Origin of the sequence: Proteus sp. G2673, assembly GCF_009915125.1 — a bacterium.
Lineage (GTDB): Bacteria > Pseudomonadota > Gammaproteobacteria > Enterobacterales > Enterobacteriaceae > Proteus > Proteus penneri.
Genome location: NZ_JAABLT010000022.1, coordinates 230,687 through 288,357, shown reverse-complemented (window position 1 = coordinate 288,357; position 57,671 = coordinate 230,687). Strand labels below are relative to the sequence as shown.

The 57,671-nt window shown below is 37.5% G+C and carries 52 protein-coding genes and 1 tRNA gene (1 of these 53 cut by a window edge); 16 read left to right on the top strand and 37 right to left on the bottom strand.

The genetic code is table 11. The features are described 5' to 3' along the window. On the top strand, positions 1-107 hold the 3' end of the coding sequence (gene yfbR / locus GWI59_RS13730; RefSeq protein ID WP_109847243.1) for a 5'-deoxynucleotidase. The gene continues 475 nt to the left of window position 1, outside the view; 107 of the gene's 582 nt are visible here — the last part of the coding sequence; its start codon lies beyond the left edge, outside the window; its stop codon occupies positions 105-107. 49 nt (positions 108-156) lie between these two features. Here the strand turns inward: yfbR and GWI59_RS13725 are convergent, their stop codons facing one another. From GWI59_RS13725 to yfbV, 5 genes are all read right to left on the bottom strand, one after another. Further along, the gene (locus GWI59_RS13725; RefSeq protein WP_161671478.1) at positions 157-1,023 is read right to left on the bottom strand and encodes a hypothetical protein; all 867 of its coding nucleotides are present in this window, start codon (positions 1,021-1,023) and stop codon (positions 157-159) included. Positions 1,024-1,206: 183 nt separating this feature from the next. Next, on the bottom strand, positions 1,207-3,036 hold the full coding sequence (locus GWI59_RS13720; RefSeq protein WP_161671477.1) for an SLC13 family permease: 1,830 nt from the start codon (positions 3,034-3,036) through the stop codon (positions 1,207-1,209). A gap of 109 nt (positions 3,037-3,145) precedes the next feature. After that, complete coding sequence (locus GWI59_RS13715) at positions 3,146-3,808, bottom strand: sugar phosphatase (protein ID WP_006533318.1); 663 nt, start codon at positions 3,806-3,808, stop codon at positions 3,146-3,148. Positions 3,809-3,842: 34 nt separating this feature from the next. Beyond that, entirely contained in the window at positions 3,843-4,337 is a 495-nt protein-coding gene (locus GWI59_RS13710; protein ID WP_109399923.1) for a YfbU family protein, read from the bottom strand. Positions 4,338-4,476: 139 nt separating this feature from the next. After that, entirely contained in the window at positions 4,477-4,932 is a 456-nt protein-coding gene (gene yfbV / locus GWI59_RS13705; protein ID WP_069367978.1) for a terminus macrodomain insulation protein YfbV, read from the bottom strand. A gap of 392 nt (positions 4,933-5,324) precedes the next feature. On the opposite strand from yfbV, the gene ackA reads away from it, so the two are divergent. The 3 genes from ackA (at position 5,325) to GWI59_RS13690 (ending at position 9,302) form a co-directional block, all read left to right on the top strand. Further along, a complete protein-coding gene (gene ackA / locus GWI59_RS13700) occupies positions 5,325-6,527 on the top strand; it encodes an acetate kinase (RefSeq protein ID WP_006533321.1) in 1,203 nt (400 codons plus the stop codon). Between the two features lie 77 nt (positions 6,528-6,604). After that, positions 6,605-8,749, top strand: coding sequence for a phosphate acetyltransferase (gene pta / locus GWI59_RS13695; RefSeq protein ID WP_072063186.1), 2,145 nt, complete (start codon positions 6,605-6,607; stop codon positions 8,747-8,749). Positions 8,750-9,158: 409 nt separating this feature from the next. Further along, positions 9,159-9,302 (top strand): Hok/Gef family protein, encoded by a 144-nt coding sequence (locus GWI59_RS13690; RefSeq protein ID WP_072063187.1) that lies wholly within the window; start codon positions 9,159-9,161, stop codon positions 9,300-9,302. Positions 9,303-9,372: 70 nt separating this feature from the next. On the opposite strand, the gene alr is transcribed toward GWI59_RS13690, so the two are convergent. From alr to GWI59_RS13670, 4 genes are all read right to left on the bottom strand, one after another. Continuing rightward, positions 9,373-10,596 (bottom strand): alanine racemase, encoded by a 1,224-nt coding sequence (gene alr / locus GWI59_RS13685; protein WP_161671476.1) that lies wholly within the window; start codon positions 10,594-10,596, stop codon positions 9,373-9,375. A 188-nt stretch (positions 10,597-10,784) separates the two neighbouring features. Further along, complete coding sequence (locus GWI59_RS13680) at positions 10,785-12,041, bottom strand: PTS ascorbate transporter subunit IIC (protein ID WP_006533327.1); 1,257 nt, start codon at positions 12,039-12,041, stop codon at positions 10,785-10,787. A 10-nt stretch (positions 12,042-12,051) separates the two neighbouring features. Then, complete coding sequence (locus GWI59_RS13675) at positions 12,052-12,339, bottom strand: PTS sugar transporter subunit IIB (RefSeq protein ID WP_069367973.1); 288 nt, start codon at positions 12,337-12,339, stop codon at positions 12,052-12,054. Positions 12,340-12,368: 29 nt separating this feature from the next. Next, positions 12,369-12,812: a PTS sugar transporter subunit IIA gene (locus GWI59_RS13670; RefSeq protein WP_161724922.1), complete on the bottom strand. Its 444-nt coding sequence runs from the start codon at positions 12,810-12,812 to the stop codon at positions 12,369-12,371. A gap of 227 nt (positions 12,813-13,039) precedes the next feature. Here GWI59_RS13670 and GWI59_RS13665 point away from each other — a divergent pair, with 227 nt between their 5' ends. Next, positions 13,040-14,086, top strand: a complete 1,047-nt coding sequence (locus tag GWI59_RS13665) for a LacI family DNA-binding transcriptional regulator (protein ID WP_161724920.1) — start codon at positions 13,040-13,042, stop codon at positions 14,084-14,086. Here GWI59_RS13665 and yfcD read toward each other — a convergent pair. After that, positions 14,083-14,625, bottom strand: a complete 543-nt coding sequence (yfcD, locus tag GWI59_RS13660; protein WP_072063189.1) for an NUDIX hydrolase YfcD — start codon at positions 14,623-14,625, stop codon at positions 14,083-14,085. The two genes, GWI59_RS13665 and yfcD, sit on opposite strands and share 4 nt — an antisense overlap. A gap of 197 nt (positions 14,626-14,822) precedes the next feature. Here yfcD and GWI59_RS13655 point away from each other — a divergent pair, with 197 nt between their 5' ends. Continuing rightward, positions 14,823-15,437 carry a glutathione binding-like protein gene (locus GWI59_RS13655; protein WP_161671475.1) on the top strand — a complete coding sequence of 205 codons (615 nt, stop codon included), beginning with the start codon at positions 14,823-14,825 and terminating at the stop codon, positions 15,435-15,437. 66 nt (positions 15,438-15,503) lie between these two features. Beyond that, entirely contained in the window at positions 15,504-16,409 is a 906-nt protein-coding gene (locus GWI59_RS13650) for a TIGR01777 family oxidoreductase (RefSeq protein ID WP_006533334.1), read from the top strand. Positions 16,410-16,507: 98 nt separating this feature from the next. On the opposite strand, the gene GWI59_RS13645 is transcribed toward GWI59_RS13650, so the two are convergent. From GWI59_RS13645 to GWI59_RS13595, 11 genes are all read right to left on the bottom strand, one after another. Continuing rightward, complete coding sequence (locus GWI59_RS13645) at positions 16,508-17,089, bottom strand: UbiX family flavin prenyltransferase (RefSeq protein ID WP_161724917.1); 582 nt, start codon at positions 17,087-17,089, stop codon at positions 16,508-16,510. 119 nt (positions 17,090-17,208) lie between these two features. Beyond that, a complete protein-coding gene (gene purF / locus GWI59_RS13640) occupies positions 17,209-18,726 on the bottom strand; it encodes an amidophosphoribosyltransferase (RefSeq protein WP_109847238.1) in 1,518 nt (505 codons plus the stop codon). Positions 18,727-18,756: 30 nt separating this feature from the next. Beyond that, positions 18,757-19,248: a colicin V production protein gene (gene cvpA, locus GWI59_RS13635; RefSeq protein ID WP_023581692.1), complete on the bottom strand. Its 492-nt coding sequence runs from the start codon at positions 19,246-19,248 to the stop codon at positions 18,757-18,759. A 185-nt stretch (positions 19,249-19,433) separates the two neighbouring features. Beyond that, positions 19,434-20,084 carry a cell division protein DedD gene (gene dedD / locus GWI59_RS13630; protein ID WP_006533341.1) on the bottom strand — a complete coding sequence of 217 codons (651 nt, stop codon included), beginning with the start codon at positions 20,082-20,084 and terminating at the stop codon, positions 19,434-19,436. Next, complete coding sequence (gene folC / locus GWI59_RS13625; RefSeq protein WP_161671474.1) at positions 20,074-21,372, bottom strand: bifunctional tetrahydrofolate synthase/dihydrofolate synthase; 1,299 nt, start codon at positions 21,370-21,372, stop codon at positions 20,074-20,076. The genes dedD and folC overlap by 11 nt, the downstream gene beginning before the upstream one ends. Further along, on the bottom strand, positions 21,365-22,327 hold the full coding sequence (accD, locus tag GWI59_RS13620; protein ID WP_161724914.1) for an acetyl-CoA carboxylase, carboxyltransferase subunit beta: 963 nt from the start codon (positions 22,325-22,327) through the stop codon (positions 21,365-21,367). Before accD ends, folC begins: the two co-directional genes overlap by 8 nt. A gap of 169 nt (positions 22,328-22,496) precedes the next feature. Then, positions 22,497-23,198 (bottom strand): DedA family protein, encoded by a 702-nt coding sequence (locus GWI59_RS13615; protein WP_109399883.1) that lies wholly within the window; start codon positions 23,196-23,198, stop codon positions 22,497-22,499. A gap of 24 nt (positions 23,199-23,222) precedes the next feature. Then, positions 23,223-24,107: a tRNA pseudouridine(38-40) synthase TruA gene (gene truA / locus GWI59_RS13610; RefSeq protein ID WP_006533347.1), complete on the bottom strand. Its 885-nt coding sequence runs from the start codon at positions 24,105-24,107 to the stop codon at positions 23,223-23,225. Next, positions 24,107-25,117, bottom strand: coding sequence for an aspartate-semialdehyde dehydrogenase (locus GWI59_RS13605; protein ID WP_006533348.1), 1,011 nt, complete (start codon positions 25,115-25,117; stop codon positions 24,107-24,109). Before GWI59_RS13605 ends, truA begins: the two co-directional genes overlap by 1 nt. 44 nt (positions 25,118-25,161) lie before the next feature. Beyond that, a complete protein-coding gene (gene pdxB / locus GWI59_RS13600) occupies positions 25,162-26,304 on the bottom strand; it encodes a 4-phosphoerythronate dehydrogenase PdxB (RefSeq protein WP_006533349.1) in 1,143 nt (380 codons plus the stop codon). Positions 26,305-26,453: 149 nt separating this feature from the next. Continuing rightward, positions 26,454-27,236 carry an AraC family transcriptional regulator gene (locus tag GWI59_RS13595; protein WP_072063200.1) on the bottom strand — a complete coding sequence of 261 codons (783 nt, stop codon included), beginning with the start codon at positions 27,234-27,236 and terminating at the stop codon, positions 26,454-26,456. Between the two features lie 121 nt (positions 27,237-27,357). On the opposite strand from GWI59_RS13595, the gene GWI59_RS13590 reads away from it, so the two are divergent. After that, positions 27,358-28,278, top strand: coding sequence for a DMT family transporter (locus GWI59_RS13590; RefSeq protein WP_161724912.1), 921 nt, complete (start codon positions 27,358-27,360; stop codon positions 28,276-28,278). A 561-nt stretch (positions 28,279-28,839) separates the two neighbouring features. On the opposite strand, the gene fabB is transcribed toward GWI59_RS13590, so the two are convergent. Further along, positions 28,840-30,051: a beta-ketoacyl-ACP synthase I gene (gene fabB / locus GWI59_RS13585; protein ID WP_006533354.1), complete on the bottom strand. Its 1,212-nt coding sequence runs from the start codon at positions 30,049-30,051 to the stop codon at positions 28,840-28,842. Positions 30,052-30,256: 205 nt separating this feature from the next. Between fabB and mnmC the strand changes: the two genes are divergently transcribed. Beyond that, positions 30,257-32,305, top strand: a complete 2,049-nt coding sequence (mnmC, locus tag GWI59_RS13580) for a bifunctional tRNA (5-methylaminomethyl-2-thiouridine)(34)-methyltransferase MnmD/FAD-dependent 5-carboxymethylaminomethyl-2-thiouridine(34) oxidoreductase MnmC (protein ID WP_109399881.1) — start codon at positions 30,257-30,259, stop codon at positions 32,303-32,305. 95 nt (positions 32,306-32,400) lie between these two features. On the opposite strand, the gene GWI59_RS13575 is transcribed toward mnmC, so the two are convergent. From GWI59_RS13575 to prmB, 7 genes are all read right to left on the bottom strand, one after another. Beyond that, positions 32,401-32,949: a GNAT family N-acetyltransferase gene (locus tag GWI59_RS13575; RefSeq protein WP_109399880.1), complete on the bottom strand. Its 549-nt coding sequence runs from the start codon at positions 32,947-32,949 to the stop codon at positions 32,401-32,403. Between the two features lie 109 nt (positions 32,950-33,058). After that, positions 33,059-33,955, bottom strand: coding sequence for a hypothetical protein (locus GWI59_RS13570; RefSeq protein WP_006533358.1), 897 nt, complete (start codon positions 33,953-33,955; stop codon positions 33,059-33,061). Between the two features lie 327 nt (positions 33,956-34,282). Then, on the bottom strand, positions 34,283-34,555 hold the full coding sequence (locus GWI59_RS13565; RefSeq protein WP_006533359.1) for a YfcL family protein: 273 nt from the start codon (positions 34,553-34,555) through the stop codon (positions 34,283-34,285). A 153-nt stretch (positions 34,556-34,708) separates the two neighbouring features. Then, on the bottom strand, positions 34,709-35,263 hold the full coding sequence (locus tag GWI59_RS13560) for an elongation factor P hydroxylase (protein ID WP_109847235.1): 555 nt from the start codon (positions 35,261-35,263) through the stop codon (positions 34,709-34,711). A 19-nt stretch (positions 35,264-35,282) separates the two neighbouring features. Then, the gene (locus tag GWI59_RS13555) at positions 35,283-36,083 is read right to left on the bottom strand and encodes a sulfite exporter TauE/SafE family protein (protein WP_161724909.1); all 801 of its coding nucleotides are present in this window, start codon (positions 36,081-36,083) and stop codon (positions 35,283-35,285) included. A 168-nt stretch (positions 36,084-36,251) separates the two neighbouring features. Further along, positions 36,252-37,337 (bottom strand): chorismate synthase, encoded by a 1,086-nt coding sequence (aroC, locus tag GWI59_RS13550; RefSeq protein ID WP_072063207.1) that lies wholly within the window; start codon positions 37,335-37,337, stop codon positions 36,252-36,254. Positions 37,338-37,421: 84 nt separating this feature from the next. Next, entirely contained in the window at positions 37,422-38,354 is a 933-nt protein-coding gene (gene prmB, locus GWI59_RS13545) for a 50S ribosomal protein L3 N(5)-glutamine methyltransferase (protein WP_161724906.1), read from the bottom strand. A gap of 382 nt (positions 38,355-38,736) precedes the next feature. On the opposite strand from prmB, the gene GWI59_RS13540 reads away from it, so the two are divergent. After that, on the top strand, positions 38,737-39,291 hold the full coding sequence (locus GWI59_RS13540; protein ID WP_072063209.1) for a Dps family protein: 555 nt from the start codon (positions 38,737-38,739) through the stop codon (positions 39,289-39,291). Between the two features lie 152 nt (positions 39,292-39,443). Next, positions 39,444-39,986: an endonuclease SmrB gene (gene smrB, locus GWI59_RS13535; protein WP_109399875.1), complete on the top strand. Its 543-nt coding sequence runs from the start codon at positions 39,444-39,446 to the stop codon at positions 39,984-39,986. A gap of 85 nt (positions 39,987-40,071) precedes the next feature. On the opposite strand, the gene sixA is transcribed toward smrB, so the two are convergent. The 4 genes from sixA to GWI59_RS13515 all read right to left on the bottom strand — a co-directional run bounded on the left by sixA (position 40,072) and on the right by GWI59_RS13515 (position 44,927). Further along, on the bottom strand, positions 40,072-40,545 hold the full coding sequence (gene sixA / locus GWI59_RS13530; RefSeq protein WP_161724903.1) for a phosphohistidine phosphatase SixA: 474 nt from the start codon (positions 40,543-40,545) through the stop codon (positions 40,072-40,074). A 386-nt stretch (positions 40,546-40,931) separates the two neighbouring features. Further along, the gene (gene fadJ / locus GWI59_RS13525; RefSeq protein ID WP_202608847.1) at positions 40,932-43,091 is read right to left on the bottom strand and encodes a fatty acid oxidation complex subunit alpha FadJ; all 2,160 of its coding nucleotides are present in this window, start codon (positions 43,089-43,091) and stop codon (positions 40,932-40,934) included. Continuing rightward, complete coding sequence (fadI, locus tag GWI59_RS13520; protein WP_006533377.1) at positions 43,091-44,395, bottom strand: acetyl-CoA C-acyltransferase FadI; 1,305 nt, start codon at positions 44,393-44,395, stop codon at positions 43,091-43,093. The genes fadJ and fadI overlap by 1 nt, the downstream gene beginning before the upstream one ends. A 235-nt stretch (positions 44,396-44,630) precedes the next feature. Beyond that, positions 44,631-44,927 carry a YfcZ/YiiS family protein gene (locus GWI59_RS13515; protein ID WP_006533378.1) on the bottom strand — a complete coding sequence of 99 codons (297 nt, stop codon included), beginning with the start codon at positions 44,925-44,927 and terminating at the stop codon, positions 44,631-44,633. A 345-nt stretch (positions 44,928-45,272) separates the two neighbouring features. Between GWI59_RS13515 and fadL the strand changes: the two genes are divergently transcribed. After that, complete coding sequence (gene fadL / locus GWI59_RS13510; protein ID WP_115065496.1) at positions 45,273-46,628, top strand: long-chain fatty acid transporter FadL; 1,356 nt, start codon at positions 45,273-45,275, stop codon at positions 46,626-46,628. A gap of 85 nt (positions 46,629-46,713) precedes the next feature. Here fadL and mlaA read toward each other — a convergent pair whose 3' ends face one another. From mlaA to GWI59_RS13495, 3 genes are all read right to left on the bottom strand, one after another. Then, positions 46,714-47,451 carry a phospholipid-binding lipoprotein MlaA gene (mlaA, locus tag GWI59_RS13505; RefSeq protein ID WP_006533380.1) on the bottom strand — a complete coding sequence of 246 codons (738 nt, stop codon included), beginning with the start codon at positions 47,449-47,451 and terminating at the stop codon, positions 46,714-46,716. A gap of 707 nt (positions 47,452-48,158) precedes the next feature. Continuing rightward, a tRNA-Arg gene (locus tag GWI59_RS13500) sits at positions 48,159-48,233 on the bottom strand. Between the two features lie 193 nt (positions 48,234-48,426). After that, the gene (locus tag GWI59_RS13495; protein ID WP_161724900.1) at positions 48,427-49,203 is read right to left on the bottom strand and encodes an AraC family transcriptional regulator; all 777 of its coding nucleotides are present in this window, start codon (positions 49,201-49,203) and stop codon (positions 48,427-48,429) included. 104 nt (positions 49,204-49,307) lie between these two features. Between GWI59_RS13495 and GWI59_RS13490 the strand changes: the two genes are divergently transcribed. The 4 genes from GWI59_RS13490 to phsC all read left to right on the top strand — a co-directional run bounded on the left by GWI59_RS13490 (position 49,308) and on the right by phsC (position 54,634). Continuing rightward, a complete protein-coding gene (locus tag GWI59_RS13490; protein WP_161671467.1) occupies positions 49,308-50,111 on the top strand; it encodes a sulfite exporter TauE/SafE family protein in 804 nt (267 codons plus the stop codon). A gap of 874 nt (positions 50,112-50,985) precedes the next feature. After that, the gene (phsA, locus tag GWI59_RS13485) at positions 50,986-53,265 is read left to right on the top strand and encodes a thiosulfate reductase PhsA (RefSeq protein WP_161724897.1); all 2,280 of its coding nucleotides are present in this window, start codon (positions 50,986-50,988) and stop codon (positions 53,263-53,265) included. Between the two features lie 14 nt (positions 53,266-53,279). Then, positions 53,280-53,858, top strand: a complete 579-nt coding sequence (locus GWI59_RS13480; protein ID WP_006533391.1) for a 4Fe-4S dicluster domain-containing protein — start codon at positions 53,280-53,282, stop codon at positions 53,856-53,858. After that, the gene (gene phsC / locus GWI59_RS13475; RefSeq protein ID WP_161724895.1) at positions 53,855-54,634 is read left to right on the top strand and encodes a thiosulfate reductase cytochrome B subunit; all 780 of its coding nucleotides are present in this window, start codon (positions 53,855-53,857) and stop codon (positions 54,632-54,634) included. The genes GWI59_RS13480 and phsC overlap by 4 nt, the downstream gene beginning before the upstream one ends. A gap of 964 nt (positions 54,635-55,598) precedes the next feature. Here the strand turns inward: phsC and GWI59_RS13470 are convergent. Beyond that, complete coding sequence (locus GWI59_RS13470) at positions 55,599-55,901, bottom strand: helix-turn-helix domain-containing protein (RefSeq protein ID WP_006533394.1); 303 nt, start codon at positions 55,899-55,901, stop codon at positions 55,599-55,601. Between the last annotated feature and the right edge of the window lie 1,770 nt (positions 55,902-57,671).

The following is a 57,671-nucleotide window of genomic DNA, read 5'->3' as shown; positions in this document are numbered from 1 at the left end:
ATCGCTTAGAGAAAACACTTGCTGAAAGGCATAGTCCTGAGATGGACTATTTTATGAAGGTATTTGTACCGGGATTTAGTTTATCGCTGGATGAAATTAGTGAATAAAAAAACGAAATGAGCACAATTAAACGTGCTCATTTCTCTAAAAACAATATTATCTTTTATCTTGTAAGACGTTTATATCTGTTTTAATTGTTTCCCTATAAATCGTTAAAGCATGCGTTTTTTGTTCTTTCTGTAAAGTTTTTATTTTTTCTGATTTACCAAATAAATTTTTAGTCTTTTCCCAAAAAGAAATATTTTTCATTAAATTATCATGAGCTGCCAAGTATTTCTTTATATCCTTAATTTTATCTTCTTTAGACACATTTCTATCTTTAATTTTATTCTCTATAAGAGAATAATCGCTATTTTTTAAATTATATCTTTCTTTTATATCATTATATTCTTTATCTACTGCATTCTCAGATTTTTTTTCATTAATAAATTCCTTTCTATATGCAGAGAGTCTATCTTCTACTTTATCACTATTAACCATTGATTGTTCGTTCTCTTTTTTCTTTCTAACTCTAGAATCCTTGTGGTATTCTCTAATTATTACATTACTCTCAGTAGATTGATTATCTTGATATTTAATAGATTCTTTTAACTGAGTTTTACTTTCTGAATTATTATCATTTTTTTCATAGGAAAAAGTTGATAATTTAACGACTTGAATTTTTTCCGATAAATGAGGATATATTGGATTCGAATTATTATTGATGTCAGGTAATATAAAATTATTTTCCGTTGAACTAACGTTATTATTTTCACCATACATATTTGCTGTATAATAAGTATTATTAGAACTATTATCTGATACTATATCTTTAATTTTATTTAAACCTAGAAAATTTCTAAATGTATTACCAATAAAGGATACAGCTTTTGATAAACTTCCATACTGTTTAGATTCATTTTTTATTTGACCAAGAAATACCACACCCATATTTGTAGGTTGCACACCATTTGTTCCGCTCATTTAAACTCTCCAACTGTACTATTAATACTCCAAATAGTATTCCCTCTTCTTGGTAAGATATGTCAAAAAACACACACTCATAGATATAACGCATACATCAAATAAAAAACCACCGCCTAATAAATAAAAAACGCTGTTTATTAATTAACAAACAGCGTTTCAGCAAAACAAAAGTATTGATATTTAGAATGGGAATAATAACGGGATCAAGAAGGCACTAATCAACATCACAATAACCGTAAATGGCACTCCAATCTTAATAAAGTCGGCAAACTTATATCCCCCCGGCTCAAGAATAAGCGTATTAACAGGTGATGAAACCGGTGTCATAAAGGCTGCGGATGCAGCAACACCAATCACCATTGCAAATGGTAATGGAGAAACATTCATTTGATTCGCAGCAGCGATAGCTATTGGTGCCATTAATACCGCGGTTGCCGTATTGGAAATAAACAACCCAATGGATGCACAAAGTATAAATAAACACACCAACATCACTTGAGGGCCAGCACTACCTGCCACATCCATTAAGCCATTAACAATAAGCTCTATGCCGCCTGTTTTTTGTAGTGCTGCAGCAAAAGGCATCATACCAACAATTAAAATAATGCTTGGCCAATGAATAGAACGATAAGCACTTTCCATATCAATACAACGGAATTTACCCATTAATAAACAAGCAATAAGTGCTGCAATAAAGTTAGGGACTTCATTCGTTACCATCAATGCCACCATTAACGCTAACGAAAATAGTGCATGAGGAGCTTGAGATGAAGCAGGCGCCACAGTTTCAATTTCTGCCGCTAAATTTAACACGATAAAATTACGTGGTTTGGTTGATAAAATCCGAATAAGTTTCCAATCACCAATCACTAATAACACATCACCAAGGCGTAATGGCTCATCGACAATTTTACCCGGTAAGGCACTTCCTTCACGGCGAATAGCAACCACGTTTAATCCGTAGCGAGTACGGAATTTAATCTCTCTTAATGATTTGCCTAATAACTCTGAATCTGGATTCATGGATACTTCAGCAAGCCCTACATCACGAGATTGTTCAGAAAAATATTCGCCTCGCAAGACCATTGGCTCTAACATTTGTTCACGGCAAAACTCACGTAAATCGACATCACTAGCGGACATATCAACTAATAGAACATCTCGCTCTCTTAATTCAGTGCCTCCCGTTGCACTGACCATCACACGCCGAAAACGCCTCCAGCGTTCAATACCGACAACGTTTGCACCATAACGTGAACGTAAGTGTAATTCATCAAGTGAATGACCTATCAGTGGAGAGCCTTTACGAATAGCTAAACGGCGAGCACGCCCCGCTAACTGATAATCACGAATAAGATCACGGAAAGTACGGCGATAAGCTTCTTTTTGCTTACCATTATCGTTATTTCCTAGCCAGCGACGTACTACCAACATATAAAGAATGCCTGCGAATAATACCGCTATACCAATAGGCGTAATAGAGAAAAACTGAAAACTCGGTAACCCCTCTCTAACTAATTCACTGTTAACAACCATATTAGGTGGCGTTGCCACTAAGGTCATTAATCCACTAATCAATCCAGCAAAACCTAACGGCATCATTAAACGACCGGGTGATGTTTTCATTCGAGCTGCAACACTCAAGACAACAGGAATAAATATTGCGACAACGCCAGTTGAACTCATGAAAGCACCTAGACTTGCTACGCATATCATTAATAGCACAAGCATTTTAACTTCACTATTACCCGCGACACGTACCAGCCAGTCCCCCATTTGATAAGCCACGCCCGTTCTCACTAACCCTTCGCCAATAACAAAAAGGGCAGCAATAAGCAATACGTTTGGATCGCTAAATCCTACCGTGGCTTCATTTAATGAGAGAGTTCCACTAAGAACGAATGCGATAATGACAAGTAAAGCGACCACATCCATGCGGATTTTGTTGGTCGTAAAAAGGACAATAGCTATCAATAGCAGGCTTAAAACCCATAATAATTCGCTATTCAAAATGGCCTCGATCAGCAATAAGTGAAAACAAGTTAAGACATCAATTCACTACATTGATAAGTAGACCATTTTTACAACAATAAATCTTCTAATATGATCAAAGAAAAGACTATCTTTTGTGCGTTATTATCACTTTTTCAGCTTGCTTCTCGATTTGAATATTGTTTAAAGAATCAATGATTAAATGAATCTCATTGCGGCGAGGGAGAGAAAGAGGTGCATGAACAGCAACGACTTGACATCCTGCATCTAAACCAGAGTAAATACCCGCTGCAGCATCTTCAAAAACCACACAATCCTGTGGCAATAAACCCAATTTTTTGGCACCTAAAAGATAAGGCTCAGGATTAGGTTTACCTTTACTAATACATTCCGCGGTAACCCAATGCTTAGGTTCAGGGATACCCGTGACAGATTGGCGCGTTGAGGCGATAGGAACAGTACCAGATGTGACAATCGCCCATGGAATATTTAAGTCATTAAGGCGATTAATTAACTCAATAGACCCCGGAAGTGGTGCTAAACCTTCTGTTTGTGTTGATTCTAATTTTTCTAACCAACGAAAAGTTTCTGTTATCTCTTGTTCGGTAGCATTAGGCATAAAATGGCGAATCGACTCAATAGCAGGCTTTCCATGGATGTAGTCATTAATCTCTTGTGTTGATACGCCAACGCGTTCACCAAATAACGCCCAGCAATGTTCAACAACAGGTAATGAATCGACTAATGTTCCATCTAAATCAAATAGAAAACCTTTACATGTGATCGCCATAATTTATGCCTACCTTAGAATGATGCGTTACTTATTACGCATTAAGAATTTGTTGGATTTCAACGACGCTAAGGTGATATTGACGAGGGCACGCTAACCAAACAGCCAGCATTCTCTGGTATTTTTCCCACATTGGTGTTTGTGAGTTAAAACCATGACTGCCACTATCAAAATGTGTATAACGCCCTTCTGTATTCACCATAAAACGCACATAACTAAGATAGCGAGATTCTGTCGCCGCATCAAAGCCAATAAATGCAACACGACGAGCATCAGGCATTTCTTGATCTTTTAAGTTATCGCGAGAAACTTGCAGTGCATGGTACATTTCCATGACGTTAATAATGGTACGGCAAGTCTCCTCAGACATTTCATCAAAATCACGGTCTAGTTCACGTAATTGTAATCCGTAACCGCGTTCAATGATTGTCTGATAGCGACGATAACGTTCAGCGTTATCAGGATCCATCATAGTCATCATTTTGTATTGATTAGAGAGGATCAAGCGTTGTGCGTGTGTCATTTCCATCATTAATTCTCCAAAGAAATCATTGAGGAGAGAATGACATTAATCAAAAGTATTGAGTAGTGTTAACTACGCGTTTTTTGATCTCAACGGGGTAATTCTGATGACAATCATGACAAACGAAGAAGGTAGAACAAATGTTCTACACATCATCAAGAAAAGAACGATCAAGTTGCTTAAAAGCGCGTTTTAATAAATGGGCTAAAGAAAGGTAAGTCGGCGTTTGTTCGACTGGAGCTAAAGCAATGCCTGCCTCTTCAAATTTCTCTCGAATTTCATAAAACCAGCGTAATAACGTAGCTGGAAGTGGCGTTGCTGCACGCTTACCTAACCACCATAACCCTTGCATTGGCAGACTACAGGCAAATAACGCCGTTGTAATTGCAGGCCCTAAATTACCGCCTAATGCGATTTGCCATGTCATTGTAAAAATAGCAATAGGTGGCATATAACGAATACCAAAACGTGTGGCTTTGACAATACGATTCTCAGGAAAAACAGGCGCTAATTGCTTTTCAACCGGCCAGGTTTTTAAATACTCGTTACCCAATCGAAGCTTCTTAAAAAAGCCTGGGGGAGTCACTGTCGGTTCGCTCATAATGACCTCAATCAATTTCTTCTGTAACTTTTAAAAAATATCTATAAAGAATAAAAATCTTTTAGTAGAATTAAGTATATTTTGTCTTTGTTGCCTTTACTCTGTATCCTGTGCCCATTCTAAAGGTTTGTGGCAATAAAGCGCTATATTTTGTTTGCCGGCGTGATTTTCAACCCTTTTCGCCGATTTTAACGCGAAAAGTTAATGGGTGAATAAAAATCGTCCAATTAATGATTGGCAACTATAATTAGCATCAAGTTTTTTACTTTAAGCATGATGCGCGTCATTAATGTCATCATAGTAATGCGATAGGCTTTTATGATTGACGTTTTATTAACCACCGTCTTTATAATATAAAAGACACTACGACAACAAGATAAATAGGTAATTCCATGTCAAGTAAGCTGGTGCTGGTACTGAACTGCGGTAGTTCTTCTCTTAAATTTGCAATTATCAACCCAGAAAATGGTGAAGAATTCCTGTCAGGTTTGGCTGAATGCTTCAACCTTCCTGAAGCCCGCCTGAAGTGGAAAATGGATGGCCAAAAACATGAAGCTGCGTTAGGCGCAGGTGCTGCTCATAGCGAAGCATTAAACTTTATCGTAAATACTATTCTGGCTGAAAAACCAGAACTGTCTGCACAAATCGCTTCAATTGGTCACCGTATTGTTCACGGTGGTGAGAAATTCACTAAATCTGTCGTGATCACTGACGAAGTTATCAAAGGTATTGAAGCTGCTATCCCATTTGCTCCATTACATAACCCAGCTCACCTTATTGGTATTGAAGAAGCGCGTAAAGCATTCCCTCATTTAATTGAGAAAATGGTTGCAGTATTTGACACTGCATTCCACCAAACAATGCCAGAAGAAGCTTATCTGTATGCACTGCCATACAGCTTATATAAAGATCACAGCATCCGTCGTTACGGTGCTCACGGAACTAGCCATTTCTATGTTTCTCGTGAAGCCGCTAAAATGTTAAACAAACCTGTTGACGAACTGAACGTAATCACTTGCCACTTAGGTAATGGTGGTTCGGTTTCTGCTGTTGTTAACGGTAAATGTGTTGATACCTCTATGGGTCTGACTCCATTAGAAGGTTTAGTAATGGGTACTCGTAGTGGTGATATCGATCCTGCTATCGTGTTCCATTTACACGATACTTTAGGTATGAGTGTTGAAGACATCAATAAACTGCTGACTAAAGAATCTGGTCTGTTAGGTTTAACAGAAGTCACTAGTGACTGTCGTTATGTTGAAGATAACTACGACACTAAAGCAGATGCTAAACGTGCAATGGACGTTTACTGCCATCGTTTAGCGAAATACATCGGTTCTTACTGTGCACTGATGGAAGGTCGTTTAGATGCAATTATCTTTACTGGTGGTATCGGTGAAAACGCAGCAATGGTTCGTGAATTATCTCTGAAAAAACTGGCTCTATTAGGTTTTGAAGTTGATCATCAACGTAACTTAGATGCACGTTTCGGCAAATCAGGCACTATCACTACCGATAACAGCCGTCTTGCTGTTGTTATCCCAACTAACGAAGAGTTAGTTATCGCTCAGGACGCAAGTCGCCTGACCGCTTAAGTTCTTTGATGTGCTGCCAGTGTCATGCTGGCAGTACTGTTTTACATAACGAGCAACCGATATTTAAAGAGGTTTCCGTGTCCCGTACAATTATGTTAGTCCCAACTGATACACGCGTAGGTTTAACCAGCGTCAGCTTGGGTGTTATCCGTTCTATGGAACAAAAAGGCGTTCGCCTTAGCGTGTTCAAACCAATTGCACAACCTCGTGTAAAAGGCGCTTTAGATCAGACAACTGCGATTATCCGCTCTCACTCCACTATTCAATCATCAGAACCTTTAAACATGGATTATGTTGAGTCTCTGCTCAGCTCAAACCAAAAAGATGTTTTGATGGAAGAAATTGTTGCTAGATACCATGAAAATACCACTGATGCAGAAGTTGTTCTCATCGAAGGTCTGGTACCTATGCGTAAGCACCCTTTTGCACAATCATTAAACTATGAAATTGCAAAAACATTAGGTGCTGAAATTGTTTTTGTTACTGCGCTAGGTAACAACACGGTTGAACAGCTAAAAGAGCGTATCGAATTTGCGCGTGCTGAATTCGGCGGTGTAAAAAACCAAAATATCACTGGTGTTATTGTTAACAAACTAAATGCACCTGTTGATGATCAAGGCCGTACTCGCCCTGACTTATCTGAAATCTTTGATGATTCAAGTAAAGCGATTATCTCTAATGTCGATTTAAAAACCATCGAAAAAAACAGCCCACTGCCTTTACTGGGTTGCATTCCATGGAACTTCGATTTAATCGCTACTCGTGCAACAGATATGGCAAAACACTTAAATGCGACTATCGTCAATAAAGGCGATATTGAAACTCGTCGTATTAAGTCTGTCACTTTCTGTGCCCGCAGTATTCCACACATGTTAGAGCACTTCCGTCCAGGTTCACTTTTAGTGACTTCAGCGGATCGCCCAGATGTATTAGTTTCAGCGTGCCTTGCTGCAATGAATGGCGTTGAAATTGGTGCAATCCTACTAACTGGTGGTTACCAAATCGATGCGCCTATCAAACAACTTTGTGAACGTGCATTCGAAACTGGTTTACCAATCTTTATGGTTAATGCGAACACTTGGCAGACCTCTTTAAATCTGCAAAGCTTTAGCTTAGAAGTGCCTGCTGATGACCATGAACGTATTGAAAAAATTCAGAACTACGTTGCTCAACATATCAATACACAATGGATTGATTCACTGACTGCTAACTCTGAACGCCCTAACCGTTTATCACCACCAGCATTCCGTTATCAATTAACAGAATTAGCACGTAAAGCGAAAAAACGTATCGTTTTACCAGAAGGTGATGAGCCACGTACTGTTAAAGCCGCAGCAATTTGTGCTGATCGTGGTATCGCGACTTGCGTACTGTTAGGTGATCCTGAAGAAATTCGTCGCGTAGCAACTGCACAAGGTGTTGAATTAGGCACAGGTATTGAGTTAGTCAATCCTAAAGAAGTACGTGAAATCTATGTACCTCGCTTAGTTGAACTACGCAAAAATAAAGGTATGACAGAAGTTGTTGCTCGTGAACAGTTAGAAGATAACGTTGTTCTAGGCACATTAATGCTAGAAAAAGGCGAAGTAGACGGCCTAGTTTCTGGTGCTGTTCATACAACTGCTAACACTATTCGCCCACCATTACAGTTAATCAAAACTGCACCAGGTAGCTCATTAGTGTCTTCTGTGTTCTTTATGCTGTTACCTGAACAAGTTTATGTTTATGGTGACTGTGCAATTAACCCAGATCCAACAGCAGAACAACTGGCTGAAATCGCCATTCAATCTGCGGACTCTGCAATTGCATTCGGTATCGACCCACGCGTTGCGATGATCTCTTATTCTACTGGTAACTCTGGTGCAGGTAGCGATGTAGAGAAAGTTCGTGAAGCGACACGTTTAGCACAAGAAAAACGCCCTGATCTGATGATTGATGGTCCTTTACAATACGACGCAGCTGTTATGGCTGATGTTGCTAAATCTAAAGCACCAAACTCACCAGTTGCAGGTAAAGCAACTGTGTTTATCTTCCCTGATCTGAACACCGGTAACACCACTTATAAAGCGGTACAACGTTCAGCTGACTTGGTTTCAATCGGACCAATGTTACAAGGTATGCGTAAACCAGTGAATGACCTTTCTCGTGGTGCATTAGTAGACGATATCGTCTACACCGTTGCGTTAACAGCTATTCAAGCAAGCCAACAAGAAAACGCATAATTATTGAGGTTCGCTTCAAATAGAAAAACGCCAGATGATGGATTTCATCTGGCGTTTTTTATTCTACAGATTTTTTATTCAACGAAAATCCGAGACAGTCTCAAAACAGACAACTTGATTCTGTCTCCTTTATAAAGGAGTGTCAAATAAAACCACACATATAAACACTCGATATAAAAACAATTAACACATTGATTTTAATTGTTTATTTATGTCTTTGTTATTCAAAAAAAGATAGGAATGAGATGAATTTCTGTTAGTATGCAGGCGGGTGCTTGGATCATTTTGGTTCAAGCATTTGCAGGAGCCAAAAAGACGAAAGCCCCGAATTTTAATTTACTAAAATCCGAGGCAGTCTCAAAACCACACAACTTGATTCTGTCTCCTTTATAAAGGAGTGTCAAGAGAAATGACTAAGCTTGCCCTATTAGGGCTGATTACTGTATGTATTACAGTTTTGTGTTTTGCTTTACTGAAACATGAAAGATTATGTTCTTTTAATATCAGTAGTGGCGACACCGTAGTTCAAGCTATTTTATCTTGCGATAAATAGTTTTGTGGGGGAATTTCCCCCACAATTTCTCTCAAAAGTTGTTACTATTGGTGATCACAAGCACCCTACTTTAATCCACCAATACACGCTGATTTGTCGCTCCCCACAAAATCGACATCTCTGTAAACAGCGCACCACTAATATCTTCAATCTCTTCAGCCGTGATCTCTGCATTACCTTGCTTACCAAAGAACACGACTTCATCCCCTGATTTGATATTTTTAAGATCGGTAATATCAACAATCACCGTATTCATTGACGTTTTACCTAAAACAGGCACACGTTGGCCACCAATTAAAGCATGTCCCGCATTACTAAAAACTCGACGATAACCATCTGCATAACCGACAGGAATATTAGCTAATACTGAATCACGTTTTAGTGTGTAAGTGCGATCATAACCAACAGTATTGCCTTTAGGATAATAATTGATTGAAGCAATGCTGGATTTAAACGTCATTACGCGTTTGTAATCTGTACTTGCAATGGTATCGCCATAGAAAATTCCGCCTACACGCACCATATCTAACCAGGATTCAGGTACGGTAATTGTGGCAAAAGTATTTGCCATATGCAGAGTAACCTCTTTAGGATTTAGCCCTGTAACATCCAATACCTTTTGTGATTGCAGTTTAAAGCGAGCGAGATCTTCTCTTACTTTATCAGCATCTTCTTCAGGATAATGAGACATAATGCCAACCACTTTAAGGTTAGCTAATTGAGCAATTTGCTTCGCCTCTTCAAGCCCTGCTTTGTTATTGACCTCTAAGCCATTACGAGACATTCCACCTGAATTTAAGGCAAGATGAATAGGGATCACTTTATTTTGCTGTTTAGCAATGGCATCTAATTTCTTAGCCATATCTAAGTTACCAATTAATTCTTCTACGTTATAGCTTGTCGCCTGAGCCATTTCCTGCTCTGTAGCATTACGTACTCGCATTAAACGACCATGAAATCCTAGATCACGAACTTCTTTTAGCTCTTGGTTATTCGTTACACCAATACATTGCACATTGTTTTCAATCATAACCGGTGCAACTAATGATAAATCATGACCATATGCATCGCCTTTTAAAATGGCACAAAGTGAGGATTTATCACCTAAAAGTGATTGAACTTTTTTCACATTAAAATCGAGCGCACTACGTGAGATTTCAATCCATGAGTTATTCACGATTGCAGGCTGAACTTGAGCAGTTTGAGCCACTGGTGGATTGTGATTAACGGGTTGTTGACAAGCAGTGATAACAAAAAGTGGTAACAACGCAAGATATCGAATACCGAAAGACATCTTCTTTTTCCTTAGTGATTGTGATGTTAAACCTATTTTTATAATTAGGTACGAAAATATACACAATGTGAATATTCACTCAGGATAATAGCATTGTTATTCATAAAATAAACATATAAATTCATATAAAAAACGCCCCAATGAATTAATCTCAATGAGGCGTTGATGTATCTTAATTCTTAAAACAATCAGCGAACAATAATACCTAACAGAATACCGATAACACCAAAGTCTGCATCACTAAATGTGGTGTTAGCAATACCGATATCTCCAAGTACAGGTAATAGGAATACAGGTAAGAATGTAATCAATAAACCTTGAACAAAAGCACCTAAAATTGCACCGCGACGTCCACCGGTTGCATTACCAAATACCCCTGCGGTGGCGCCCACAAAGAAATGAGGAACAACCCCCGGAATGATCACTGTCCAATCTAAGGCATACAGAATAAACATGCCAATAACACCCGCCGCAAAGCTACTTAAAAAACCGACTAATACGGCATTGGGTGCATAAGGGAATACGACTGGGCAATCTAACGCTGGTTTTGCATTAGGGACTAATTTATCTGAAATACCTTTAAATGCAGGAACAATTTCAGCAATAACCATACGTACACCTTGCAGAATAATATAAACCCCTGCTGCAAAGGTTATCGATTGCATCAATGAGAACATAAACCAGTTTTTACCACCACTGACTTCACGAACAAAAGTATCGCCCGCAAATAAACAGGTAATGATAAAAATAATTCCCATAGTGAAAGCAATGGCAACGGGTGTATCACGTAAAAATAGTAGGCTTTTAGGGACATTCATCTCTTCAGTTGAATGCTCTTTATTACCAAATTTACTGCCGATAAAGCCGGCAACGACATAAGAAATAGTGGAAAAGTGTCCTAATGCAACATCATCAGAGCCAGTAATTTTTTTCATATAAGGATGTGCAATGGCTGGGAAAAATACCATTGAAATCCCAACAACTAATGAACCTACCGCAACTAACACTGTGCCTTCTAAGCCCGCAGTTGCCAAAATAACCGCCACCATCATCGACATAAATAATGTATGGTGACCTGTTAAGAAAATAAATTTCCACGGTGTTAAACGTGCAATTAAGATATTAATCAACATGGCAAAAAACATGATTAATGCCATCTCTTTACCAAAGCTTTTTTGTGCAATAGAGACAATTGCCTCATTATTAGGCACAACGCCTTGAATACCGAATGCATGTTGGAAAATCGTTGAGAAATCACCCAGTGAGTTAATGACAAGACCTGCGCCAGCACCTAAAATCACAAACCCCATAATGGTTTTTACGGTACCTTTAATACATTCTGTAACTGGTTTTTTTTGGGCAATTAAACCAATTAATGCGATCAAACCAACTAAAATAGCAGGCTCTGAAAGCACATCACTCATTAGAAAGCGGAAAAAGTCCATGATAGGCTCCTTATAACGCGCCTAATTCACGTAACGCGACTGAAAGCTTCTCTTTCATCGCTACTTTATCAATCATGTTATCCAGTGAAACAACTTTCCCATTTACTGCTTGTGAATTAAGTTGTTCTGCAATATCACGCGTACCTACATAGATATCACTTGGTGTACCTTTTGCTGACCCCAGATCAACGTGATCAACTTCAGCATTTACAGAAAGATCTTTTAAAATGCTTTTGATGCTCATTTCCATCATTAAGCTACTACCTAAACCATTTCCACACACAACAGTAATTTTCATGATATTCCCCTTGGTAATTTAAATTGTTATTAATAGTTGTTGATAACAGATAAGACATCCACTTTGCTTTTCGCATTAAATAACTTTTGAATATCTGTATCGTTATCAAAAAGTTCGGCTAATTTCATAATGGCATTAATATGGCTGTCGTTATCTGTTGCAGCCAAAACAATCAGTAATTTCACCGGATCGTTTTCGTCTGCACCAAACTCAACCCCTTGCTCAACAATAGTTAAAGCAAGTGAAAGTTGATTAACACCATCTTCGGGGCGCGCATGAGGCATCGCAATCCCAGGACCTAATACATAATATGGCCCTATTTCCTCGTGTGATTTGTAGATTGCATCGATATAACGAGGTTCAATATAGCCTTTATCAATTAATGGCTGACACGCCACTTTTACAGCCTCTCGCCAATCACTAACGTTTGGCACCACTTGTACCATATCCGGTGTTAATAACGTTTTAAGCATATTTATAACCTCGATCAGACTCTCTTTGAGCTTCGTTATTAAGGATAGTAATCATTAATGGTAGCGCTATCTAGATAGATCATTCGTAATTGTGATAGCGCTATCATTTTAATGAAATGTTAATTGCAGAAAATGCCAACTATTGACACTGTATTGTTTCAGCATAATAGGAAGATTTCAGGTAGGATCTGCCGTTAATCAAATAGGCTAAGCAAGCATAATTACACATGATCAAAACACGTAAGCGCCGAAATACAGGCCGCGTCACATTACAAGATGTCGCTAAACACGCTGGAGTCGGTTCAATGACCGTTTCGCGTGCATTACGAACCCCTGAACTCGTTTCTGATAAGTTAAGAGAAAAAGTTAATCTAGCCGTAGAAGAACTTGGTTATATTCCTAATGCCTCGGCCGGTGCTTTAGCTTCAGCACAAAGTCATATTATTGCTGTCCTATTGCCCTCTTTTACAGATAGAGCAAGTGCAGATTTTATGCAGTCTTTACAACAAATACTCAATCGCCATCAGTATCAAATTTTAGTTGGTTGCTATGAGCATCAACCGCATAAAGCCAATGATGTAATTAACATGCTATTGCAAAGTAATCCTGCTGCATTAGTTGCCTTTGGTTCACAGCTTAGCCCAACTCATTTTTTACATATCAGTAATGCCAATGTGCCCGTTGTTAGTGTTGCCAGTCAATCAGATGAACAAGCAGCTATTAGTATTGATTGTTCTTATGAGCAAGCCGCATATGATTTAACAAACCATTTAGTCTCCCAAGGAAAGCGTTGTATTGGCTATATTGGTGCGTTACAAGGCCAGCGCCTGCACCATCAGCAAATAACAGGTTGGTCACGCGCATTACTCAAAAATTATTTAAATGCTGAGCAAAGTGTCACTACGCCTGATCCCGCATCTATGGCATACGGTCGGCAAGCATTAACAGAAATTTTATTGCGCCAACCTGAACTAGATGCGGTTATTTGTAGTCATGAGAATATTGCACTAGGTATGATTTTTGAGTGTCAACGTCGATTAATTAAGATCCCACAAGATCTGGCTATCGCGTGTTTAGAAGGCTCAGAAAATAGCGATCAGATCTCCCCTTCTCTCACAACAATTCGTTTTGATTATCACAAAATGGGAAAAGAGGCAGGAAAACATCTGATAGCACTTTTACAACGTTTAAGAGACGAAGATGATAACGCTATATTTGAAGATACCGTTATCAACTATGCATATCGATTTGAGCTAGGACAAAGCACCCCTTAGTCTACGGTTTCTCTACTTTCTAGGCGTGTACTGTTATTACGTGTTAACCAAAGAGAAAGGGCTTTTAATGAATCAGGCGTGAATTCATCACAGCGCTCAGTAATTTCAGAGGGAGTTAACCAACACACTTCCTCTATTTCTTCTGCTTGTAGTGCGAAAGGTCCATGAGAAACACAACTAAACAAGCTTCCCCAGACACGACAACTTTCATCATCATAATAAAATTGACCATGCTCAGCAAAAGGGACTCCAGCAATACCTAGCTCTTCTTCTGCTTCACGACGTGCACTTTCAAGTAAATTCTCACCTTGTTGAACCACACCACCCGCAGTCGCATCTAACCAACCAGGGTAAAAATCTTTTGTTTCAGTTCGACGCTGCGCCAAGATTTTCCCCATTCCATCATGAACAACGATATAAGTTGCTCTATGTCTTAGATTTTCAGCTCGCATTTGTTGACGTGTTGCTTGTGCAACGACTTCATTTTTATCATCAACAATATCAACCCATTCAACCAATGCCGTCTTTTCTTGTTCCATCCTCAACAAACCTTTTTTAACCGATACTAAACGATCGTAATTTTTATCCTGAATATACCAAAATCACTATTTTTCACCACTACAATAATCATACGTGACTTATTTTATCCATCTTGCACTTTTTTGCTTTTTATGATGTTAAAAGGCAGACTGTGACTATATTGTGTATTTAGTGCCTACTTTATTTTGGAGCTTTTATGATTGATTTATATTATGCAGATACCCCAAATGGCCAAAAAATAACGCTTTTTCTTGAAGAAACAGGCATACCTTATCAGTTACATCGCATCGATATTAGTAAAGGCGATCAATTTAAACCTGAATTTTTAGCCATTTCACCCAATAATAAAATTCCCGCAATTATAGATAACTCACCTATTGATGGAGGTGAACCTATCTCTATTTTTGAATCAGGTGCTATTCTTATCTATCTAGCTGAAAAAAGTGGCAAACTACTCAGTCAACATTTACGAGAAAAAACAACGCAACTACAATGGTTGTTTTGGCAAGTAGGTGGGTTTGGTCCGATGTTGGGACAAAATCACCACTTCACCCGTTATGCCACAGAAAAAGTCCCTTATGCCATTAAGCGTTATACTGAAGAAACACAGCGTCTATATAGCGTATTAGAGAAACGATTAGCACAATCACCTTATCTTGGTGGAGAAGAGTACAGCATTGCGGATATCGCTACATATACATGGGCTCGTTTGCACGATCACCACAATATCGATTTAACAAATTATCCAGCAATTGCTAAATGGCTAAACAACATTAATCAGCGTCCAGCAACGAAAAAAATCTTTAGTTAATACAAGCAATTCATATATCAGGATGATATTTATTCTTTATCAAGCAAGCAGATCAGGAGGATTGTGATGAAAATACTTATCACTGGTGGTACAGGATTAATAGGCAAAGCATTAGTTTGTGAGCTAGCACTCGCCAAGAATGATATTACGGTGCTTTCTCGTTCGCCTCAAAAAGTTTATTCGCATTTTTGTAATGAAATCACCTGCTGGACTCAACTCAACGATAAACAGGATCTTAATGAGTTTGATGCCGTCATTAATCTTGCTGGAGAGCCTATTGCTGATAAACGTTGGACACCCTCTCAAAAACAGAAACTGATTAATAGTCGTTGTCATTTAACCCAGAAATTGGTTGATTTGATTAATGCTAGCGACTCCCCACCCGCTGTTTTTATTTCTGGCTCCGCCGTAGGTTTTTATGGTGATCAAGGTGATACTCGAGTCACAGAAGAGACGCCTGCAAATCCTGAATTTACACATGAGCTTTGTGCTAAATGGGAACGCATTGCACTTGAAGCTCAAACACCATTAACTCGAGTTTGCTTGTTGCGTACAGGGATTGTACTTTCAACTCTCGGTGGCGCACTACCTAAAATGAGTAAACCCTTTAAATTAGGATTAGGTGGCAAATTGGGAAGTGGAAAACAATATATGCCGTGGATCCATATTGATGATATGGTCAGTGCAATTATTTTCTTGCTTAATACTCAAGATGCTAAAGGCGCTTTTAACTTAACAGCACCTAACCCAGTACAAAATAAAGAATTTACTCGTCTATTAGGAAAAGTTTTTAATCGCCCAGCCTTAATGACAGTTCCTGAAAGTGTATTACGTCTAGTGATGGGAGAAAGCGCTACATTGGTGTTAGGCGGGCAACAAGCTATACCTGAAAAATTACTCAGTGCTGGCTTTGAATTTCGTTACCCACACTTAGAAGAGGCATTAAAAGATATTATTACCACAGGAAAATAATCTCTTTTTCTATTCTCAATCAGTTGGAATAAATACTCTAAATAATTCAAGATGCAACGTTGTTGACTACGTTGCATCTTGAAGTATGACGAATATCTTTAGCGAGCAGGTTTATCCCCTTCCCACCGTTGAAATAAATCATCAGGTAAATCAATCTCAAATTGATCAAGCACACGATTAACTGTTTGATTAACAATATCATCAATAGTTTTAGGCTGAAAATAGAAAGCTGGAACTGGTGGCATCATCACTGCACCTAGTTCAGATGCTTGTGTCATCAATCGTAAATGCCCTAAATGAAGCGGTGTTTCACGCACACATAAGACTAGTTTACGCCCTTCTTTAAGTACGACATCAGCTGCACGAGTGACTAAGGTATCTGTATAACTATGAACAATACCTGACAAACTTTTGATAGAACAAGGTAATATGACCATTCCATTGACACGAAATGAGCCAGAAGAGATAGATGCACCAATATCACGATCGTCATAAATCACATCCGCTAAAGCATGAATATCTTTTAGCGAATAATCGGTTTCTAATGAAATAGTACGGCGTGCAGCTTGGCTAATCACTAGATGGGTTTCAACTGACGGCACTGATTTTAGTATCTCTAATAAACGTATACCGTAAATTGCACCACTGGCGCCGGTTAGCCCAACTATCAGCTTTTTCATTATAATCCTCAGAATATATATCTTTGTTAATCATTATGATGATTAACCCTCAAAAAACAAGCGTCGATGCAGAACACACTGACATCGACGCTTTATAAGGGAGATATCTTACCGAAAAATTAGCCTTCGTTATAGATTTCCAAATTTTCTATTTCATTCTGATCACGAATTTTATGTTCATCATCACGACGTAGATTTTCTAAATAATCCAAGTAATCTTGGTCGATATCTTTCGTAACATAAACACCATCAAATACAGAGCATTCAAACTGAGTGATATCAGGATTCTCTTCTTGTACCGCAGCGATTAAATCAGTGAGATCTTGGAAAATAAGTCCATCAGCACCAATTAATTTACGAATTTCATCCACTTCACGTCCATGGGCAATAAGCTCATTGGCATTTGGCATATCAATACCATACACATTCGGGAAGCGAACTTCTGGCGCTGCTGAGGCAAAATAGACTTTCTTCGCACCCGCTTCTCTTGCAAGTTCGACGATTTGCTCTGATGTGGTGCCACGTACAATGGAATCATCAATCAACAGAACATTTTTATCACGAAACTCTGCACGATTTGCATTCAGTTTACGTCTCACTGACTTACGACGCTCTTGCTGACCAGGCATAATAAAAGTACGACCAACGTAGCGATTCTTGACAAAACCTTGGCGATAAGGTTTGTTGAGAATATGCGCAATTTCTAAGGCTATATCGCAAGATGTTTCAGGAATGGGGATCACAACATCAATGTGTAAATCATCCCACTCTTTGGCAATTTTAGCGCCTAATTTCTGCCCCATACGTAAACGTGCATTATAAACTGAAATTTTATCGATAAACGAATCAGGACGAGCAAAATAAACATACTCAAATAAACAAGGAATTAATTGCGGATTTTCGGCACATTGGCGAGTAAAGAGTTGCCCTTGCTCTGTGATATAAATTGCCTCACCCGGTGCAACATCACGCAAGAATTCAAAACCTAAAGTATCAAGCGCAACACTTTCAGATGCGACCATATATTCATGGCGACCATCTTCTAAGGTGCGTTTACCCAATACTAAAGGACGGATACCAAAGGGATCACGAAAAGCCAGTAAACCATGGCCGATAATCAAAGCAACACAAGCATAAGCACCGCGGAGTTTTTTATGCATTGCCGCAACGGCTGCAAAAATATTATCAGGCTCAAGCGGGAAATGGTCAAAACGGTCTAATTCATATGCCAATACATTGAGCAGGATTTCAGAATCAGAGGTGGTATTGATATGGCGACGCGCTGTTTCAAATAATTGGCGACGTAATAAATGCGCATTGGTTAAATTACCATTATGCGCCAACGTAATACCAAAAGGGGAATTCACATAAAAAGGCTGCGCTTCTGATGCACTAGAACTACCCGCTGTTGGGTAACGGACATGCCCTATCCCGATAGTACCTTTTAAACGCAACATATGACGGGTTTCGAACACATCTTTAACCAGTCCGTTTGCTTTGCGAAGACGGAAACCATTGTTACCGTCTATCGTTGCAATGCCTGCTGCATCTTGACCTCGGTGTTGTAACACCGTTAACGCATCATAAATTGATTGGTTTACTGGATTAGCTCCAGCGATACCGACAATACCGCACATGAATAGATCCTCATCAGCCAGACGGAGAGGTTATATTCTCTCCGACACGAAACTTGACGCATTTTGTAGGTAGTCAAAGAACCACCTAATAATATGGTTGAATTGAGGAATAAGCTCAGAACGTTGCCAATCAGCGCTATCTGCCATAGGCGTAAACGCGCCTAAAACAAAAAGTAATGCTGAAACTATCAGCACGCCTCTTAAAGCCCCGAAACAGACCCCCAATACACGATCTGTACCTGATAACCCTGTGCGTTGAACAAGAGAGCTAATCACATAATTCACAACAGCACCGACAATCAGTGTCGCAATAAATAACGTGACTATTGCAATCCCGTTACGAACCAGCTCATCTTCAAACCGGGTAAAATAGACGGCAAGATAAGGATAAAACTGACTAGCAACAAAGAAACCACAACCCCAGGTGATGAGTGACAATGCTTCACGAACAAAGCCACGGATCAGGCTGACTAATGCGGAAAAACCAATAATGGCAATGATGGCGTAATCTATCCAGACCATAAATTCTTTATCCAATAATGATGCTCCGCATTAATACGGAAGCATTCTAACAGAAAACGAAAACGTTTGCGTAATGCTAATTTTCGCTAATTTCAAAATAATTTACGGCGATATGAAAAATCATAATCGCCGCAATAAGTTAACGCTTTGTTACATTACTCATCTGATGACTCGTTTAGAAAAAATTAAGGCTTATATGCCCTTACCTCACCTTGTAAACCCGTAAGCTCTTTTAAATGAGGCAAAATAGCCTGTAATTCTGACTTAGATGCACTAGGACCAATGTAAATTCGAGTCACTTGTCCTGCAACTGGGCGGGCGGGTATGGTATATACTGGATAACCTGAGAAATGCATTTTCGCAATAATTTCTTCTACCTTCGCCGCATTTTTCAACGCACCTAATTGAACAACCCAAGCTTCGCCTTTCGGTGGCTTAGTTTCTTGCACTGGCGGTGTTGGTGGTTGTACGGGTGGAGTCACCACAGTTGGAGACTCTGGTGTAGGCGTTGGTTGTTGTGGTGGTTCTACTGGTGTAACAGGTACAACAGCGGGTGATTCAGGTGTTGTAACGGTAGATTGCTCAACGCCAGTCACTGCTTCAGAAAGCATACCTTCAGATGCACCTTCTGATGGAGTAGAAGGCACTGAGGTTTGCTCTATCGGGGCGATAGATTCTATTTCTTGCTCATCGCCTGGTTTAGGTACTAAAGGAATAGAGGCGAACTGGTCTTCGTTATATTTCTTATCGCCGTCGAGTAGAGCAGGTAAAAAAATAACCCCTACTGCCACCAATACAACGGCACCGACTAAGCGATTTTGAAATTTACTTGCCACCCACACTCTCCTTTTCCAAAAGTTCCATTATATGTGCGACTGTATGAAATGAGCCACAAACCACAACAATATCATTAGGAGCAGCATCAGAGATTGCTTGTTGCCATGCATTTTCAACACTATCGAATACCATTGGCTTATCAAGATGCTGAGCTAACACCTCAGCAGAAGCACCACGAAACTCATTAAGTGGAGCGACATACCAATGATCAGCTAATGGTGTTAAGCACGCTAATGTTCCTGCAATATCTTTATCACCCAGCATACCAACAACAATACGCACCTGAGTATCAGATTTTTGTGGTAATTGTGATAATTTTTCCGCTAAATATCCTGCAGCATGAGGATTATGAGCCACATCAAAGATAACCAGAGGATGTTGCGAAATTACCTGAAAACGACCCGGTAATTGTGCATGGGACATACCTTCGACAATACTTTGTTCTGTTATTGCTTGGCTGACTTTGTCATCAGATCTGAGCAAGCAACAAATAACTCCCATTGCTGTCGCCGCATTTGCTAGCGGAATATTAGGGATTGGTAACGCATCAAATTCACAGTCAACACAACGCCAATGCCAGTGCTCACCTTCAATAGCAAAAGACCAATCCGTTCCTCGACGGAAAAGCTTAGCGTGTTTTTCATTGGCAACTTGGGCTATGGAATGAGGCATATCCGGTTCACCCACAACAGCGTAGTGATTAGCACGGAAAATACCGGCTTTCTCGTGACCAATATGTTCTCTATCTGCACCTAACCAATCCGTATGATCGAGTGCAATACTAGTGATAGCCGCAATATCTGCATCAACGATATTCGTCGCATCTAATCGGCCACCTAATCCTACCTCAAGAATAACCACATCAAGTTGCGCTTGTTGAAATAGCTTCAGCGCAGCCAGAGTGCCATATTCAAAAAAAGTCAGCGAAATATCGCCTCTAGCTTGTTCAATTTCTGCAAAAACTTCGCAAAAAGCACCTTCGGAAAGTTCTTTGCCTTGAATACGAACGCGTTCTGTATAACGAACAAGATGAGGGGAACTATAAACGCCGACTTTCAATCCTGATGCCATCAAGATTGATTCGAGCATATGACAGGTTGTGCCTTTTCCATTTGTACCCGAGACAGTGATTACCTTAGGTGCAGGACGTAACACATTTAATATTTTTCCTACCTTGCCTACTCGTTCTAACCCCATATCAATAGCGCTGGAGTGTAAATGTTCAAGATAAGAAAGCCACACCGACAAAGGCGATGTGGCTTTAGGAGCAGTTATGATATTAGACATCTTCTTTTTTATTCGTTTCGATGTTAATTTCTGGCTCGTTATCTGTAGATTCAATTTCATCAGCAATCATTTCTTCACTAATGATTTCATCTTCATCTTCAACTAAATCATACTGAGTCAGCTTAGCCAGTAATTCAGCTAGTTCATCACGCATTTCAGGGCGGCGAATAATCATATCAATCGCCCCTTTTTCTAGCAGGAACTCACTACGTTGGAAACCAGCAGGTAGCTTTTCACGTACTGTTTGCTCAATAACTCGAGGACCTGCAAAACCAATCAGTGCTTTAGGTTCAGCAACATTGATATCACCTAACATCGCTAGACTTGCAGAAACGCCCCCCATTGTAGGGTCAGTCATGACAGAAATATAAGGTAAGCCACGTTCCTGCATTTTTGCTAATGCTGCACTGGTTTTTGCCATTTGCATTAATGACATCAGCGCTTCTTGCATACGAGCGCCACCACTTGCAGAGAAGCAAACTAATGGGCAGTTATCTTCTAGTGCTTGTTCAACAGCACGAACAAAACGCGCCCCTACAACAGAAGCCATTGAACCACCCATAAACGCAAACTCAAAGGATGCAGCAACAACTGGCATCTTTTTTAGCGTTCCTTTCATAACAACTAATGCATCTTTTTCTTGCGTTTGTTTTTGAGCAACGCTAATTCTGTCTTTATATTTTTTAGAGTCGCGGAATTTCAGAATATCTTTAGGTTCTAATTCGCTACCTAATTCTGTTGTGCTTCCTGTATCAAGGAAAGTCTCAAGGCGACGGCGCGCTGAAATGCGCATATGGTGATCACATTTAGGACAAACCTCTAAATTACGCTCTAATTCTGCGCGATAGAGTACCTGTCCACAGCTATCACATTTAGTCCAAACCCCTTCCGGGATATTGGCTTTACGTGAACTTGTGATAGTGCTTTTATTTAGAATTTTTTCAATCCAGCTCATTAACGGACCTTTTCGTCTGAATCTGACCTTCGCCAGTAAAATTATTGTGAGCGTATCAACCACAATGCACTGGCTGTGTGGTTAGCAAAGTTTATGATGATACCGCTTACTGAATTTCAGCGCATCTCTTTATTATGGCTATTCTACGGCAAAAACTAATGATAACTGCTCAAACCTCTTTGCTATCACTTTCTTTCTTCGCTTTTGCGCTCGCTCTGCGATGGCGTATGATCTCAATGACGCCCGGTAAAATAGAAATAACAATAATGGCAACAATTAGCAATTTTAAGTTCTTTTGAACTATATCTAAGTCACCAAAAAAGTATCCCGCATAAGTAAATAGCAGTACCCATGCAATTGCCCCAGTAACATTATAAAAGGCAAAATGACGATATGACATTTTTCCCATTCCTGCAACGAATGGCGCAAAAGTTCGGATAATCGGCACGAATCTTGCCAAAATAATCGCCTTACCACCATGTTTTTCATAAAAAGCATGGGTCTTATCCAGATATTCACGACGGAAAATACGTGAATTAGGCTTACTAAATAGCTTTTCGCCAAAAAGTCGCCCTATAGAATAGTTTACTGCATCACCTAAAATGGCAGCACAAAGTAGCAGTAAAACCATAATATGGACATTCACATCATTGGTTTCTAATGAAGCTAAAGCGCCAGCAACGAATAATAAGGAGTCTCCAGGTAAGAAAGGTGTTACCACAAGCCCTGTTTCACAAAAAACAATTAGAAACAAAATGGCATAGACCCATGTACCATATTGCGCGACAAGCTCTGCTAAATGCGCATCAATATGTAAAATAAAATCAATTAGAAATTTTATCAGATCAACAAATTGCGTTAATATATCCATAAATCCTCAGAAAACTGGGTGTCTTTATGATTGAGATATCTCAATAGGGTTATCCGCTAAAAATAGTGGGCCCATTGCAGGTTTTGGTAATTCAAAATGATCAGGATAATCCACAGAAACTAAATACAATCCATTCGCTTTAGCTGTTGCAGCGGCTTTAGTTCTGTCTTTTAAGGCTAATAATTCAGCCATCCAAGTAATATCCTGATTGCCACACCCTATTTCTAAAAGGCTGCCAACAATATTTCTCACCATATGATGAACAAACGCATTCGCTTTAATGTCCACAACAACATAGTCACCATATCGAGAAACATTGATATGCATAACGTTACGCCATGGCGTTCGCGATTGACATTGAACGGCTCTAAAAGAGGTAAAATCGTTTTCACCCAGTAAACATTGCGCAGCTTGGTGCATACGCTCAGCATCTAAAGGGTAATGAAAATGCGTCACTCCAGATGATAATATAGCGGGACGATAGCGATGATTAAAAATAACATAGCGATAACGTCTTGCCGTTGCACTAAAGCGAGCATGAAAATCATCAGCAACTGTTTTTACCCAACGTACAGCGATATCCGCAGGTAAATGAGTGTTAACTCCCATTGTCCATGCGGGATCTTTGCGGTGCGCAGTTGTTTCAAAATGGACAACTTGTCCCGTTGCATGTACGCCAGCATCAGTTCTTCCCGCACAAAACACAGATATAGGCTCATTAGCCACTTGTGAAAGTGCTTTTTCTAGCCGTTCTTGTACACTGCGCACTTCATTTTGGCGTTGCCAGCCATAATAGCGACTACCATCATATTCAACGCCTAAAGCAATTTTGATTGTTGTGCTTTCAGAAGTAACCGCTGACTCAGTCAAAGGCTGTTCTGCCACTTCAGCACTCACTTGCGCATTCATTAGTAAAACTGCTCCTGCATTAATTGCTCTGCTACTTCAACAGCCATTAATGCCCCGCCAAAGCGCACGTTATCTGCTACTGACCAAAATTGCAAAGCTTCTGGCATACCATAATCATTACGGAAACAGCCTAAATTCAAACTCACATTACCAGATGCATCAGTGACTTGTGTTGGAAAATCATTTTCATCACTGATATTAAGATCTTCACTTTCTTGTAATGTTTCACGTGCTTCATCACTTCCCATTGGGCGTGAGGTTTCTAATTGTACTGACTGTGCATTACCATAGAAAACAGGCGCTTGCAGTGTAGTCACAGAAATTGGCAAGCCTTCATCTTGTAAAATTTTACGAATTTGATCAACCATACGACGCTCTTCTTGTATAGAACCTTCGTCATCAACCATTAAAGGTAAAATATTAAATGCCAATTGCTTATTAAAACGGCCTAATTCAGGAGGAATACCGTTAAGTAAACGAGCACTTTGCCCTGCGAGTTCATCTACGGCTTGTTTCCCAAAACGAGAAACAGACATTAAGTTAGTCACACTAAGGCGCGTTAAACCCGCAGACTCTGTTAGTGGATTAATGGCACGTAATAATTGGCTCACCATGCTATCAGCAATAGAAACAATATTACGCGTACGATATTCCGCTAACATTGCACTGTTCACACCAGGAACAACCAATGGCACATCCCAATCCATTGCAAAGATGCCACTACAATCAATAACAATACAGCCAGCATCAGCGGCTTGTTGTGCGTATTGCGCACTAATTTCTGTTGGCGCCGCAAAAAAAGCTAATTGAATATCTGCCCATTCGATATTGTAAATACCTTGAACAGCAACACTTTTACTGTTTACACGCACTGATTTTCCAATACTGTCTTCACTTGCGATTGCCGTCAGTTCACCAATGGGAAATTCACGCTCTTGTAGCAGTTCTAAAATCGCTTCACCAACAGCGCCTGTTGCACCAACAACTGCGATATTCCAACCTTCTCCCATAAGATATCCTCCAATACCATAAATTTTAAAAATAATGTTGTGCTTTATTTGCGTGTCGCACTTTTGTATGTAGCACTAAAACCAATCGCACTTAATGTATTGGCCGTGGTTTGGTTATCACAAATTACATGTAGTGAAGACCATTCACGACGTACAGGATAAAGTTTGCGTAATTTATCAAACTCCCCTTTTATACCTGCTACCTTTCGTAATGGCGCATCATCACGACGCACATCATAAACAAGGTGGATCAGTTGTTTTAAAAGTGTTTGTGTTAACTCACCTTGTATTGAAATTGTTGAAATAGTCGGTGCTGGCAACAAGGTTGATAATTCAACTTGTTGAGGCTGTCCAATAAAATCACAGTAAGCCTCAAATACTTGTGTTGTACCGCGTGCTTTGCCTTCTAAGGTATAACCCGCAATATGTGGGGTACCTATATCGACTTTATTTAATAATTCAATAGAAAGATCAGGCTCTGGCTCCCAAACATCTAATACCACACGTAAAGATTTACCTTTCTCGAGTACAGACAATAATGCTTGATTATCAACAACCTCGCCACGACTCGCATTAATTAAAATACGTCCTTCAGGTAATTTTTCGAGGTTGCTCTCATTAATTAAATGATAACTTTTGTATGGACCTGATTTATTGAGAGGTGTATGGAAAGTCAGAATGTCCGCTTTTTCTAATAGCGTTTCCAATGAATGAAATTCTTCATTATCACCATTATCTGCTCTAGGTGGATCGCAAAGTAATACATTGACACCCAATGCACGTAAACGTGTAGCTAACCGTCCACCTACATTTCCCACCCCCACAATACCGACGACTTTATCGGTTAATTGGAAGCCATCTTGCTCTGCTAGCATCATCAGTGCCGAAAACACATATTCAACGACCGCAATAGCATTACAGCCTGGGGCTGATGAAAAACCAATTTGTTGCTGTTCTAACCATGAAATATCGACATGATCGAAACCCGCAGTCGCCGTTCCAACAAATTTCACTGGCTTGCCTGATAATAAGGATTCATTGACTTTAGTAATTGATCTCACCATTAAGGCATCAGAATCATTAAGCTCATCAGTAGGTAATGGGCGCCCAGAAACAGCTTTTACCTCACCTAATTGGCGGAAAAGTTGTTCCGCATAAGGCATATTTTCATCAACCAGAATTTTCACGGTGTTATCTCACTGATTTGGTATTTATGTGTGTAAACAATCAATCGAAAAATAAAATTAAGCGGTCTATTTTGCCACTTATTCACCGCAAAGCCTATTATTGACAGTAAAATCCACCTAGATTTTAAGTAAATAAATGAAAAGAAAGCTTAACAATTAGGTAATCGACGAAAACGTTCGGGTGTTGTACCAGCAAATTGTTGAAACATCGCAATAAAAGAAGATGAAGAGCTATATCCAACATCAAATGCAATTTCATTCACACTTTTCCCTTGCTCTAGTAAAGAAATTGCATGTAAAAAGCGTAGACGTTTACGCCATTCACTAAATGACATACCTAATTCTTGTTGGCAACGACGAGAGAGTGTTCTTTCTGAGGTATAACGTTTTTTAGCCCATTCCTCTAATGAGGTATTATCCGCTGGATCCTGCTCTAATACAGAAAGTATGGGAGCAAGTAATTTATCTTTAGAAGAAGGTAAGTAAGTATGATGTATTGGCGAAACTTTAAGTTGATCAATCAATACTTGGGCTAAGCGAAAATCTTCTTCTGTTTGTGGTTTACACACACCACGATGAAAGAAGTCGGAAAATATGGTTGAAAAAATAGCACTTAATTGGATCAAACAAGGTTTATCTAATAATCCATCACACCAACTTGGCGCGATATCTAACACTTTAAAAGAGAGCGTTTTTTTATTGTAACTAGCGTGCCCTATATTTTTGGGGATCCATACACTAAATTCTGGTGGTGCTAAAAACCGCTGTCCTCCGGCTTCTAAATCCATGACACCAGAGATCACATAAAGTAACTGACCAAAGTCATGCTGATGATAAACAAACTCAGTTTCAGCTAATAGTTGCTCATCACGAAATCGGACTGTATCTGGATCAGACAATAACCATTGCATTTTTTGTTGTTCAATTGTCATCGTTATGTTGTTCTCTTGTCATGTTGTCTTTATTGGCCTATCTGTTGTCTGGTTTTCATTATATATATCTAATCAGACAAGCTTACAATAGCAACCTGGTTTAAAAATAGATGTGAGAACAATGAAAAACGCAATATTTCCGCTTTTAGCGGTACTGATCTGGTCCATTAATGCCGTCGTAAATAAAGCAGCTGCGTCTGTTATCGATCCTGCGGCTATCTCTTTTTATCGTTGGTTTCTCGCCTTTTTAATTATGACACCTTTTTTGATTATGCCAGTTTGGCATCATCGTAAAACCGTCAAACAATATTGGTGGAAATTATTTATTCTTGGTGCATTAGGAATGGTGATGTACCAGAGTTTGGCTTATTATGCTGCACATTATGTTAGCGCAACATTTATGGGGATACTAAATTCTCTTATCCCATTATTAACCGTCATTATTAGTATTTTTGTTTTACGTGTTGTACCTACGGTAGGTATTGTTTTAGGCACTGTGCTTTCAATTAGTGGCTTAGTTTGGCTAATTAGCCGTGGCGAACCCTCTCAGTTACTTTCCCAAGGCTTGGGTTATGGTGAATTGATGATGTTTATAGCTTCGGCGTCATACGCTCTTTATGGTGTATTAACAAAACGATGGTCAATCACACTACCTAACTGGCAATCACTTTATGTGCAAATTGGATTTGGTGTTCTGTTATTATTGCCAAACTTCTTTCTTGCCGAAAGTGTTGCATTAACAAAAGATAATATTGGATTGGTTATCTTTGCAGGTATCGGAGCTTCTATTCTTGCACCTTATCTGTGGATTTTAGGTGTGATGAAATTAGGTGCAAACACAACCTCTATTTTTATGAACCTAATGCCATTATTTACTGCAATGATTGCTATCGCACTTCTTGGTGAAGAAATGCATAGTTATCACTTAATGGGTGGGGGGATTGTGTTACTAGGTGTGCTCTTAGTGCAACAACTTAGAACACCACTAAATTTCCGACGTCAGTCTGCTCAAAAAAAAGCAGATTGTCATCAGGAGATGTGAGTCAATGTCAAAAAGACAACAATAAAAAATGCCGGCTAAATTCTTAGCCGGTCACATTCATAATGTTCGGTTTAATAAATAAAACTGACACAAGAAATCAAAGTATAAAATATAAAGTAATACAAGTATCCGTAGCAAACATTACCAACTTTTATATTAAATAGCTTCTACTTATTCATAATAAAATAATCCAGATCAATTTTTTACAGCTCTTTTTGTCCTATTAGCCCTTTCTATTAACCTAACTTCATATAAAACAAAACATTTAGTGATTTTAGTTACAATAAAATCAAACGATTGAAATAAAACACAATTGACTTTATTTAATCATTTAAAACAATTAGTTATAAAAAACCATCTATTTTTTAGAATAATAAAAATAAGTAACTATTAGAAAGGCTTTTTAAAGATTATTTATATAATCTTTTTTAAATATTTTTTTATGCGAAAAGTATCTTTATTAGAATAATAATTTATTTTAACTTGTGATTTTAAAATAAAAAGGCAGACTCCATTAAAATGAAGCCTGCTTTTTTAATAAGAAAGTATAAGTATAACCAACTAATTTTTATATTTACTCATGACTAATGAAGCATTAGTACCACCAAAACCAAAGCTATTTGACATTACAGTCTCCAACTTCTGTTCTGTTGGCTGAGTAATGATATTCATACCTTGTGCTTTATCGTCTAATTCTTCAATATTAATGCTTGGTGCAATAAAACCGTGCTCTAACATCAATAAGCTATAAATTGCTTCATGTACACCAGCCGCACCTAATGAGTGGCCAGTCATCGCTTTAGTGGCTGAAATAGCTGGTGTATGTGTACCAAATACTTCAGTGATAGCTTCCAACTCTTTTAAATCACCCACTGGCGTTGAAGTACCATGTGTATTGATGTAATCAACTTTCTCAACATCTTGCATTGCCATTTGCATACAACGCACAGCACCTTCACCTGAAGGAGCAACCATATCTGCGCCATCGGAAGTTGCACCATAACCCACAACTTCAGCATAAATATGTGCGCCACGCGCTAATGCGTGCTCTAACTCTTCAACAACCACAATACCGCCACCACCAGCGATAACAAAACCATCACGGTTTTTATCGTAAGTACGGGAAGCTTTACTTGGTGTGTCGTTATATTTGGTTGAAAGTGCGCCCATTGCGTCAAATTCGCAGGTCATTTCCCAACTTAACTCTTCGCCACCACCTGCAAACACAACGTCTTGTTTGCCTAATTGGATAAGCTCAACGGCGTGACCAATACAGTGTGCTGATGTTGAACAAGCAGAACTGATTGAATAGTTAACGCCTTTAATTTTAAAAGGTGTTGCTAAACACGCTGAAACACCCGATGCCATTGCACGAGTCACCATATAAGGACCTACGCCACGTAGACCTTTTGCTCTCATGCCATCAGAACCTTGAACCTGATTACGTGGAGAACCACCACCAGACCCTACGACTAAACCTGAACGAATATTAGAAACTTGGTCTTCACTCAGACCTGAATCTGCTATCGCTTCTTGCATAGATAAATAGGCATAAACCGATGCGTCGCTCATAAAACGGCGGATTTTACGGTCAATAAGACCTTCAGTATCAAGCTTAACGTTGCCCCAAATGTGGCTACGAAGCCCCATCTCTTTAAATTCTTCTGAGAAAGTTATCCCGGAACGACCTTCTTTTAAAGAATCCAGCACTTCTTTCTGGTTATTACCAATGCTCGAAACAATACCCAGACCCGTGATCACTGCGCGCTTCATTCATACCTCTTTACAATAATAGTTGTAGCTGCGGGATTTCTGAGTAGCACTTTAGCGTACAGTTGTACGCCGAACAAGTCCGATCAGGATCTTTTTTACAAAAATAGAGATAGGCTGATAAAACACTTTTCCCTTTAAGGCTGGTACAGACTACCTAACGGCGCTAAGATATCTGTTAATTTTTTCGAGAAATACAGGCAGTTCCGTGAATAATAGCCCGATAAATACCGCGTCTTTAAGTTGGAATGAACTTGGTACACCTATCTCTGAGCAATTTGGCGATATTTACTTTTCAAACCAAGACGGTCTAGAAGAAACTCGACATGTGTTCTTACATGGAAATCATTTTCCATCACGTTTCGGTACACATGTACGCTCTGAATGTATTATCGCAGAAACAGGTTTTGGTACTGGGCTTAATTTTTTAACACTATGGCAAGCTTTCGAGCAATTTAGACAAGCATCGCCTGACTCTTGTTTAAAACGTCTTCATTATGTAAGTTTTGAGAAATTTCCTCTTACAAAAAGTGACTTACAATCTGCGCATGGTCATTGGCCTGAACTCGAAAAATATTCACAAGCGCTTTGTTCTCAATGGCCATTAGCTATTGCGGGTTGCCACCGCATTATCCTTGCTGATGGGACAATTACACTGGATTTATGGTTTGGTGATATCAACATCTTGTTACCGCAAACTCGCCAAGCATTACATAACAAAGTGGATGCATGGTTCTTAGATGGTTTTGCTCCTTCGAAAAACCCACAGATGTGGAGTGAAACGCTCTTCCAATCAATGGCTGACTCAATGAGAGAAAACGGCACATTTGCAACATTTACCGCTGCCGGGATTGTCAAACGAGGTTTACAACGTGTTGGTTTTGAGATAACTAAAATCAAAGGATTTGGGCAAAAAAGAGAGATGCTGACAGGTGTATTCCCTCATTCTCCCACCCCTGAATATCTACCTTATTATGCACGGCCTCATGCAACACAAGCACAAGATATCGCTATTATAGGCGGGGGTATTGCTAGCACCTTTATCGCACTTTCTTGCTTAAGAAGAGGCGCCAATGTCACCTTATATTGTGAAGATAAACAACCTGCAACTAATGCCTCAGGCAATCGACAAGGCGTGTTATATCCATTACTCAATGGCAAATCCGATGAACTAGAGCAATTTTTTACAACCGCATTTCTATTCGCTCATCGCACTTATGACAATCTGAGTAAAGCAGGCATTCCTTTTTCACATCAATGGTCTGGTGTTGCTCAGGTTATTTATAACGAGAAAGTTCGTAAAAAAGCACAGAGAATTATGGATAATTCCATACCTTTTGCTCAAATAGCGTGTTACCTCAATGAAGATGAAGTTAATAAAATCAGCGGAATAGATATTAATTGTGATGCATTGTTTTATCCACAAGCCGGCTGGCTTTCCCCGACTGAGCTCACAATCAATACATTAAAATATGCTGAAAAATTAGGCTTAACGTTGCGCTTTAATCATCAAGTCACTCAAATAAGTGCACAGGATACATCTTGGTGCTTAGATGTTGTTCATCATGATGGAGAGAGTACGATACATCTTCAATCACAACATGATTGCGTTATTTTGGCAAATGGCCATAGAATTATAGACTTTACTCAAAGTGCCAAATTACCCATTAGCGCAGTCAGAGGCCAAGTTAGTCATATTCCAACAACAAAAACATTATCAAAGCTAAAAACCGTTCTTTGTTATGATGGCTATTTTACACCGGTTGATAACCAAGATAATTTGCATTGTGTAGGGGCAAGCTTTCGTCGCGATCGCTTAGATTTAGCTATCTCAACTCAAGAGCAAGAAAACAACCAAGCTCATCTTATACAGTGTTTAGCCAAAGCACCTTGGGTTAAAGAAGTTGATTTTAGCCAAAATAAAGCGCGAATAGGTATTCGTTGTACTATTCGCGATCACCTACCGTTATTAGGTGAAGTGCCTGATTTTGAAAAATTGCGAGTAGCATACACGCATTTAGATAGATTTAAGCGTAGAAGACAAACTCCCGCTTTAGCACCTGCTTATCATCAACTTTATATTATCAGTGCATTAGGCTCTCGTGGATTATGTTCAGCACCTTTATCCGCCGAAATTCTTGCAAGCCAAATTTTTGATGAACCTTTTCCAGTTGAAGATAATGTGTTGAATGCCTTACACCCTAATCGTTTTTGGGTAAGAGCATTACTGCGAGGAAAATCAATTGAAGTGAAATAAAGGTATAAGCAGCCGGCCTTGGTTGCTTAGCTCGCATATTTTTACTTTTTACTCCACTCATTGTGAGATCCGACATCATCGCATCAAAAGAGAAACTAAACCTCAAACTTCATTGCACAGCGCATTTCTTTTACAAAACCCCCACTTTCAACTTCATCATCTAAGATTTCTTGCAAAGAATGAGGAATTTCGTTTTCAGGTAAAATAGAAAAACCTAAACGTTGATAATACGGTGCATTCCAAGGAACATGGCGAAATGTTGTCAACGTAACAGCATCAAACTTATGTAGTTTGGCTTCATCTTTTACTTTTTGAATAAGTAATTTACCAATTCCTCTATTTTGCCAGTCTTGACTCACTGAGAGTTCATGAATAAATAAACTTTCTGGTAATGGCTTCGTCATAATAAAACCGACGGGATCATTCTCACTATTAACAGCTACCCAATGCCCTTTATGGTTAATAAAGAGTAAATGTTTTTCAACGCTTTGTACGCCACTTTCGCTTATCCAACTTAAATCTTCTAAGGTGCTAAATAATTGCCCTGCTGATTGCTCGATAATAGGTAATTTAATTGCATCATCAATTTGTGTGGGGCGAAGAGTAATATCGTTATTTTTTATTTTGGTTTGTGTTGTTGTCATAGAGATTTCCAGTGATGTTCTTATTCTTTAGTGAATTAAATACGTTAAAAAAGCCACCCGATTGGATGGCTTATAATTGCATTGGATAGCTTTTTACTCTTTGAATACCTTACTTTTTAGGTAATATACCGTAAGATTGAAATTTACCACTCTCTTCCATAAAATGGTTGTAATACTTGTTGTCTTCTACCGAGTCTTTCACCACTCTATTAGCATACGTGCTAGAGACAGCAAGTGTCGCCTTATAAAGTTTATCTTTTAATGCGTTATGGATCTTTGGATCATCACTTTCTTGAATTTGATTTAATAATGACACTAGCTCTTCTGCATCGGCTTGAATATCAGGATCAGTAAATTCTGCTGTCGGTAACATATAGTCTAAATCAAGGTTAACAGAATCGTTATACTCATCTTCTTGAGTAAACGGAGCTAAATCTTTACTGTATTCCGCTGAAATATATTTAACAAATTCAGGTTTATCAAAGCATTTATTTTTTATACTACCGTCATTATTTTTATTACGAGTACGGATCTCATTAGGAAATGGCTCACCTAAAGCATAAGTACACTGAAAAACATTACCGTCAATTAATGTGGCATTAGTGCTACGCACTGGAAGTTCAAATTCATAGCCATTAATAATAACGGGGTAATCAACAGGTTTAAATTGGTTTGTTTTTCCCTTTACGGCATAAACTTCAGAAAGGGTGTAATACATGAAATTATCAGGATTTAATATGCCACCGTTATTATGATCATAAACCATAAATCGAGCATTATTACCGGCGCTATCTGTTAAATTATGTTCACCTGGAGACAGCGTTATGTAACCATTTTTACCCGGCTCAACCTGATATTCTTTACCATCAACGTTAAAACTAATGACTTTCTCGCTTGGATTACTGTAATAAAACTTATTCTTTTTATTATCTAAATCAAATTGATCACAAGCAGATAAAAATAAAACAGCACTAGTCAGTAGGCCTATTTTAAAGAAATTTTTCATCGTATCGTTATCCTTATCATAAATATTCTATGCAAATCATTTGCATCCCGAGAAACATTCCTAAAAAACATTTAAAAGTAATTTTACAGAAATGGCAAGGAGTTACAAAAGATAGCACTATTATGCTTAATCAATGAGAGATACATCGACTTTGAAAAATCAAATAAAAACAATTGATAAATAGTGAGGATCAATTTTTGTATAAAAACCAGTCTAATTCAACAGCAAATATCCTAAATATAACTTAAGTGTCATTATTTTAATGAGATTTTAAGAAAGAAAAAACAACCGATTTATGCCGGTTGTTCTCTTAATCGACATGCCAAATTAATTAATTGAGTTAACTAAATCATGCCATGTAGATAAAACTAACGCTTGATCTGGAGGTGAAAGTTCACCTGCTTTTATCGCCTTTTGAATGCTCTCTTCTACACGCGCTCTTAACGCTTCTAACTGTGTGTTATTTTCTTGCTCTAGTTCAGCAATAGCTAGTGTAATATGACCTTGTAAATACCCACCTGCAAATAACTCATCGTCAGTGGCATGTTCAACACGGCTATCAATTTTATCTAATAAGTACGCTTCATACTCAGAAAGCATTATTTATCCTCAATATATAATGTTGCTATCTTTTATATTTACCTTGTATTAGCAAAGCATAAATACGTGTGTTCCAGCAACCTTACTACTTCAGACTCCACCCTATTGGGTAAAACCTTCACAGTGGATAGGCGATAGTTATTCTCGCAATCCTTAATTAACTAAAGGATTTTCCTGATAAGGAAACATCTCTTCCGTTAGCTCTGGGGTATTGTAAAACAAATGTAACGCATTAATAAATAGCTGTGCACGAGGTGGTGTGTTTTTGTCTCGTAAATAAGCGAGAACTTGTTCTCTCACTTTATTTCTAAATTCATAACGATCAGGTTCAAAGTTACCTTCTAAATTGTCACAACTAACATTAAAAGGATAACCAGCAGCTTGGCAGAATAACCAATCTAATGCTTGAGGTTTGATTTCTACAATTTCGAACTGTCTTTGAGTAGTTTCATCTCGTCCATCTGGGCAATACCAGTAACCATAATCAACTTGTTGCCGACGAGCCTCTCCGGCGATACACCAATGCGATATTTCATGTAATGCGCTGGCATAAAAACCATGAGCAAAAATAATTTGATGATAAGGAGTCTCTTCATTTGCTGGCAAATAAATTGGCTCATCATCCCCTTTAACTAAACGGGTTTGGAAACTTTCGCTAAAACATTGATTAAAGATATCAATTAACTGTTGATAATGATGTGCTGACATTTAAAAAAACCATTTATTCCTAATTAAAAAGTGCAGAGAACCAAAGTGCAATAGTATCACCATGATTGTCATTAATGAGTTTGATGCTCATCAAAAAGGAGATAATGACCAACATAGGTCTTATTAATTTTTGCCCTTTTGTTAAGACTAAACCTGCACCTAAGCGAGCACCAATAAACTGCCCACAAAGCATAACTAAACCAATAGTCCAAATAACCTGCCCACCAATAATAAAAAACAGTAAAGAGCCAAAATTAGAGGTGAAGTTGAGTAATTTAGCATGAGCTGTTGCTTTTGAAAGATTATATCCAAGTAACATGACATAACCTAAAGCGAAAAAAGAACCTGTACCCGGCCCAAAAATACCATCATAAAAACCGACACCGCCGCCTAATATTGCACCAAAAGTATAATAGCCAATACGTTGTTTACTGTCTTGAGCACCGATTGATGGAGTAAGAAGAAAATAGAAACCGATGGCGATGGTAAGAATAGGAAGTGCTTGTTTAAGAATTTCTGGATTAATAAACTGTACCAACATAGCACCAGAAACGGCACCGATAAACGTCATTAAAATGGCAAATCGCTGCGCTTTTAAATCAATCACTTTTCGACGTATAAAGTAGAGCGTAGCCGAAAATGAGCCACCTACTGATTGCAGTTTATTCGTTGCAAGAGCCTGAACAGGCGAGATCCCAGCGGATAACAAAGCTGGAATAGTGATTAATCCACCACCACCAGCAATTGAATCAATAAAACCCGCGATTAAAGCCACCAAGAAGAGAAGAAGGTAGATGCCATCTGAAAAGAGCCAATCCATTTATCTATCCGAATTATTAGGAATGAAGGACGTGTTGCTGTGTTTATCTCATTTATTTAAAAAAGCCACAACAACACGATCTGAGCATAATAAAATTAGGCGCTCACACCTTTAAAGCTAACATGAAACTTACAACAGTTTGTCGACTTCGTTATTGACTTAGAATGATTACCATTGCATTAGCGGAGGTACAACATCACCACATTGACCACGTTGGCGCAATGCATGATCGAGTAATACAATTGCCATCATTGCTTCTGCAATAGGGATAGCGCGTATTCCCACACAAGGATCGTGACGACCTTTGGTTATCATATCAACTTCTTCACCATCACGATTAATCGTTTTGCCTGCAATAGTAATGCTAGACGTTGGTTTTAAAGCAATATGAGCAACAATTGGCTGACCACTGCTAATTCCACCTAAAATGCCACCTGCATGATTACTGGTAAAACCATTCTTAGTGAGTTCATCTCTATTTTCAGTGCCTTTTAATGTTACAACACCGAAACCATCACCAATTTCAATTCCTTTAACAGCATTGATACTCATTAATGCGTGCGCTAAATCTGCATCTAGTCTGTCAAAAACAGGTTCACCCAATCCTACTGGCACCCCTTCTGCCACCACAGTCACTTTTGCACCAATCGAGTTGCCCTCTTTTTTCAATGCGCGCATATATTCATCTAGCGCATCTAAACGCGAAGGATCAGGACAGAAAAATGGATTACTTTCGACAATAGACCAATCAACAAGCTCACACGTAATTGGCCCTAATTGAGATAGGTAACCTCGAACTTCGATACCCAATTTCTCTTTTAGATATTTTTTTGCAATTGCGCCAGCGGCAACACGCATTGCTGTCTCACGAGCAGAAGAGCGTCCACCACCACGATAATCACGTAAACCATATTTTTGTTCGTAGGTATAATCAGCATGACCAGGGCGAAAAACATCTTTGATTTCACTGTAATCTTGAGAACGTTGATCCGTGTTTTCAATCAGTAAACCAATGCTTGTTCCTGTTGTAACACCATTGAATACACCTGATAAAATACGAACTTGATCAGGTTCACGGCGTTGTGTGGTATAACGTGATGTTCCGGGTCTACGTCTATCTAAATCAACTTGTAAGTCGGCTTCAGTTAAAGGTAATCCAGGAGGTACACCATCAACAATGCAACCTAATGCAATACCATGAGACTCACCAAAAGTTGTGACTCTGAATAATTGTCCGATACTGTTTCCTGCCATCCCTTTATTCCTATCTTTTACTGTGTGATGTTATCAATATGTTATTTTCAATAAATAACAATCTACCGTCTCATTACTGTTACATCAACGTTTATCAATAGAAAAACACGCTGAATATTCGACGAGCTGTTCACGAGTCAGCATAAAGACACCGATTCCACCATTTTCAAACTCAAGCCATGTAAATGGAACCTCGGGAAATTGCTCTATAAGGTGAACCATACTATTACCCACTTCACACACTAAAATACCTTTTTCACTCAGATAGTCAGGGGCTTTTAGTAAAATTTGTCTTGTAATATCTAGGCCATCAATACCCGAAGCTAATGCTAATTCAGGTTCAACTTGGTATTCATCAGGTAAATCACCCATATCTTCGATATCAACATACGGAGGATTTGTCACAATAATATCGTAAGGCGTTGGGACAAGAGCGTTAAATAAATCTGATTGCATTGGATAAACACGATGCACTAACCCGTGGTTTTCGATATTAAATTCAGCTACTTCCAGTGCATCTTCAGAAATATCAACTGCATCGACTTCCGCCTCTTCAAACTCATGAGCACAAGCAATCGCAATACAGCCACTACCCGTGCATAAGTCGAGAATACGTGTTGGCTCTTGCTGAATTAAACCATCAAAATGGTTATTGATTAGTTCACCAATAGGAGAGCGAGGGATAAGAACACGTTCATCAACATAAAATTCGTGACCACAGAACCAAGCGCTATGAGTTAAATAAGGAACAGGGATCTTTTGCTCAATTCGGCTTTCAATAAGTGTAATGATTTCCAGTTTTTCAGAAGTTGTTAATTTAGTCGATAACAGCACATCTGGAATATCTAAAGGAAGTGCGATAGTTGGCAATACAAGCTGCAATGCTTCATCCCATGCGTTATCTGTGCCATGACCATAATAAATATCAGATGAATTAAACTGACTCATAGCCCAACGTAGCATATCTAGGATCGTGCTCAAATCAGCAACTGCTTCCTCTTTTAGTGTTATATCCAAAATGGTTGTCCTCTGAAGAAATGGAAAGTCTGTAGTTTGCCATGAAGATAATGATAAATCAGCGCTAAGAAATAAAAAAAGGAAACATTACTAAATAATTCTCTCATCCCCCAATACTACAAAAGGACATCTAAATAAAGTCATATAAACTAAATAAAAACAATCAAGCAAAATTAAAAATTATCAAATTATAAAAACAAAGAATATTTGTTTAATTTTTTGACTTTAGCTAGAAATAATGAAAAAGGGGATCATACTTAAAATCATAAATTAATTATTGAGCAGAAAATAAATTACATCAAAAAATATTCATTCTCTACTTGTTATTTTCTTGATTAGATTGCTCTCTCAATAATCTTTCTTTGATTTTTAGGAGATAAGAATGAGTAATAAAAAATTAACCCAGTCTGAAGTTAATGATGCACATAAACTCCAAACTCGTTCTCTAACAACCCCCACAGACCTAACCCCTAAAGCAACAAAAGAGGTCGGTGCTGCAATGAATGCAATTTTAGCTGATGTTTTTGCATTGTATTTAAAAACAAAAAATTTCCACTGGCACGTAAGTGGCCCTCATTTCCGTGATTACCACCTAATGTTAGATGAGCAAGGTGACCAATTATTTGCAATGACTGATCCTATTGCAGAGCGTGTCCGTAAAATTGGTGGTATGACATTGCGTTCTATTAGTCAGATTTCAAAAATGCAACGTATCAAAGATAATAATGCAGAATTTGTCGAACCTTTAGATATGCTTGCTGAATTATGTCAAGATAACCAATCACTTGCAGCCGAATTAAGAAATGCGCATGTGGTGTGTGATGAAAATAATGATATATCTACTGCAAGTTTAATTGAAAATTGGATTGATGAAACTGAACGTCGTACATGGTTTTTATTTGAAGCCTGCCGACGTGCTGAAACCTCAGGCCATTAATTCATCTATTTGCTAGCTATGTGACTATTTCGGCAGGGTAAATTCCCTGCTTTTTTTTATGTTAAATTTATAACCTATACTTTTTTATCTCTGACACTATTTCATGTACTATTGCCTTATAAAAACAGTAACACTATGAAGAATCGTAAAAAATGAATAAAAAATTTTCATTACCACCTTCTGAAATTGAGTTATTTCAGGAGATGATAAAAGGCACTAAGAAATTACCTCAAGATAAAATACTTCATTCACCAAAACGTAAGAAAGTGACACACTACACTGTTGAACGTCTTCAACAAGAACAAGTTGATGCCTCTTATTATTTTTCAGATGAATTTCAACCTAACTTAGCAACAGAAGGCCCAATGCGCTATTTAAGAGAAGGCGCTAATGCTTATGAATTAAAAAAACTACGTCGTGGCGATTATACACCTGAATTTTTTCTAGATTTACATGGATTAACACAGCTAATTGCAAAACAAGAGATTGGCGCATTGATTGCGGCATGTAGACGAGAACATGTTTATTGTGCCTGTATTATGCATGGGCATGGCAAACATATTTTAAAACAGCAAACACCACTTTGGTTAGCGCAACACCCTGATGTTATTGCTTTTCATCAAGCACCAAAAGAATGGGGAGGCGATGCTGCATTATTAGTTTTAGTAGAAAACGACGATCTTGCTCGCCGCTAAACCAAAACTCTATTGCATTAACCCTTAAATCACCTATCGGGTGAAATAAGGTGTTAATTACTTACTCAGCTAATTCATTTAAATTTTATTTCAATGTCGAAGGTGATACTTGCCATAACAACGCCCCTGTACCTTTTGATAAATCAAAATCAACACAAGCAATAGTTGATGTTGAAAACATAGGAGCACATACCGCCGGACAAAGTTCAGCAACAACATAGCCAACCAAAGGTAAGTGAGAAATAACAAGAATATTTTTATATCCTGTATCCCCCAAGGCACGTAAGTAATGTGCAATATGTGAAGGATTTCCTCCGGGGATAAGTCCATCATCAGTTTCTATTTTACTAGGTAGTGCTAAATCGACTTTTACTGCTTCCAATGTCTGTTGAGCACGTAAATAAGGGCTGACTAAAACATAATCGATAGTATGTCCCTGCTTTGTCATCCATTCAGCCATTTTTATTGATTCATTTTTTCCACGATCAGTTAGTGCTCTTAGTGCATCGCTGGCAGCATCAATGGCTGCTTCTCCGTGGCGCATAATAAAAATTTGCATAATAAATTATTAAACCTATTTTATTTTTGTAATTACTGGTATTTACACTTTTAAGATACTTAATTTAAATCAATTTAAATCAATATATCCCCATCTAAAATCTTCAATACCCTAATTGCAATAGCATTATTGATCTTTTTAAGATCATACTGTTGGTTTGCAAATTGACATCATTTTTAGAATCTTATTTTAAAAAGCTTCGTTTTTAAATTTATGTTCAAATAACCATTTTGCCATATCTGGCTATCATTGACACTTTCGACCTCTTTTTCCATTAAAAATTCATCAATTATTAATCTGACGCAAAAACCACAAGAAAAAAGGCGCCTAAGCGCCTCAATCAAAACAAATGTCACAAAAGGAAAAAGCAATGGTAAGCGATGATATTAATCGTAAAAACGTTCATTTCGTTTAGCCATTTCAACTAAACGTTCACAAGGGCGAAATTTTTCTCCATATTTATCGGCAAGTTGATTAAGCTTTTCTGTCACCTTTGTTGTTCCCATACTGTCCATATAACGGAATGGGCCACCAAAAAAAGGAGGGAAACCGATACCAAATACAGCCCCTATATCACCATCTCGTGGTTGCTTTATAATATTTTCATCTAAACAACGAACGGCTTCATTTAGCATTAATAATAAACAACGTTCTGTAATTTCAGAGAAAGAGTGTTGTTTTTTAGGCTTAATTTGTAATAGTCGATATATCGTTGGATCAGGCTGTTTTTTGTTTTTACCTAATGAGAAAGGTAATGCATGTTTTGCATAAAGATAAAAACCTCGTCCATTTTTACGGCCTTTTCTATTATCAGCAATAATGGCATCAACAGCAGGAGGAGAAGCAAATCTTTCACCAAATGCATTTACTAATATCGGCGTTATTTTTGTACCGATATCAATACCTACTTCATCTAATAACTGAATAGGCCCTACAGGGAAACCAAACTGAACAAGTGCTTTATCAATATTTTCAATAGGTTCTCCTTGTACTAAGCATGTCAATGCTTCACTAATATAAGGAGCCAGAATACGGTTAACATAGAATCCAGGTTTATCACCAACAACTATTGCAACTTTACCCTGTTTTTTAGCAAAAGCGACTGTTGTAGCAATGGTTTTTTCATCCGTACTTTCATGTGGAATAACTTCAACCAAAGGCATTTTTTCCACTGGACTGAAATAGTGAAGTCCGATCACTTTTTCTGGGTATTTTGCTGTTTCAGCAATTTTATGAATAGGAAGCGAAGAGGTATTTGAAGCAAAAATAATTTTACCTTTACCTACTTCTTCAATATCTGCAACCATCTTTTGTTTTAAAGCCAAATCTTCAAAAACCGCTTCAACAACAATGTTTGATTGATGAAAACCACTGTAATCTAAAGAGCCAGAGAGCAGCCCCATTTGGCGCTGACGTTCGCGTGCAGATAATCTTTTTTTACTCACTTTAGCTGAAAGCGCTTTCCAACTATAATTGAGTGCCTGAGCAATTCCCTTATCGCTGATATCTTTAATTCTTGCTGGTAAATTACCTTTTGTCGCTGTAACAAAGGCAATCCCTCCCCCCATTAATCCACCACCTAAAATACCGATATGGTGTAAATTATCTGGCTTTTCAGATGATCCTGTTTCATTTTTAAGTGCCGTAGAAGCAAAAAAGAGATGCCTTAATGCAGATGAAACTGGAGTCATAGCGAGTTCACCAAACGCATTAGCCTCTTCTTTAAACCCTGTTTGAATATCCTTTTCAAGACCTCGTTCTATAACATGAAGAATACGCTCAGCTGCTGGGTAGTGGCCTTTTGTCTTTGCTAATGTGCGTTTTTTAGCTTGCCCAAACAGTATATTTCTCCCTAAAGTTGTGTTTGCCCAGAAACGATCCATCATCGAATGCTTTCTCTGCTCTTTTTTACCCGATAAAATCCATTTAGCAGCAACTTCTAATAAAATATCTTGTGAAACAACATCATTTACAAGACCTAATTTTAAGGCTCTTTTCGCATTAACTTGTCTACCCGTTAATATCATATCTAACGCGGATGTCACACCAATAAGACGGGGTAAACGTTGAGTTCCGCCAGAACCCGGCAGTAATCCAAGTTGCACTTCAGGAAGCCCTAAACGCGTTTTGTTATTATCAGAACAAATTCGCCCATGACAAGCTAAGGCCAATTCAAGCCCTCCACCAAGACATGCGCCATTGATAGCGGCCACAACAGGTAATGGATAATTTTCGAGTTGGGTAAAAAGGTCTTGCCCTGCTTTTGCGAGTGCACTCGCCTCTTCTTTAGTTTGACAACCCGCAATCATGGAGATATCCGCACCTGCAATAAAATTATCTGCCTTACCTGATGTGATAATTAATCCTTTTACACCAGAATGTTGTTGCGCTTGTTTCAAAACATCTTGGAACTGCTGTACAAATTCTGCTTTTAGTGTATTTACTTTTTCACCAACAACATCAATGGTGATAACACCTACTTTGTCATTACGAACTGAGAATTGAAAAACAGATGATTTTTCTAGTGTTGTTTGTTGTTGTTCCATTATTCCACCTCCAAAATCATCGCAGCACCCAATCCACCCGCTGCGCAAGCAGTGGTCAACCCAAACCCTCCACCTCGTCGTTTAAGCTCATGGAGTGTCTGTGTGACCATTCTTGCACCAGTTGCAGCAAATGGATGTCCATAAGCAATAGAACCACCTAGCACATTAAACTTATCCATATCCACTTCTCCAATCGCCTTGGATAATCCTAGTTGCTCTTTAGCAAACCGTTCACTACCAAACAGTGTCAAATTACTGAGTGTTTGTGCAGCAAAAGCTTCATGCATATCAATTAACGTTAAATCACTTAATGCAAGACCTGCGCGAGAAAGTGCCAGTGGTGTGGCATATGATGGCCCCAATAGCATATCTTTCCAGACATCTGTCGCTGTAAAAGCATAACTGCGCAAATAACCTAAAGGTTGATAGCCAAGACTTTTAGCAACAGATTCTTTCATCATTAATACAGCGGCTGCACCATCGGTTAATGGCGTACTGTTTGCGGCAGTGACACTACCATGGCGGCGATCAAAAGCAGGTTTTAACTTGGCGTATGAATCAAGAACGGAATTTTTACGAATATTGTTATCTTGATGGAAACCTTCTTTGTAAGGCGGGAAAAAAGCGGTCATCACCTCATTATCTAGTTTTCCCATTTCCCATGCTTTAGTTGCTAATTGATGAGAACGATGCGCTAATTCATCTTGAGCAACTCTGGAAATATGATAAGTCTTTGCCATTTGTTCTGCCGTATCTCCCATACGTAATCCAGTTGAGTATTCAGCAACGGCTGGTGCTACAGGAAGGAGATCACGAAATCGTAATTGGCTTAAATAACTTAATCGTTGACCTAATGATTTGGCTTTATTAAGGCTTAATAAAACATCAGCAAGTTTTTTACTCACACCAATAGGCAACACTGAAGACGAATCTGCACCACCAGCAATACCAACAGATACGTGCCCAGCCATCATACTTTCAGCAATATTAGCTATCGCCTGAAAGCTTGTTGCACATGCTCTTGTTACACTATAAGCATCCGTTTTTACACTTAATCCTGCGCCAAGCACAATTTCTCTGGCAATATTCGGTGCTTCAGGCATTTGAACCACTTGTCCAAAAACAAGTTGATCAATAATTTCAGGAGGAATTTCATTGCGAGTTACTAATTCTTGAACCACTGAACGCCCTAATTCAACCGCAGGTATTCCTCGATACGCAGTCGCTTGTTTAGCAAAAGGTAAGCGTAGCCCGCTGACAATAGCGATGCGATCTTTCATAGCACTGTTCGTTGATGACTTCATAACGGCTCCTGACAAAATGATTTCCTAGCACCAAAGAGGTCTGACCTGATAATAGTGTTAACAAAAAATTCACTTTTCAGAAACGTTATTTTACAAGAAGTGGGAGTTAGCGCTCAATATTTCGATGAAATGTCTGAAACTTAACAATAATGATAGAAAAAGATAATAACGTGATGAAGGGATATAAAAAAGGCTGTTGAATTTCAACAGCCTTAAATCTAGTTATTTCAGTGGATTAGCGTAATCCCAACTGAAAGATTAAGTTTTCTGCTTCACAAGAGAATGTAAAATCAGCGGTAAGTTGAACACCACCATCAACATCAGCAAATTGTTGATTGATTTTGCAAGGCTCTGAAGCGATAGATTGTGCTTTTGCACTGAGTTGATCTAACATTGCTTGCGCTTGTACTTTATCAGCGAAGACATGCTGATATGACGCTGTGCAATTCTTATTGTCAATAATAGTACCCACATCTACACAACAGCAAGCAGCGGTTTCTTCTGCACTACAACGATTAATTGCGTCTGCCATTTTAGTCTCCCAACGAAAGAAATGTTAATTATCTATCATAATCGTAAAAAAATAAAATAAACTGCTTTAGCTCAAATTTTATTACAATTTTACAAAAATAATTGATTATTCTGTTTGTTTAACAATCAAAAACATCTTTATTGGAATAACTTGTGAAAAATATGTTAACCAAATCCCAATTATTGAATCTAATTGGCAATATTTGTAAAACATACTTGCAACATTTACGGTAATCAACTTTATACTTAATCAACTGGTCTGATTTGTCATAACGACAACCGCACCTAAAATCCAGCGCTTCTAATCAGAAGTTACTAACTTAAAAAAATTATGAGGGTTTAGGTCATGAACCGTAAAAACCTGTTTACTCGCACAGCACTAGCTGCCTTGGTAGGTGTTATCTCCTCTCAAGCAGGCGCTGCCGGTTTTCAGTTAAATGAATATTCTACTTCAGCACTAGGGCGTGCATTTTCAGGAGAAGGCGTTATCGCCGATGACGCAAGCGTAGGTAGCCGTAACCCAGCTGCACTTACCATGTTCGATCGCCCTGAATTCTCTGTTGGTGCTATCCATATTAACCCAAGTGTTGATATTAAAGGTAATTCACCTCTTACAGGCGCTAGCACTAACGCTGGCGATATCGCACCAAGCGCATTAGTCCCTAATATCCACTTTGTAGCACCAATTAATGATAAATGGGCGATTGGTGCATCAGGCACAACAAACTTTGGTTTAGCCACTGATTTTAAAAAGGATTATACTGCTGGCCTTATTGGTGGTAAAACCGATTTAAAAACCATGAACTTAAACTTAAGTGCAGGTTATCGAGTAAATAACCAATTTAGTGTCGGTTTAGGCTTAAATGCCCTTTATGCTGATGCAGAAATTACACGCCATGTTGGTGAGGCGGGTAAAGTTTTAGGTGGCGCTTTATCACCAAAACCGGGCATGGGAAAATTAGGCGGTTATTTATCAAGCCTATCGCCAAGTGACCGCTTTGCTCAATTAAAAGGGGATGCATGGGGCTTTGGCTGGAATGCTGGCTTACTGTATGAGTTTGATGAAGACAATCGTGTAAGTTTTACTTATCGCTCTAAAGTAAAAGTGAAATTTAAAGACGGTGAGTTCCAAAGTGATTTAAAAACAATCCCTCTTCCTGGCGGTAATTCTATTATTGGAACAGAAGGTGGAACCATTAAAGGCAAACTTGATCTTAACTTGCCTGAAATTTGGGAATTTGCTGCTTATCATCGTGTAGCGCCAAAATGGGCTGTTCATTATAATTTTGCTTACACAAGCTGGAGTGAATTTAAAGAATTGAGAGCCACACGTAAGAGTGATGGTCAACAACTCTTCAAGAAAGAAGAAGGCTTCCGAGATGCATGGCGAGTGGCTTTAGGAACAACCTATTATCACGATGATAACTGGACATTCCGTACTGGTATCGCTTTCGATGATAGTCCAGTTCCAGCGGATAAACGCTCTATTTCCATTCCTGATCAAGATCGTTTCTGGTTAAGTGCAGGGGCAACTTATGCATTTAACAAAGATATGTCTGTTGATGTGGGCTTAGCGTATATGCACGGTAAAAAAGTCACAATCAAAGAGAAATTATCTGAAGAATTACCATTACCTGCTTACGAATTTGAATCATCAGGTAAAGCATGGTTATACGGTATGAACTTTAACTACCGTTTCTAACTGTTACGCTATATCGCTTTTATACAAAAAATGGTCTTTTTTAAGACCATTTTTTATTTATTCACCAAGCTAAAAAGATAATTCACTAATCAATGGAATCCAAATCATCTTCAATGGCTTTCGCATTAGGGTTTTCCTTTACTGTACCCGCTTGGAAGTCATTACTTTGGAAATAGGCTTCACGCATCATTAAATAAGGATCAGATGAATTTTGTAAAATAGCATCAGAGTCGAGCAATTGCGCTCGTGTTTCAATGCCTTCTAATGCCCACTTACCCGCTGACATCCAAAACGTTAAATAGCTCAACATAGGGTAGGTTAAATCAGCCCAATCACCACCCTCTTCACGGACAGTAAAGCTACCATAGCCTGGTACAACAACATAAGGGCCATAATCCATACCATAATGACCTAACGTACTACCAAATCGCATTGGTACTTCCTTTTCCATCGTTTCTTTGGACATACCAGCAACATCAATTAAACCACCCATACCAAAGACGGTGTTGATCCAAAATCGACCAAAATGTTTTGCACCCTTTTCAAAATCACCACGTAATACGCTGTTCACCATACTTGCAGGCTCTTCTAAATTACCTAAAAAGTTAGATAAGCCATTTCTTGCTGGTGGTGGCACATAATCACGCCAAACAACGGCAACTGGACGTAAAATATAGGGATCTAATACATAGTAGTTAAAATCAAACATCTGGCGGTTAAACCCTTCTAATGGGTCAGAACGCCCCTCCCCATTATTAGAGGTGCTTGCACATCCTGAAAGTAAGGCAACTGAAAGAGCAACACCGCACAGGCGATACTTCATAATGTTCTCCGCTAATTATCTTATGATGAGCAGCATCATAATTCGCATATTCATAAATTCTAGACATAATACTGTCAATGCATAATAAGTGGTACTTTTATTAGGTTTTGATCTTATAAGATTATTCGGTTTTTGTGATTATCTTATCGAGCTAATTTAAAATATTAACCCTATATTATGGACAAATATAAAAATATTCGATGTTATGTAATTAGATTCTACTTTCAATACATCAATATCTGCTAATGATTTTAACCATTGTCGCTACTTCGGTGTATTAGCAGGAAAATCTATAATAATGGTATTTCCAGCGTTAAGAAGAACTGCAATATGTTCACTTAATACACTCTTCACTAAATCACTTTTTTCAATATAGTCAGCCACTGTCTTTATTTGATTTAGGTAAAACCACGAGAGCCATTCATCTTTATTGATTAATACCGCCCTGAGTGATTTTAAACTTGATCAAAATTTTCAGGAGGGATAAAGATATCAATTGGTCTAGCATTACACATCATCAACAGAAAATAAGTAATAAATAAAAACTTTAAATATCAAATGTTATTAATTAACTTTATATTCATATAAAAACCTGTATTTATTATCGATTATTGAACAAGTGAGTGAAATAATGACGATAATAGATAGCGTGAACTGATAAAAACAGCTCTAGGAAGAATGTCTAGATTTATAGCATGGGTAATAGATGGCGTTCCCTACAGGGATCGAACCTGTAACTAGCCCTTAGGAGGGGCTTGTTATATCCATTTAACTAAGGGAACGTACGTAGAAAAATCAAATGTAACTTATGGACGCCTTACATTTTACCTCCCTCGCTCTCTATTAATCAAGTTTTAACGCACTGATATTGGAAGGAATTTTTTTGTTTCTTTTTTGAACAATGCAATTTAACTTAAAAATCACCTAATATATAAGAATCAATGATTATATTTTTGCTTACATATGTCTATTTTATTAAAACTCTTTCAATTGTTTTAAAAATAATTTAGGTGAATACCCCATCTCTTTATTAAACATCGCACTAAAGGCGCTAGGATTTTCATAACCCAGCTCTAAAGCAACTTTAGTAACCGAATCACCTTTTTTTAAAGCAGTCAACGCATACATTAAACACGCTTTTTGACGCCAATCTCGAAAAGAAAGACCGGTTTCTTTATGAAAAAAACGGGTAAAAGTACGTGGGCTTTTATTTAATTTTTCAGCCCACATTTCTGGTCTAGTGCGAATATTGGGTTGTGACATAAATTCAGTACACAATTCATCTAATAAAGCATGTTGTGGTAATGGCGTAAAATAAGGTAACGGTTTTGCCTGAGCTAATTCATGACAAAGCAAAGTTAATAATGCACTATCTCGTCCACCTAAATCATAAAGTAAAGGAAGCTCATTAGCTGAAAGTAATAGCTGATGAAGCAGAGGTGAAACTTGTAAAACTTCACAATATTCTGAGTGACGAGGAATTTTATTAGGCTCAATATAGAGACTATAAGTGCTACTCCCCAACATTAGCACTTGATGTACTTTTTCTGCTGGGATCCACACGCCACTGTAAGGTAATACAATCCATTGACCATCTTCTGTTTTAACTTTCATTACCCCATTAGGGGCATATAAAAATTGTGCTCGTCGATGATAATGGGATTCAAGAAATGTGTCATAAGGATAATCAGAGCCTAATGCTAAAATATCGCGAGGAAGATTATCCACACAATTGATATCGAGATTACGCATAATCTTTAAATTGTCCTAAATTCGTATAAAGTTGTCATTATCACGTGGGTAAGACATCACTTTATTCTATATCGTTAATCTCCTGACTCAACAGGAGATTTGAAATGACACTTTGGCTGATTTCTTTTGGTCTAATTTCAGGCATTACAACATGGTTATTTGGCTTTGGTGGCGGCTTTGTCACTGTTCCCTTACTCTATACACTTATTCTGACACTCTGGGGAATAGACAGTTTACCTGCTGAGCATGCTATGCAAATCGCCGTTGCTACTTCTGCATTAATTATGTTGTTTTCTGCAACAGTCACAACCATTAAGCACCATAAAGCAAAAAGGCTTGATTGGAATATCATGTCCATACTGTTTATTGGTATCGCTTTTGGTGGGATCTTAGGTGCTCTTCTCGCCTTAACGGTTGAAGGTACGTGGATCAAATGGATCTTTATTGGTTATCTTTTTATCACTATTTTAGACTGCTACTTTCGCCCCGGTTTTATGGCTCCTACTCACAATGCAAAAAAAGTGACCAAAGCAAAAGAAAGTATTAATGGTACCGTAATTGGTATTATTGCTGCTTTTCTAGGAGTTGGTGGAAGCGTGATGACAGTACCTTTATTGCGCCGTAGAGGAACACCAATGGCACAATCAGCAGCAATGGCAAATGTATTAACCTTACCTTTAGCACTCACAGCAACATTCACTTACGTTGCCCTTTCTTTTACGTCACCTTTAAATGGTGAATCTGGTTTCATTGGTTATATTTGGCTAAAAGCTGCACTTATTCTGATTTGTAGCACTTGGGTTGGTTTGAAGATCTCTGAACGTTTTTTATCTCATATTCCCGACAAATGGCATGCAAGAATTTATCCTCTATTACTGAGTCTTGTTTTAATTGTCATGCTGTTTTAAATCCTTTCTTCTATATAAAAGTTCCAAAGGCAACAAACAACGAAAAAACAATAATGACTACATATAAAATGGTGGCTTTGAATGTTCAAAAAAGTCACCATGTCTTTAACATTTCACTCCATCTTTTTCCTACACGTCTCCATTTAGCATTAATGTTATTAAGACACTTAAAACAAAATATATCTCTTTTTGACAATCACGACACAGTTCCATAACGATTAATATCATTAATTAATATTTAAACATAATGAATAATAATTTATAAATTGTCTCATGCTTAATATCAGCCTGATCACATTTAACCGAGCATTTTTTCGTACCATGCATCACTGATTTATTTTTCTATTTTATTTATATCTATTATCAAAATAATAAGTTAGCTATTTTTCATAAGAGGATAATTTATGAAAAAACTAAATTTAAATAGTATCAAAAGTATTATTTATCGTTATTTTTAAATAACAAGTTAATTACAATATAACCAACACTCGATATATAATAAATTATATATCGATAGGTTTTTTTGTCAAATCTTAATTATTATTAATAATATATTTAAAATACACTTTAACAAAATAGATTAATACCATAAGTTAGTGAATTTAAAAGAACAATATATAACTATCATATCTATAAAAAACCTCTATTCCTTCTCCGAAACTTTATTATAGCATTTAATAGAAGAAAATAATTATCATTTAATTTTGTCTATTTTAGTTAATTTATTTAGTGACATTTATTAACTTATTATTCTCTATTATTTATTATTTACAACTAAGTCATCACTTATGGATTAATAAAATGGAGACACCTTCAAATATTTATTTAACCGTCCGTATATAATATTTAGCTATAAGAAGAAACCGGAGGTTATATGAGTATTAGTCGTCGTTCTTTCATTAAGGGGATGGGAATAGGATGTGTGGGTTGTACCGTAAGTAGTTTACCACCAGGTGCACTTGCATTTAATCCTGTAGATTCTCTTAAGGGTCAGTCAAAATTAACACCTAGCCTGTGTGAAATGTGTTCTTATCGTTGTCCAATAGAAGCTCAGGTTGTTAACAACAAGACTGTTTTTATCCAAGGAAATAGAAATGCTGAACACCAAAGTAGCCGAGTTTGTGCAAGAGGTGGCAGTGGTGTTAGCCTAGTTAATGACCCAAACCGTATTGTCAAACCTATGAAACGCAAAGGTCCAAGAGGCGCGGGTGAATGGGAAGTGATAAGTTGGGAACAAGCTTATAGCGAAATCGCCGAAAAAATGAATGCCATAAAGCAAAACTATGGCGCAGAAAGCATCTCTTTCTCCTCAAAATCCGGATCGCTCTCATCTCATCTTTTCCATTTAGCGGCTGCATTTGGCTCCCCCAATACGTTTACACACGCATCAACATGCCCTGCAGGTAAAGCCATTGCAGCATCTGTTATGATGGGTGGCGATCTTAAAATGGATCTTGCAAATTCAAAATATATTATCTCTTTTGGTCATAACCTTTATGAAGGTATTGAAGTTGCAGAAACTCATGAGTTAATGACAGCACAAGAACGTGGTGCGAAATTAGTCAGCTTTGATCCTCGTTTATCTGTTGTTTCAAGTAAAGCTGATGAGTGGTACGCGATCCGCCCAGGCGGGGATTTACCTGTTCTAATGGCAATGTGTCATATATTAATTAAAGAAGATCTCTACGATAAAGATTTCATTGAGAAATTTACGGTAGGTTTCCCACAATTAAAAGAAGTTCTACAAGATACAACCCCTGAATGGGCTCAATCTCATTCTGATGTTCCAGCTAACGATATTGTTCGCATTGCTCGTGAGATTGCATCCCAAGCACCTCATGCACTGATTATGCCTGGTCACCGCGCAACCTTTAATAAAGAAGAAATTAATATGCGCAGAATGATCTTCACCTTCAATGCATTGCTCGGTAACTTTGAACGTGAAGGTGGCATGTATCAGAAAAAAGCAGCATCAAAATACAATAAACTCGCGGGTATTAATGTTGCGCCTGAACTCGCTAAACCAAGCGTTAAGGGAATGCCAGAAATTACAGCAAAACGTATTGATGCTACTGCACCTCAATTTAAATATATCAATAAAGGTGGTGGTATCGTTCAATCTATTATTGATTCAACATTAAACGGTGTGCCATATCAAACCAGAGCATGGATTATGTCTCGCCATAACCCATTCCAAACAGTAAGTTGTCGCCCTGAGCTAGAAAAAACCGCACAGAAATTAGACTTAATTGTTAGCTGTGATGTTTATTTAAGCGAAAGTGCCGCTTATGCCGATTATCTATTACCTGAAACAACTTATTTAGAACGTGATGAAGAGATTTCTGATGTTTCAGGTTTAAATCCAGCTTATGCATTACGCCAGCAAGTTGTCGAGCCAATTGGTGATACAAAACCAAGCTGGTTAATTTGGATGGAATTAGGGAAAAAACTGGGATTAGCTCAATATTTCCCATGGGAAAATATGGGTGTTCGTCAGCTATATCAAGTCAATGGTGATGAAGCACTGTATAAGGAAATCCATAAAAAAGGCTACTTGTCCTATGGTATCCCATTACTTTTACGTGAGCCTTCTTATGTAAAAGCCTTTGTTGAGCAATATCCTGATGCTATCAAGCATGTTGATGGCAATAATATGATGGAAAAATCACTGTCATTTAAATCACCGAGTGGCTTAATTGAAATCTACTCTGAGGAACTAGAAAGCCGTTTAGAAAACTACGGTATTCCACGCTTCCACAACTTCCCATTAAAAGAAAAAGACGAGCTTTATTTTATTCAAGGCAAAGTCGCCGTTCACACTAATGGTGCAACACAATACGTACCATTATTAGCTGAATTAATGTGGAAAAACCCTGTTTGGCTTCACCCTGAAACAGCTAAAAATCATGGTATTAAACATGGTGATGAAATCATTCTAGAAAACAGTATCGGTAAAGAAAAAGCACATGCTCTGATCACTGAAGGCATTCGCCCTGACACCGTATTTGTTTATATGGGATCAGGTGCAAAAGCAGGTGCGAAAACAGCTGCGACAACGACAGGCATTCACTGTGGTAATTTATTACATCATGAGATTAGCCCTGTATCAGGTACTGATGTGCATACATCAGGTGTCAAAATTAGTCGGGCTTAAGGAAAAAAATAACGATGAACAATAATGATAAACAATTTGTCATGTTACATGATGAGAAACGTTGTATTGGCTGCCAAGCTTGTACTGTTGCGTGTAAAGTCATCAATGACATTCCAGAAGGATTTAGCCGACTTCAAGTCCAAATACAGGGTCCTCATAACGATGAAGCAGGTCATCCACATTACCAATTTTTCCGTGTTTCTTGCCAACACTGTGAAGATGCGCCTTGTGTTTCTGTTTGCCCTACTGGTGCCTCTTTTATTGATGAAAATGGTATCGTTCAGGTGAAAAAAGAGCTGTGTATTGGCTGTGATTACTGTGTTGGTGCTTGTCCTTACCATGTTCGTTATATCAACCCAGTGACACATATCGCAGACAAATGTAACTTCTGTTCTGATACTCGATTAGCTGAGGGAGAATTACCCGCATGCGTATCAGTATGCCCAACAGATGCACTTGCTTTTGGTCGCATTGACTCACCTGAAATTCAGGCTTGGATCAAACAAAAATCCGTTTATCAATACCAATTAGATAATGTCGGAAAACCGAGTTTATTCCGTCGTAAAGAAATCCATCAGGGAGATAAAGCATGACTAGTATCTGGGGAGCAGAACTCCATTATACGCCAGATTATTGGCCTGTATGGTTAATCGCAGCTGGTTTATTAATCGTTGCTATGATAGCAGTATTAGTTATTCATGGTTTACTACGCTATGCCCTTGCACCAAAACACGCTGGTCATTATGAAGAAGAACGTGTTTATTTATACTCCAAAGCAATTCGTTTTTGGCACTGGGGTAATGCTTTACTATTTATCCTATTGCTATTAAGTGGCTTTTTAGGGCATTTCTCTATCGGCAATGTTACATCAATGGTACTGTTACATAAGATCTGTGGTTTTGTTCTTATCGCGTTCTGGATTGGTTTTATTTTTATCAATCTAACAACTAATAACGGTGTACATTACAAAGTAAAATTTAGAGGATTAATTGGTCGTTGTATCAAACAAGCTCGCTTTTATCTTTACGGTATAATGAAAGGCGAACCACATCCTTTCGCTGCAACTGAAACCGATAAGTTTAACCCACTTCAACAACTCGCTTACTTAGGTGTGATGTTTGGTTTAGTGCCATTGTTACTTGTTACTGGATTATTATGTTTATATCCAGAAGTACTTGGCTATGGCTATTGGATGTTAAAAGCACACTTAGTTTTAGGTATTGTGGCATTAATGTTTATTTGTGCACACTTCTATTTATGTACACTGGGTGATACTTTTACTCAAACATTCCGTAGCATGATCGATGGTCATCATCGCCATCAGAAACATGAAGATCATGGATCCATAGCAGAAAAAACAGAACATTAATTTCTCAATATTTCTTCTGTTACATTTCCTAAAATGCCCGTTTAAACGGGCATTTTTTGATCTTAATTCAGAATTTCATAACCTTTTTTGTAACAAGGAAGCTATCTAATGCACAATGACAACGCTAAAAAATATGCCTAAATGACAATCTATTACTGCGATACATAAAGACCGAATTTATACAAATCGTAAAGGCTTGTGTTAGTAGTGTTGTCAAACTGCAGAGAGATCTTACCATTTTTATGATTAATAAATGTTTTATACCCAGAACAAGCAAAGCATATTAATCTCTCTAAATAATCCTAACAGGTCTATAAAGCATTTTTAATATCTACTCAACCGACCAGCAACTAAATCATATTCTTAAACTGCTCAAAGACTTATTGTTACTACCTTTTCATCTCGATCAAAAGGCAACAATAATCTATCCTGATATGATATTAACTATCATTATCAAAAATAGTCATTTAATGATAATACTTAACTTTTGATCTGATAACCTATTTTCACCAATACGTATATTTTGCATTTATCATATTAAATGGATTTTTTAATTTATTGATGTGAAAAACATAAATTATACGTTTAATAGCTTCAAAAATGTTACCAGGAGGTAAAATTGTGGTAGGTAATATAAGAGGTAATTTTATGAGTAGCTTATTCTAAACAAGCATCAATTAGCTATTTTTTCTCATACTAATAAATATGATAATATATTTCTCTAAGCATGAAGATTTTAGTTCATTTACAATAAAATTATTCTTCTTTTTGTAAAAATTAAAAATATTTATCTCTATAAACATAAAATGCCCTAATAAGGGCATTTATTTCATATAGCGACTTCATTTCATCCGCTAAGATAATTCTTATTATTAACTAACTAAAGAGAAACATTTGTATATAAGAATTATCTTACTCAAATTAGCTATTCTAAAATGAGTTATTTTCTAATTTAAAAATATTATTAGAAAATAGAAAGAGCCTTGCTATCGAAATGAGCTGGAATATGTTGTTCATTTAGCTCAGTTTCTTGAGCCATTCCGCCAGTTACTTCTTCAAAGAAGCTACCAATATTAACACCTAGTACTTCAAGTACTTTAACTAAGCAATCAATATCAATACGGTTTACACCACGCTCATAACGAAATAACTGTTGTTCACTAATATCAATTTCTTTTGCTAACTGAAATACAGTATAACCTTGAGATTTTCTTAATGACTTAATTTTTTGTCCAACAGCATAAGCGACTGGATACTTGCTACTCATAATATTGTTCTCGCTTTTCACTTTGATTGATATCTAATTTATAATGGTGTATTCCTGCGCAATAATATATAAAAACATATATTATTGATGACACCTTTTTGTTTTAATAAAATATTATTTTTAGTAGATAAGAAATATTACAATTCAAAACATGACTTATCATATGTAAATAATATACTACGCATTTAAACACTTTCAACCAGTCAAAAAAAGATAGTGCAGGTGCAATGATTTACTCGTACTAGTAAACAATACTTAGGATAATGGTATGTTTCCTTTATTTTCATATAGTTGAAATATTTTACTTATAAAATCACGTTTTTTTTTCCTTAAATTTTACTCATTAATTAGAATTATTATCTATAATTACATTAATTTAAAGTATGATTATTGGTATTGTGTAAAAATAAATCAAGTTATGTCAGACTAATTTATTTAAAATAATAAATTAACCTCATAAAGGTAACGATTTTTTTATTTTTATTAACTAACTTAATTAAAATCAATGAAATCTGATGAGTTTATAAAAAAGTCTATATTATATTTTAATATCATAATGTTACGAGATTTACACTAAAATATAGATATAAATCACATTTTAAACATTTGTTAATTAATTTATATAAGCATAAACACTTACTCTTTCAGCTAAATATATTTCATACTCCTCAATTCTTTATTACACTAGAATAAATAAAGAATAGACCTAATTACTCATTTTTTTGAATTTTTATTAATAAATAACTTATTTTAAGTTTCAGTTATATTGAAAATCTTCTTTATAAAATAGAGAAAAAACGAATATTAATATATTGTTTATCAGTAAGTTATTCAAAGAGCATACTTATTATCATAAAAAGTGGTCTTGTTATGACGACACAATATTATTCTTTCTTTTTCACTCAAATACGCACATTTAGTACATTGCAAAAATAGAGTAATCAATACCCCTTAAGTTAAATTCACAAAGGAATAAACTGTTAAATATCAACTTTAGCATGATCTAATTTTGTTAATAAAAATAAAAATCAATTATTTTATATCCTAAGTAATCACACTTACACTGTATAAGAGTTATCCATAGGATAAAATAAACATTAATATTTTTATATAATTTATATTCCTGCTAGATGCACAAATTTCTCCATTTTCCATAAAAAATGAAATTAACCACTCTAGGACAAATCAATTACTGATAAAATAAGTGATTTTTGCTTTATATCATTTATGATCCAGTGCATTATTATGCAAACATTGATAAATATCAAATTTTAAATCCAATCTATTTTAAATTAAACGTTAAGTAAATTCTCTCATTTTGTCGTATCTTTAGAAAAGAAGATAAACTATAAAACCCACTTTTTATCTTCTGAACTTTTCCTTAAAAAAGGAGTACCAAATATTTTTCAATAGTGACTTAAAATGTTTTAACTTGCTCATTTTATGAGAGATATTGCTCATAAAAAATGCTCAAATAATTTATAACAGTGTATTTAAGGTTGTTTAATTTTATGAATAAACTAGGAAAACCTATATTTATGCTCAGGAGGAGTAGATATTTCCTTTTTGATTAGAGTAATTTTTTATATTTTCAGAACAAAACTTGTTCTCTGTTCAAAAATAAATACATATCTTCTATTAAGTTAGGCCCCTGATCTAAAATGATTAACTTAACAATAAAAGAACGACTTATTTTTAAGCTCTTCAATTTAAATGATAAAACATGGCTGGATGTAAAAAAGTGTAATAAAGAATCCGACTTATGCCCCC

What these genes read in the sequence shown, in the direction of transcription:
- GWI59_RS13725 (WP_161671478.1), bottom strand. Translation starts at nt 1,023, where the DNA reads ATGAGCGGAACAAATGGTGTGCAACCTACAAATATGGGTGTGGTATTT.
- GWI59_RS13715 (WP_006533318.1), bottom strand. Translation starts at nt 3,808, where the DNA reads ATGGCGATCACATGTAAAGGTTTTCTATTTGATTTAGATGGAACATTA.
- GWI59_RS13710 (WP_109399923.1), bottom strand. Translation starts at nt 4,337, where the DNA reads ATGGAAATGACACACGCACAACGCTTGATCCTCTCTAATCAATACAAA.
- yfbV (WP_069367978.1), bottom strand. Translation starts at nt 4,932, where the DNA reads ATGAGCGAACCGACAGTGACTCCCCCAGGCTTTTTTAAGAAGCTTCGA.
- ackA (WP_006533321.1), top strand. Translation starts at nt 5,325, where the DNA reads ATGTCAAGTAAGCTGGTGCTGGTACTGAACTGCGGTAGTTCTTCTCTT.
- GWI59_RS13690 (WP_072063187.1), top strand. Translation starts at nt 9,159, where the DNA reads ATGACTAAGCTTGCCCTATTAGGGCTGATTACTGTATGTATTACAGTT.
- alr (WP_161671476.1), bottom strand. Translation starts at nt 10,596, where the DNA reads ATGTCTTTCGGTATTCGATATCTTGCGTTGTTACCACTTTTTGTTATC.
- GWI59_RS13680 (WP_006533327.1), bottom strand. Translation starts at nt 12,041, where the DNA reads ATGGACTTTTTCCGCTTTCTAATGAGTGATGTGCTTTCAGAGCCTGCT.
- GWI59_RS13675 (WP_069367973.1), bottom strand. Translation starts at nt 12,339, where the DNA reads ATGAAAATTACTGTTGTGTGTGGAAATGGTTTAGGTAGTAGCTTAATG.
- GWI59_RS13670 (WP_161724922.1), bottom strand. Translation starts at nt 12,812, where the DNA reads ATGCTTAAAACGTTATTAACACCGGATATGGTACAAGTGGTGCCAAAC.
- GWI59_RS13665 (WP_161724920.1), top strand. Translation starts at nt 13,040, where the DNA reads ATGATCAAAACACGTAAGCGCCGAAATACAGGCCGCGTCACATTACAA.
- yfcD (WP_072063189.1), bottom strand. Translation starts at nt 14,625, where the DNA reads ATGGAACAAGAAAAGACGGCATTGGTTGAATGGGTTGATATTGTTGAT.
- GWI59_RS13655 (WP_161671475.1), top strand. Translation starts at nt 14,823, where the DNA reads ATGATTGATTTATATTATGCAGATACCCCAAATGGCCAAAAAATAACG.
- GWI59_RS13650 (WP_006533334.1), top strand. Translation starts at nt 15,504, where the DNA reads ATGAAAATACTTATCACTGGTGGTACAGGATTAATAGGCAAAGCATTA.
- GWI59_RS13645 (WP_161724917.1), bottom strand. Translation starts at nt 17,089, where the DNA reads ATGAAAAAGCTGATAGTTGGGCTAACCGGCGCCAGTGGTGCAATTTAC.
- purF (WP_109847238.1), bottom strand. Translation starts at nt 18,726, where the DNA reads ATGTGCGGTATTGTCGGTATCGCTGGAGCTAATCCAGTAAACCAATCA.
- cvpA (WP_023581692.1), bottom strand. Translation starts at nt 19,248, where the DNA reads ATGGTCTGGATAGATTACGCCATCATTGCCATTATTGGTTTTTCCGCA.
- folC (WP_161671474.1), bottom strand. Translation starts at nt 21,372, where the DNA reads ATGTCTAATATCATAACTGCTCCTAAAGCCACATCGCCTTTGTCGGTG.
- accD (WP_161724914.1), bottom strand. Translation starts at nt 22,327, where the DNA reads ATGAGCTGGATTGAAAAAATTCTAAATAAAAGCACTATCACAAGTTCA.
- GWI59_RS13615 (WP_109399883.1), bottom strand. Translation starts at nt 23,198, where the DNA reads ATGGATATATTAACGCAATTTGTTGATCTGATAAAATTTCTAATTGAT.
- truA (WP_006533347.1), bottom strand. Translation starts at nt 24,107, where the DNA reads ATGAATGCGCAAGTGAGTGCTGAAGTGGCAGAACAGCCTTTGACTGAG.
- GWI59_RS13605 (WP_006533348.1), bottom strand. Translation starts at nt 25,117, where the DNA reads ATGGGAGAAGGTTGGAATATCGCAGTTGTTGGTGCAACAGGCGCTGTT.
- GWI59_RS13595 (WP_072063200.1), bottom strand. Translation starts at nt 27,236, where the DNA reads ATGACAATTGAACAACAAAAAATGCAATGGTTATTGTCTGATCCAGAT.
- GWI59_RS13590 (WP_161724912.1), top strand. Translation starts at nt 27,358, where the DNA reads ATGAAAAACGCAATATTTCCGCTTTTAGCGGTACTGATCTGGTCCATT.
- fabB (WP_006533354.1), bottom strand. Translation starts at nt 30,051, where the DNA reads ATGAAGCGCGCAGTGATCACGGGTCTGGGTATTGTTTCGAGCATTGGT.
- GWI59_RS13575 (WP_109399880.1), bottom strand. Translation starts at nt 32,949, where the DNA reads ATGACAACAACACAAACCAAAATAAAAAATAACGATATTACTCTTCGC.
- GWI59_RS13570 (WP_006533358.1), bottom strand. Translation starts at nt 33,955, where the DNA reads ATGAAAAATTTCTTTAAAATAGGCCTACTGACTAGTGCTGTTTTATTT.
- GWI59_RS13565 (WP_006533359.1), bottom strand. Translation starts at nt 34,555, where the DNA reads ATGCTTTCTGAGTATGAAGCGTACTTATTAGATAAAATTGATAGCCGT.
- GWI59_RS13560 (WP_109847235.1), bottom strand. Translation starts at nt 35,263, where the DNA reads ATGTCAGCACATCATTATCAACAGTTAATTGATATCTTTAATCAATGT.
- GWI59_RS13555 (WP_161724909.1), bottom strand. Translation starts at nt 36,083, where the DNA reads ATGGATTGGCTCTTTTCAGATGGCATCTACCTTCTTCTCTTCTTGGTG.
- aroC (WP_072063207.1), bottom strand. Translation starts at nt 37,337, where the DNA reads ATGGCAGGAAACAGTATCGGACAATTATTCAGAGTCACAACTTTTGGT.
- GWI59_RS13540 (WP_072063209.1), top strand. Translation starts at nt 38,737, where the DNA reads ATGAGTAATAAAAAATTAACCCAGTCTGAAGTTAATGATGCACATAAA.
- smrB (WP_109399875.1), top strand. Translation starts at nt 39,444, where the DNA reads ATGAATAAAAAATTTTCATTACCACCTTCTGAAATTGAGTTATTTCAG.
- sixA (WP_161724903.1), bottom strand. Translation starts at nt 40,545, where the DNA reads ATGCAAATTTTTATTATGCGCCACGGAGAAGCAGCCATTGATGCTGCC.
- fadJ (WP_202608847.1), bottom strand. Translation starts at nt 43,091, where the DNA reads ATGGAACAACAACAAACAACACTAGAAAAATCATCTGTTTTTCAATTC.
- fadI (WP_006533377.1), bottom strand. Translation starts at nt 44,395, where the DNA reads ATGAAGTCATCAACGAACAGTGCTATGAAAGATCGCATCGCTATTGTC.
- GWI59_RS13515 (WP_006533378.1), bottom strand. Translation starts at nt 44,927, where the DNA reads ATGGCAGACGCAATTAATCGTTGTAGTGCAGAAGAAACCGCTGCTTGC.
- fadL (WP_115065496.1), top strand. Translation starts at nt 45,273, where the DNA reads ATGAACCGTAAAAACCTGTTTACTCGCACAGCACTAGCTGCCTTGGTA.
- mlaA (WP_006533380.1), bottom strand. Translation starts at nt 47,451, where the DNA reads ATGAAGTATCGCCTGTGCGGTGTTGCTCTTTCAGTTGCCTTACTTTCA.
- GWI59_RS13495 (WP_161724900.1), bottom strand. Translation starts at nt 49,203, where the DNA reads ATGCGTAATCTCGATATCAATTGTGTGGATAATCTTCCTCGCGATATT.
- GWI59_RS13490 (WP_161671467.1), top strand. Translation starts at nt 49,308, where the DNA reads ATGACACTTTGGCTGATTTCTTTTGGTCTAATTTCAGGCATTACAACA.
- phsA (WP_161724897.1), top strand. Translation starts at nt 50,986, where the DNA reads ATGAGTATTAGTCGTCGTTCTTTCATTAAGGGGATGGGAATAGGATGT.
- GWI59_RS13480 (WP_006533391.1), top strand. Translation starts at nt 53,280, where the DNA reads ATGAACAATAATGATAAACAATTTGTCATGTTACATGATGAGAAACGT.
- phsC (WP_161724895.1), top strand. Translation starts at nt 53,855, where the DNA reads ATGACTAGTATCTGGGGAGCAGAACTCCATTATACGCCAGATTATTGG.
- GWI59_RS13470 (WP_006533394.1), bottom strand. Translation starts at nt 55,901, where the DNA reads ATGAGTAGCAAGTATCCAGTCGCTTATGCTGTTGGACAAAAAATTAAG.